The 47952-nt window shown below is 51.1% G+C and carries 45 protein-coding genes and 1 pseudogene (1 of these 46 cut by a window edge); 28 read left to right on the top strand and 18 right to left on the bottom strand.

The annotated features are described in order from the left end of the window. Positions 1 to 590: 590 nt before the first annotated feature. Both WH45_RS03485 and WH45_RS03480 read right to left on the bottom strand, forming a co-directional pair. Entirely contained in the window at positions 591 to 1388 is a 798-nt protein-coding gene (locus WH45_RS03485; RefSeq protein ID WP_046213030.1) for a Cof-type HAD-IIB family hydrolase, read from the bottom strand. Between the two features lie 70 nt (positions 1389 to 1458). Continuing rightward, the gene (locus WH45_RS03480) at positions 1459 to 2460 is read right to left on the bottom strand and encodes a lipoate--protein ligase (RefSeq protein ID WP_046213029.1); all 1002 of its coding nucleotides are present in this window, start codon (positions 2458 to 2460) and stop codon (positions 1459 to 1461) included. A gap of 307 nt (positions 2461 to 2767) precedes the next feature. On the opposite strand from WH45_RS03480, the gene WH45_RS03475 reads away from it, so the two are divergent. The 11 genes from WH45_RS03475 (at position 2768) to WH45_RS03425 (ending at position 13262) form a co-directional block, all read left to right on the top strand. Next, on the top strand, positions 2768 to 2950 hold the full coding sequence (locus WH45_RS03475) for a hypothetical protein (protein WP_046213028.1): 183 nt from the start codon (positions 2768 to 2770) through the stop codon (positions 2948 to 2950). Between the two features lie 257 nt (positions 2951 to 3207). Further along, on the top strand, positions 3208 to 4320 hold the full coding sequence (locus WH45_RS03470; RefSeq protein WP_046213027.1) for a pyridoxal phosphate-dependent aminotransferase: 1113 nt from the start codon (positions 3208 to 3210) through the stop codon (positions 4318 to 4320). Beyond that, entirely contained in the window at positions 4317 to 5324 is a 1008-nt protein-coding gene (gene cbiB, locus WH45_RS03465) for an adenosylcobinamide-phosphate synthase CbiB (protein ID WP_046213026.1), read from the top strand. Before WH45_RS03470 ends, cbiB begins: the two co-directional genes overlap by 4 nt. After that, positions 5321 to 6016 carry a histidine phosphatase family protein gene (locus WH45_RS03460; RefSeq protein ID WP_046213025.1) on the top strand — a complete coding sequence of 232 codons (696 nt, stop codon included), beginning with the start codon at positions 5321 to 5323 and terminating at the stop codon, positions 6014 to 6016. The genes cbiB and WH45_RS03460 overlap by 4 nt, the downstream gene beginning before the upstream one ends. Before the next feature lie 59 nt (positions 6017 to 6075). Continuing rightward, positions 6076 to 7080 (top strand): ABC transporter substrate-binding protein, encoded by a 1005-nt coding sequence (locus WH45_RS03455; protein ID WP_046213024.1) that lies wholly within the window; start codon positions 6076 to 6078, stop codon positions 7078 to 7080. Further along, a complete protein-coding gene (locus WH45_RS03450) occupies positions 7077 to 8114 on the top strand; it encodes a FecCD family ABC transporter permease (RefSeq protein WP_046213023.1) in 1038 nt (345 codons plus the stop codon). The genes WH45_RS03455 and WH45_RS03450 overlap by 4 nt, the downstream gene beginning before the upstream one ends. Before the next feature lie 67 nt (positions 8115 to 8181). Beyond that, positions 8182 to 9009, top strand: a complete 828-nt coding sequence (locus WH45_RS03445; RefSeq protein WP_046213022.1) for an ABC transporter ATP-binding protein — start codon at positions 8182 to 8184, stop codon at positions 9007 to 9009. Between the two features lie 141 nt (positions 9010 to 9150). After that, positions 9151 to 10221, top strand: coding sequence for a nicotinate-nucleotide--dimethylbenzimidazole phosphoribosyltransferase (cobT, locus tag WH45_RS03440; protein ID WP_046213021.1), 1071 nt, complete (start codon positions 9151 to 9153; stop codon positions 10219 to 10221). After that, positions 10218 to 10796 (top strand): bifunctional adenosylcobinamide kinase/adenosylcobinamide-phosphate guanylyltransferase, encoded by a 579-nt coding sequence (gene cobU / locus WH45_RS03435; protein WP_046213020.1) that lies wholly within the window; start codon positions 10218 to 10220, stop codon positions 10794 to 10796. The genes cobT and cobU overlap by 4 nt, the downstream gene beginning before the upstream one ends. Continuing rightward, positions 10793 to 11680, top strand: coding sequence for an adenosylcobinamide-GDP ribazoletransferase (locus WH45_RS03430; RefSeq protein WP_046213019.1), 888 nt, complete (start codon positions 10793 to 10795; stop codon positions 11678 to 11680). Before cobU ends, WH45_RS03430 begins: the two co-directional genes overlap by 4 nt. Before the next feature lie 22 nt (positions 11681 to 11702). Beyond that, entirely contained in the window at positions 11703 to 13262 is a 1560-nt protein-coding gene (locus tag WH45_RS03425) for a cobyric acid synthase (protein ID WP_046213018.1), read from the top strand. A 277-nt stretch (positions 13263 to 13539) separates the two neighbouring features. On the opposite strand, the gene WH45_RS03420 is transcribed toward WH45_RS03425, so the two are convergent. Then, on the bottom strand, positions 13540 to 15234 hold the full coding sequence (locus tag WH45_RS03420; RefSeq protein WP_046213017.1) for a methyl-accepting chemotaxis protein: 1695 nt from the start codon (positions 15232 to 15234) through the stop codon (positions 13540 to 13542). Positions 15235 to 15743: 509 nt separating this feature from the next. On the opposite strand from WH45_RS03420, the gene WH45_RS03415 reads away from it, so the two are divergent. Beyond that, positions 15744 to 17141: an L-cystine transporter gene (locus tag WH45_RS03415; RefSeq protein WP_046213016.1), complete on the top strand. Its 1398-nt coding sequence runs from the start codon at positions 15744 to 15746 to the stop codon at positions 17139 to 17141. Positions 17142 to 17424: 283 nt separating this feature from the next. Further along, a complete protein-coding gene (locus tag WH45_RS03410) occupies positions 17425 to 18183 on the top strand; it encodes a queuosine precursor transporter (RefSeq protein ID WP_046213015.1) in 759 nt (252 codons plus the stop codon). A 186-nt stretch (positions 18184 to 18369) separates the two neighbouring features. On the opposite strand, the gene WH45_RS03405 is transcribed toward WH45_RS03410, so the two are convergent. Beyond that, entirely contained in the window at positions 18370 to 19458 is a 1089-nt protein-coding gene (locus tag WH45_RS03405; protein ID WP_046213014.1) for a M24 family metallopeptidase, read from the bottom strand. A gap of 290 nt (positions 19459 to 19748) precedes the next feature. Here WH45_RS03405 and WH45_RS03400 point away from each other — a divergent pair, with 290 nt between their 5' ends. Then, entirely contained in the window at positions 19749 to 20204 is a 456-nt protein-coding gene (locus WH45_RS03400; protein WP_046213013.1) for a hypothetical protein, read from the top strand. A 247-nt stretch (positions 20205 to 20451) separates the two neighbouring features. On the opposite strand, the gene WH45_RS03395 is transcribed toward WH45_RS03400, so the two are convergent. Next, positions 20452 to 20970 (bottom strand): DinB family protein, encoded by a 519-nt coding sequence (locus tag WH45_RS03395; RefSeq protein WP_046213012.1) that lies wholly within the window; start codon positions 20968 to 20970, stop codon positions 20452 to 20454. A gap of 315 nt (positions 20971 to 21285) precedes the next feature. Between WH45_RS03395 and WH45_RS03390 the strand changes: the two genes are divergently transcribed. The 3 genes from WH45_RS03390 to WH45_RS03380 are packed head-to-tail and all read left to right on the top strand — an operon-like array spanning position 21286 to position 23156. Then, on the top strand, positions 21286 to 22260 hold the full coding sequence (locus tag WH45_RS03390) for a DUF4261 domain-containing protein (protein ID WP_046213011.1): 975 nt from the start codon (positions 21286 to 21288) through the stop codon (positions 22258 to 22260). Positions 22261 to 22268: 8 nt separating this feature from the next. After that, positions 22269 to 22766: a hypothetical protein gene (locus tag WH45_RS03385; RefSeq protein WP_046213010.1), complete on the top strand. Its 498-nt coding sequence runs from the start codon at positions 22269 to 22271 to the stop codon at positions 22764 to 22766. A gap of 18 nt (positions 22767 to 22784) precedes the next feature. Next, positions 22785 to 23156, top strand: a complete 372-nt coding sequence (locus WH45_RS03380; protein ID WP_046213009.1) for a hypothetical protein — start codon at positions 22785 to 22787, stop codon at positions 23154 to 23156. A gap of 146 nt (positions 23157 to 23302) precedes the next feature. Here the strand turns inward: WH45_RS03380 and WH45_RS03375 are convergent, their stop codons facing one another. Together WH45_RS03375 and WH45_RS03370 are read right to left on the bottom strand one after the other, a co-directional pair. Further along, complete coding sequence (locus tag WH45_RS03375; RefSeq protein WP_046213292.1) at positions 23303 to 23725, bottom strand: threonine/serine exporter family protein; 423 nt, start codon at positions 23723 to 23725, stop codon at positions 23303 to 23305. Positions 23726 to 23767: 42 nt separating this feature from the next. Continuing rightward, positions 23768 to 24490: a threonine/serine exporter family protein gene (locus tag WH45_RS03370; protein ID WP_046213291.1), complete on the bottom strand. Its 723-nt coding sequence runs from the start codon at positions 24488 to 24490 to the stop codon at positions 23768 to 23770. Between the two features lie 517 nt (positions 24491 to 25007). Here WH45_RS03370 and WH45_RS03365 point away from each other — a divergent pair. Beyond that, positions 25008 to 25724 carry a DUF4241 domain-containing protein gene (locus WH45_RS03365; RefSeq protein ID WP_052723605.1) on the top strand — a complete coding sequence of 239 codons (717 nt, stop codon included), beginning with the start codon at positions 25008 to 25010 and terminating at the stop codon, positions 25722 to 25724. Between the two features lie 234 nt (positions 25725 to 25958). Further along, positions 25959 to 26396, top strand: a complete 438-nt coding sequence (locus WH45_RS03360) for an HD domain-containing protein (RefSeq protein WP_046213008.1) — start codon at positions 25959 to 25961, stop codon at positions 26394 to 26396. A 223-nt stretch (positions 26397 to 26619) separates the two neighbouring features. Here the strand turns inward: WH45_RS03360 and WH45_RS03355 are convergent, their stop codons facing one another. After that, entirely contained in the window at positions 26620 to 27606 is a 987-nt protein-coding gene (locus WH45_RS03355; RefSeq protein ID WP_046213007.1) for a Gfo/Idh/MocA family protein, read from the bottom strand. A gap of 343 nt (positions 27607 to 27949) precedes the next feature. On the opposite strand from WH45_RS03355, the gene WH45_RS03350 reads away from it, so the two are divergent. The 3 genes from WH45_RS03350 (at position 27950) to WH45_RS23075 (ending at position 32614) form a co-directional block, all read left to right on the top strand. Next, complete coding sequence (locus WH45_RS03350; RefSeq protein ID WP_235338284.1) at positions 27950 to 30691, top strand: PAS domain-containing hybrid sensor histidine kinase/response regulator; 2742 nt, start codon at positions 27950 to 27952, stop codon at positions 30689 to 30691. A 113-nt stretch (positions 30692 to 30804) separates the two neighbouring features. Further along, complete coding sequence (locus WH45_RS03345) at positions 30805 to 31449, top strand: cyclodeaminase/cyclohydrolase family protein (RefSeq protein WP_046213005.1); 645 nt, start codon at positions 30805 to 30807, stop codon at positions 31447 to 31449. 127 nt (positions 31450 to 31576) lie between these two features. Continuing rightward, the gene (locus WH45_RS23075; protein WP_162198436.1) at positions 31577 to 32614 is read left to right on the top strand and encodes a G5 and 3D domain-containing protein; all 1038 of its coding nucleotides are present in this window, start codon (positions 31577 to 31579) and stop codon (positions 32612 to 32614) included. On the opposite strand, the gene WH45_RS03335 is transcribed toward WH45_RS23075, so the two are convergent. From WH45_RS03335 to WH45_RS03300, 8 genes are all read right to left on the bottom strand, one after another. Continuing rightward, entirely contained in the window at positions 32586 to 32975 is a 390-nt protein-coding gene (locus WH45_RS03335; RefSeq protein WP_324292915.1) for an MBL fold metallo-hydrolase, read from the bottom strand. The genes WH45_RS23075 and WH45_RS03335 overlap by 29 nt on opposite strands. A gap of 193 nt (positions 32976 to 33168) precedes the next feature. Next, the gene (locus WH45_RS22730; protein ID WP_052723603.1) at positions 33169 to 33687 is read right to left on the bottom strand and encodes a DUF6985 domain-containing protein; all 519 of its coding nucleotides are present in this window, start codon (positions 33685 to 33687) and stop codon (positions 33169 to 33171) included. Positions 33688 to 33689: 2 nt separating this feature from the next. Beyond that, on the bottom strand, positions 33690 to 34508 hold the full coding sequence (gene speD, locus WH45_RS03325; RefSeq protein ID WP_046213004.1) for an adenosylmethionine decarboxylase: 819 nt from the start codon (positions 34506 to 34508) through the stop codon (positions 33690 to 33692). 544 nt (positions 34509 to 35052) lie between these two features. Next, the gene (locus tag WH45_RS03320; protein WP_046213003.1) at positions 35053 to 35331 is read right to left on the bottom strand and encodes a SunI/YnzG family protein; all 279 of its coding nucleotides are present in this window, start codon (positions 35329 to 35331) and stop codon (positions 35053 to 35055) included. 136 nt (positions 35332 to 35467) lie between these two features. Beyond that, positions 35468 to 36847 carry a sensor histidine kinase gene (locus tag WH45_RS03315; protein WP_046213002.1) on the bottom strand — a complete coding sequence of 460 codons (1380 nt, stop codon included), beginning with the start codon at positions 36845 to 36847 and terminating at the stop codon, positions 35468 to 35470. Further along, positions 36844 to 37617, bottom strand: a complete 774-nt coding sequence (locus WH45_RS03310) for a response regulator transcription factor (protein ID WP_046213001.1) — start codon at positions 37615 to 37617, stop codon at positions 36844 to 36846. Before WH45_RS03310 ends, WH45_RS03315 begins: the two co-directional genes overlap by 4 nt. 331 nt (positions 37618 to 37948) lie before the next feature. Continuing rightward, entirely contained in the window at positions 37949 to 38467 is a 519-nt protein-coding gene (locus WH45_RS22725) for a hypothetical protein (protein WP_052723602.1), read from the bottom strand. A 207-nt stretch (positions 38468 to 38674) separates the two neighbouring features. Next, positions 38675 to 39913, bottom strand: a complete 1239-nt coding sequence (locus tag WH45_RS03300; protein WP_046213286.1) for an amino acid permease — start codon at positions 39911 to 39913, stop codon at positions 38675 to 38677. 220 nt (positions 39914 to 40133) lie between these two features. Between WH45_RS03300 and WH45_RS03295 the strand changes: the two genes are divergently transcribed. Beyond that, on the top strand, positions 40134 to 41048 hold the full coding sequence (locus WH45_RS03295) for a LysR family transcriptional regulator (RefSeq protein ID WP_046213000.1): 915 nt from the start codon (positions 40134 to 40136) through the stop codon (positions 41046 to 41048). A 37-nt stretch (positions 41049 to 41085) separates the two neighbouring features. Here WH45_RS03295 and WH45_RS03290 read toward each other — a convergent pair. Beyond that, positions 41086 to 41376 (bottom strand): annotated as a pseudogene (locus tag WH45_RS03290) (SDR family oxidoreductase); the annotation flags it as partial. 322 nt (positions 41377 to 41698) lie between these two features. On the opposite strand from WH45_RS03290, the gene WH45_RS03285 reads away from it, so the two are divergent. From WH45_RS03285 to WH45_RS03265, 5 genes are all read left to right on the top strand, one after another. Next, a complete protein-coding gene (locus WH45_RS03285; RefSeq protein ID WP_046212999.1) occupies positions 41699 to 43153 on the top strand; it encodes a family 43 glycosylhydrolase in 1455 nt (484 codons plus the stop codon). 610 nt (positions 43154 to 43763) lie between these two features. Then, complete coding sequence (locus tag WH45_RS03280) at positions 43764 to 44159, top strand: DoxX family protein (RefSeq protein ID WP_046212998.1); 396 nt, start codon at positions 43764 to 43766, stop codon at positions 44157 to 44159. Positions 44160 to 44224: 65 nt separating this feature from the next. Then, complete coding sequence (locus tag WH45_RS03275; protein WP_046212997.1) at positions 44225 to 44851, top strand: nitroreductase family protein; 627 nt, start codon at positions 44225 to 44227, stop codon at positions 44849 to 44851. Between the two features lie 277 nt (positions 44852 to 45128). Then, positions 45129 to 46142, top strand: coding sequence for a homocysteine S-methyltransferase (gene mmuM, locus WH45_RS03270; protein ID WP_046212996.1), 1014 nt, complete (start codon positions 45129 to 45131; stop codon positions 46140 to 46142). 44 nt (positions 46143 to 46186) lie between these two features. Then, on the top strand, positions 46187 to 47590 hold the full coding sequence (locus WH45_RS03265) for an amino acid permease (RefSeq protein ID WP_046212995.1): 1404 nt from the start codon (positions 46187 to 46189) through the stop codon (positions 47588 to 47590). A 172-nt stretch (positions 47591 to 47762) separates the two neighbouring features. Here WH45_RS03265 and WH45_RS22720 read toward each other — a convergent pair whose 3' ends face one another. After that, positions 47763 to 47952: the 3' portion of a carboxypeptidase regulatory-like domain-containing protein gene (locus tag WH45_RS22720; protein ID WP_152663473.1), read on the bottom strand. 1151 nt of this gene lie beyond the right edge of the window; 190 of the gene's 1341 nt are visible here — the last part of the coding sequence; its start codon lies beyond the right edge, outside the window; its stop codon occupies positions 47763 to 47765.

Here is a 47952-nt window from a genome sequence, read left to right as displayed (position 1 = left end):
AAGCATAAGCATAAGCATAAGCATAAGCATAAGCATAAGCATAAGCATAAGCATAAGCATAAGCATAAGCATAAGCATGAGCACACAATGTATACAGCAACACTAAAATCAAAAGCACCTTGCGGTGAGTATAGCATTATCCCGGCAATATCACGGAATGATGCTATACTCTCTGGCAAGGTGCTTTTCTGGTATTACTTTTTACGTGGTACAATTTCTATTTTTTGCTGTATCCGTTTCTTTTGCTGCTCTACTATATAATGCTTATAAACAACTAACTATTATCACCAGCTGTATAACAAACTCCTGACTGCCAGCACGACCTAATTACGCAGTAGAGAAATGATACAGCGTCCAAGTTATGCTCAATCGCATAGCGGAGGAAAGGGAATTTGGTCAAAGGACGACCTTTGAGCCGGGAGATCGCCCTTTTAACCTATTCCGGATCTCCCGGCTCAACCGGAGGACGTGACCAAATCCCTTTCCGCAGCGGATGATGCACATACGCGTAACCCGCGCAGATACGCAGCGGATGTGCATATACGCAGCGGATGTGCATATACACATAACGTACACGTGCCCGCACACAATCAGCCTTTAAGAATAAACTCTTCGATAACCTGCTTCACGCCATCTTCGTTGTTGCTCGCCGTAATGTAGTCGGCAATCTCTTTGAGCGGCGGAATCGCGTTGCCCATTGCTACGCCGAGACCAGCGACTTCCAGCATTTCGTGGTCATTCCAGGAATCGCCGACAGCGATCGTATCCTTCAAATCACAGTTGAAATGTTCAGCCAGGAAAGTCAGGGCAGCGCCTTTGGTACCTTCCTTGTGCATAATTTCCAGGAACTCCGGCTTGGACTTGGTAATGTGGACACCGTCGCCCAGCAGCTCACGCAGAATCGGCTGCAGCTCGTCTAGGAAGGCCGGATCGTCGATGATCAGCATTTTTGGTGTAGGCTGCTCGATCATTTTGATAAAATCAGGCTCTACGTAATATTGTGTACGATTGAGCGTTGTGTAGTCGATCAGATGCTGGTTCAGCTCGCGCGCATACAGTTTGTCATCGATGTAGGTCTGCAGATGAAGATTGTGCTCCACGCAGTATTCGAACAGCTTGCGTGCCGCTTCGATTGGTACATAACGCTCATATAGGACTTTTTCATCCATCAGGTTTTTGATCAGGGCACCCTGGTACGTGATGATCGGTACGTTCAGTCCGGTCTGGCGGGCAATTGCCTGGGCGGATGCATAGGCGCGTCCGGTAGCGAGTGTCACCACGGTTCCTTTGGCAACAGCCTGTTCCAGTGCCTGCTGGGTGGCAGGGGTTACTTCCTTGTCATCGTTGATCAGCGTATCGTCGATATCAATAGCGATTAATTTATACATCGTATGCTCTCCTTCTATCCTCAAATGGGTCTGTATTTATGGGTGTATATGGATCATTCGGATTGGGCGCTTAATCTTCCAGCAGGGCGAGTCCGACAAAGTCTTCCAGCTCCACATTACCGAAGTAATGTTTGAGGTCCAGCCCCTGGAGAGCTTCGCGCACCGCCGCTTCTTCATAACGCTGGCCGCGCAGTCGGTCCTCGATATCCGCCACATCGCCGATTCCGAAGAAATCGCCGTAGATCTTGATTTCGTGGATACGGCCTTCTTTGATATTCATGCGGATATCAATAATGCCGGCCGGGAATTTTTTGGCGTGCTTGATATTGGATTCCGGGGATTGGCCGTAGTTCCAGTCCCAGTTGCGGTAGCGTTCTGCGGAGATTTCGTGGATTTTGGCCCAGTCTTCCTCGGTCAGTACGTACTGGGGAACATCGGCAGGCTCCACACCGAAAATATGACGCAAAATATCATCACGGAACTCTTCCATCGTCATTGGCTGCTTCAGGAATTCGGAGATGTTGGCGACCCGGCTGCGCACGGATTTGGTACTCTTGGACTTGAATTTCTCCGGGTTGACCTTGAGTGCAGATTGCACATTATCCAGCTCGGAATTGAACATCAGCGTACCATGACTGAACATGCGGCCGCGTGTGGAGAACTGGGCATTGCCGGAAATTTTCTGTTCGCCGACCTGAAGGTCATTGCGTCCGGACAGTTCGGCATTGACGCCAAGCTGCTGCAGCGCTTCGACAACCGGCTGGGTAAATTTGCGGAAATTGTGGAACGACTGTCCATCGTCCTTGGTCAGGAAGCTGAAGCTGAGATTGCCAAGATCATGGTAGACGGCGCCACCGCCGGACAGACGGCGTACGACGTGAATATGGTTGGCTTTTACATATTCGGCGTTGATCTCTTCGATTGTATTTTGATGCTTGCCGATAATGATGGATGGTTCATTAATGTAGAACAGCAGATAGCTGTCATCCATCGGCAGATGCTTAAGCACAAATTCTTCAATAGCCAGATTGATCGTTGGATCGGTAATGCCTTTGTTATCGATAAAGAGCATGGTATTTCCTCCATTTATGTTCACCTTACCGGCATGATCTCTGCGAAGCGCGTACAACCGCTGCCTGACAAAACGGATGAACGGCCGCTCTGCCGGGCAGTCCCGGAGACTGAAATGTTCGCAAATATGCCTGCTTTCTTATTGTAAACGAAAGATATACCAAAACCAATTGAATTATGCAAAATGATAGTATTGACTATTGATCCGGAAACACCGCCTGCCTGAAGCTGGATGGACAATTCCGCGTTTAGCTGCAAAAAGAGACGGGTAATAGCTGTTAACGCTTGCTATAAGGAGGCCTACAACGATGAGTGATCAAGCAAAAGATTTGCTGAAAAGTAAGCAGGAAAAAGATCAGCATAACCAGGACATGAAAAATTTCGTGGATGGTAAAGAGCAATCACCGGATCTCGAGCAAGGAGTATCCGATCAGGGTCGTGTACCTGATGAGCAGCACCATATGAAAGATCAGGAGAATCGCAGAATATAACCGTACAGCGCAGATATCGCTGTACAGAGAAAGGCCGCCAGGCTGCTTGAATCCAAGCGGACCGGCGGCCTTTTTTGGAATAACCAGCAAAGGATGAATGATGATCTCTACCGTTTTCATTGAGATTATTCGGCAAGCTATAGTAATGTAATATTACATACATATATGAAATTGCAGTCTCTGCATTGCCTGTCCAACATGCAAGCCTAATAGACGATGTGGAGACTGCAAGGAGCAGGAAGGAGAACACAGCAGGTATGATTGAAATCTATGGACATGGAGGCGACCGGGAGACGGCGGCCGAGCAGTTTGGACGGCCGGTCTCGGAGCTGCTGGATTACAGCGCGAATATGAATGCGGCCGGACCGCCTCCGGGGTTGCTGGACTATCTGGCGGACTGTCTGCCACAGATTATGCATTATCCCGATCCGGCGCATCGGCGTCTGCGCTCACTGCTCGCAGAGCGGAATCATTGCACCGAAGAACAGCTGGTGATTGGTAATGGAGCGGCAGAATGCATGGCACTGCTGCTGCTGGCACTGCGTCCGGAACGGGTAGGTTTGATCGAGCCGTGCTTCTCGGAATATGCCCAGCTGTCAGGCCAGTATGGCAGTGAAGTGATTCGGATTCATGGGCGCAAGGAACTGGATTACCGGGCGGATGCAGCAGAGATCTGCGAGCTGATTCCGCAGGTGGATCTGCTTTTTCTCGGTCAGCCGAATAATCCCAATGGTGTACAGTACGTAAGCGAAGACCTGCGGCGGATAGCAGATACGGCGAGAACACATGACGTAACGCTGGTGGTGGATGAAGCCTTTACCGACTTTATTCCGAGAGCCCGACGTGTATCACTGCAAAGTGAGCTGGAGCAATATCCGAATATGATCATCGTGCGCTCGATGACCAAATTTTATGCCATACCCGGTCTGCGTCTTGGCTATACGATCAGTTCCCCGCAACTGTCCATTCGAATGCGCAGCCAGCAGGTAACCTGGAGTGTGAACACACTCGCACTGGCTGCCGGTGCTTGGTGTCTCGAAAATAGCGAGGCGGCGGAATATGAACAGCAGACGATCCTGCATAATAGAAGTCAGCGTGACCGGCTGCATGAACATCTCACGGGGATGGGCTGTACAGTCTGTCCGGGAGAAGCCAATTATTTGCTGGCCGAGCTGCCGGAACCGTGGACAGCGGAACATTTTCAAATGGCTATGGGCCAGCATGGTATTCTGATCCGCAGCTGCGCCATGTATCCCGGGCTTGGCAGCAGGCATATACGGATCGCTGTAAAGGATGAAGACAGCAATACACAACTGTTGAAATGCTGGGAGCAGATCATGATCGATCCACAGCAGGCTGAAATGCGATGAGCCTGCTGTACTGGCAGTATAATGCTCTCTGGGCAGGAGGCGGCTGGATACCTTTGGCAGCTTATATACTCGACCGCATCATCGGTGATCCCCGCTGGCTGCCTCATCCGGTGATTGGCATGGGCAAGGCGATTCAGGCAGTGGAGCGGATGATCCGAAGCTGGCGACTGCCGGAACATCGTCTGCGTATGGCAGGGTTGCTGCTGCCGATACTCATCGTGGGTGGCGTCTGGGTCATGACGTGGATGCTGCTGCTGGCGGCGCAATGGATTCATCCGTATGCAGCAGCAGGTCTGGAGATTGTTCTGATTGCGACAACGATCGCTTCCAAAGGTCTCAAGCAGGCAGGCATGGCTGTCTACCGGGATCTGATTGGGCAGGACCGGCCTGCTGCCCGCCGCTCCCTGAGCATGGTCGTCGGAAGGGATACCGCTGATCTGGACGAACCGGAGATCATCCGGGGAACGGTGGAGACCATCGCCGAAAATATCGTGGATGCAGTCATCTCCCCGCTGATCTACGCAATGATTGGCGGAGCGCCGCTGGCAATGGCCTACCGGGCAGTAAATACACTCGACTCCATGGTCGGTTATAAAAATGACAGGTATCTCTATCTCGGCTGGGCTTCTGCCCGGCTCGATGATATAGCCAACTATATCCCGGCGCGTATAACGGCTGTTCTGCTGGTTATGCTGAGTATGCCAATGCGGTTAAATGCTGCCGGTGCATGGCAAGCGGTTATGCGTGATGCTTCCGGTCATCCGAGTCCCAATAGCGGTTACCCGGAAGCCGCGGTCGCCGGAGCGCTCGGGATCCGGCTTGGCGGACAGAACAGCTATCACGGTGTCATTTCCCATCGTGCCTATATGGGTACAGCCCGGCGCAGCATGGTGCCGGATGATATTATTCGGACGAGCCGGCTGATGTACTGGACCGGCACGGTTATGGCGTTTGGAGGAACTGCGCTGTTGCTGTGGATAGGGAGAGGCGGTGGCGGAACATGAAGATGCAGATAGTGCTGCTGCGCCATGGCACGACACAGTGGAACCGGGAAAAGAAATATCTGGGACATACCGATCTGCCGCTAATTAACGAGGTTCAGCAGGAACTGGAGCCTGTACGCCGTGCATTGGAGGACTGGCAGTGGGATGGAATGTATTGCAGCGATCTGCTGCGCTGCCGGGAGACACTGGAGCGGATTATGCCGCGTTCACTTTATTCCGAATCAATGCCCGCAGTGATCCATGATGCCCGGCTGCGTGAACTGGACTTTGGCCGCTGGGAAGGACTGACCTATAATGATCTGTGCGAACAGCCGGCATACAGGCGCTGGATCGATGATCCTTCGTCCATCTGCCCGCCGGATGGAGAATCCTGGCAGCATTTTAGCCAGCGGGTTGAGCAGTTTGCCCGGATGATTCTGCCTGATTTCGGCAGATTGGAGCATCTCGCAAACCGGTCTCCGTTCCAAGATCAGCCGACTGCTGCCAAGAATCCGACCGGTATGCCTCTGTCCCTGAACAGATCCGATTCGGTGCGACGCATTATGGTCATGACTCATGGCGGAGTGATTCGGCAGTTCATCACACGGTGCTGTCCGGGTATCCATTTCTGGGAGCTGACGATTCCTCCGGGTAGGGGTTATCTGCTGACGTGGGATGCAGCGGATTGTGAGGTCGTGCCTTTTCCCCTATAATCATGAGGTTACAATCAATAAAACTGCTATTAGAAGCTGTTATCAAAGGAGAATAAGTAATGAATATGAACAAGTATACTTCCCGGTGGGCGACGTCCATCATGATTCTGTCGCTCGCCCTGCTGCTGGCTTCCTGCGCACCTGCCCAGGAAAGTGCTCCAACTGCGCAGCAGCCGGCTGGCAATGAAGCCGCTTCAAACAGCGGTACAGCCGTCTCCCAGACGGTCTATCCGTTAACTGTACAGGATGCAACCGGCAAATCATTTACGTTCGATCAGGCACCGCAGCGTATCGTGTCCATCTCCCCGGCAGAGACCGAAGCCCTGTTTGCCCTGGGACTGGATCAGCAAATTGTGGGAGTATCGGAGTATGATGATTATCCCGAGCAGGTGAATACCAAAGCTAAAATCGGCGGAATCACCAAGCCCAATGTGGAAGCAATTATCGCCCAGAATCCGGATATCGTCTTTACCGGCATTTCTTCCAGTGAGGAGCTGGTACAGGAGCTGCGTAATGCAGGCATTAATATTTTCAAAACGACTCCAAAAACGGTGAACGATGTCATGAGCAATATCGAGCTGTATGGCAAGATCACCAACCGTCAGGCGGAGGCCCGCAAAGTAACAGATCATATGAAGGAACAGATGCAGATGGTCAAGGATGCGGTCGCTTCCTTGAAGCCGGAGCAGAAGAAAAAAGTGTATATCGAGTTCTCTCCCGGCTGGACGGTCGGCAAAGGGGAATTTATGGATGAGCTGATCACGCTCGCAGGTGGCATTAATATTGCCGGAGACACCGAAGGCTGGAACGAAATTAATGAAGAAAATATCGTCGCAGCCGACCCGGATGTAATTCTCTATTCCAAGGAAACGGTCGATACCAAAACCAAGCAGACACTGGATCAGATTATCCGTGCCCGCAGCGGCTGGAGTGAAATCAAAGCGATCAAAAATGATCAATTATTCGGTCTGAATGATGATCTGGTCAGCCGTCCGGGACCGCGCGTAACAGACGGACTGGTGGAAATTGCCCATGCGATTTACCCGGATCTGGTTAAGAAATGAGCCGCGCTGCCGCGCTGCCGGTACTGTTGTTCATTGTTGTACTGGCGATCAGCTTCGTACTGACAACCGGAATTGGCTCGGTCTATATCCCGGCCGGACAGATTACCCGCATTCTGCTGCATCACCTGCCTTTTATGCAGCAATGGGTCGTGCCGGACTGGAGTACGGCTTCAGAACAGATTATGCTCAAAATCCGCATGCCCCGTGTAGTGCTATCGATGTTGGTTGGAGCGGCACTCGGGGTGGCGGGAGCTGCCTTTCAGGGCGTACTGCGTAATCCGCTGGCCGATCCGTTCACGCTGGGTGTCTCGTCAGGGGCATCGGTGGGAGCGGCGGTGCTTATTTTCACCGGTTATCAATATTCGCTGCTCGGTGGCTGGACGCTGCCGCTGGTTGCTTTTGCGACCGGTATGATCACGTTGTACGGTGTATTGATGCTGGCGCGTGAGCAGGGACGGATTCCGACCAACAGCCTGATTTTGTCGGGGGTTGTGATGCAGTCTTTTCTCGGAGCGATCGTCTCGTTTCTGGCTTCGATGTCGGAGGGAAGTGTGAATGAGATTATATTCTGGACGATGGGCAGTCTGAGTCTGCGGGGCTGGCCGTATGTAGTCGTGATGCTGCCTTATGTGCTGGCCGGCATGCTGTTCCTGTGGAGTCAGTCCCGGGCAATGAATCTGCTGGCGCTCGGGGAAAGGGAAGCTGCTCATCTGGGTCTTCCGGTAGACCGGACCAAGATGTTGGTGCTGATCGTGGCAACATTGATTACGGCGGCAGCGGTATCGGTATCAGGGGTGATCGCCTTTGTCGGGCTGGTCGTCCCGCATATGATCCGGCTGCTGGTCGGTTCCGACTATCGTCTGCTGATTCCGTTGTCGGCGCTTGGCGGCGGCATTTTCCTGATGTGGGCGGATACCGTAGCGCGTACCGTGCTGTCACCGACCGAGATTCCACTTGGGGTGGTGACAGCCTTTGTCGGTGCGCCGTTCTTTGCCTATTTGCTGCATCGTTACAAAAAGCAGCAGAGTAAGTAGAGAAGCCGTGTGATCTGCATCCAGAACGTTCATCATCGTAAAGACTGCCGGAAAAGGAGGAGACATCATGACATCAACAACCGATCCGCAGGAATATCAGGAAAAAGCATCCGTACCTGTCGTGGCACTGCAGCAGGCCGGTAAATCCTACGCCCGCAAGCCGGTACTGCGGGATGTAAACTGGCAGGTTCAGGCAGGGGAGTGCTGGGGAATTATCGGGCCCAACGGCAGCGGCAAAACTACGCTACTGCAGCTGATCTCTGGTATTGAGCGACCAGATACCGGTAAGGTAATGCTGGCAGGCCAGGATATTGGCAGCTACAGCCGCCGCCGTATTGCCAGGTTCACAGCCGTGCTTGGACAGGAGGGGCTGGCACCGCTGCATTATCCGGTACGGGAAGTGCTGGCGATGGGCAGGTATCCGTATCAGAGCTGGCTGGGCCGCGATGAGTTGGATACAGCCGACGAGCTGATTGATCAGATTATGGACCGGCTTGATCTGCGTTCGCTGGCCGATCGTCCACTGGATCAGCTGAGCGGCGGGCAGCGTCAGCGGGTCGCATTTGGCAAAGTGATGGCCCAGCAGCCGAAGCTGCTGCTGTTGGATGAACCGACCACGTATCTGGATATTGCCTACCAGATTCATTTTATGGAATGGCTGGATGAATGGCGGCGGGAATCTGGCATTACGATTATTGCGGTGCTGCATGATCTGAATCTGGCTGCCCGGTATTGTGACCGCCTGCTGGCGCTAAATGAAGGACAGGCTGTTCAGGCTGGTACACCGCAGCAGTTAATGCAGGAAGAGACGATTCGTCGTCTATTTCAGGTGGAGCCGGCCATTGTGCATCATCCGGATATTCATGTTCCCCAGCTGCTGCTGAAGCGGCAGTGAAAAGTAAGATTTATTATCATTGCTATGGGTATCAACATACTATAAAAACAAACGTAGATGGGAATGTCTGCCGGTATGCCTACCGGGCTATGACAGCTGTGGAATAGACAGTAGGCAGACATTCACAGAAGGAGGATTATCATGGAGCAGTTCATTCGAGAAGTCTCTGAACGTATTCAACCTGTCCATCTGGAAGTGGGCCGTGCGGCACAGCTGCATCTGGATCAATTGACCAAACCGCCGGGAAGCCTGGGCATGCTGGAGAATCTGGCTGTGCAGCTGGCATGTATTACCGGAGAGGTCAAGCCGGTGATCGACCGCAAGACCGTCATCGTGATGGCTGCGGATCATGGAGTATGTGAAGAGGGAGTCAGTGCCTTTCCACAGGAGGTTACCCAGCAGATGCTGCTGAATATGCTGTCCGGGGGAGCGGCGATTAATGTACTATCCCGGCAGGCAGGTGCGGATGTGCTGTGCGTGGATATCGGGGTCAAGGGCAATATCGAGCATCCCGAGCTGATTAACCACAAAATCCGCCAGGGAACCGGCAATATGGCACGCGAGCAGGCAATGACCCGCGAACAGGCGATTCAGGCGATTGTGACCGGTATGAATATTGCGATTGAAGCAGCCGACCGCGGCAGCCAGCTGTTTGTCACTGGAGAAATGGGAATTGGAAACACGACGGCCAGCAGTGCGATGCTGTGTGCGTTGTCCGAATTATCACCGGAAGAAGTCACCGGACGAGGTACCGGTCTGACCGACAGTGAACTGCGGCACAAGGCCAGAGTGATCCGGGAAACACTTGCTTTTCATCAGCCGGACAGCAAGGATACGATTGATGTGCTGACCAAAGTAGGCGGTCTGGAGATTGCCGGTCTGGTCGGCGTGATCCTCGGGGCAGCTTCCCAATCCTGTCCGGTAGTGCTGGACGGATTCATCTCTACTGTAGCTGCAGTAGCAGCTTATACAATGGCTCCGCAGGTCAAAGGTTATCTGATCGGTTCCCATCTGTCGGCAGAAAAAGGCCACCGGCTTGCACTCAAACAGCTTGGAATCCGTCCGCTGCTGCAGCTCGATATGCGCCTCGGTGAAGGTACCGGCGGTGTGATGGCATTGCATATGATTGATGCAGTCAGTCATCTGATGAACGAGATGGCTACTTTTGCCAGTGCAGGGGTATCTGACAGTTCCGGGACTGTATCGGGATGAGTGGATACCTTTCCGGTAAAACGCTGGTGACTGGTGGAGCGCGAAGCGGGAAAAGCACTTTTGCTGAGCGTCTCTGCGCCGCCGAGCACGAAGAAGCCTGGTATGTGGCAACCGCACAGGCTGCTGATGATGAGATGGAAGAACGAATTAAGCGCCATCAGCAGCAGCGGCAGGAGAGCGGTTATGACTGGCAGGTATGCGAGGAGCCGCTCAATCTGGCCGGGCTGCTGCGTCAACGGACCGAAAAGGATGGTACAGCACCTGCCCTGCTGATCGATTGTCTGACACTGTGGCTCTCCAATGTATTGTTCAAATACGAGCATGAGGCAGATGTGGAGGCCAGAGTGCTGCAGGCCGTCGAAGAGCTGGCTGCTGCCATTGAAGATTATCCGGGAGCTGTGATTGTAGTGACCAATGAAGTGGGTGATGGGATCGTGCCGGCTTACCCGCTTGGCCGGCTGTACCGCGATCTGGCGGGGATTGCCAACCGCCGAATGGCCAGTCTGTGCTCGCGTGTATTTCTGGTGACGGCAGGCATACCGATTGAATTGAAAAGCAGGGAATACCATTTATGAACAAGGAAATGGAAGCGGTAGCGGCGGCTTTTCAGTTTCTCTCGCGTATCCCGGTGCGGCTACGGCTGGATTTTGGCAATGAGCTGCTGCGCCGCAGTGTAAAGTATTATCCGCTGGTCGGACTTGTAATCGGAATGTGCACCGCTGCCGGAGCGGTGCTTTTTCAGTGGCTGCTGCCAGCAGGTCCTGCATCGGTGCTCGCCCTCTGCCTGTGGATTGGGCTAACCGGCGCTCTGCATCTCGATGGCTGGATGGACAGCGCAGATGGTCTGCTCAGCCACCGTTCCAGGGAACAGATGCTGGATATTATGAAAGACAGCCGGGTAGGCGCGATGGGAGTTATCGCCTGTGTGCTGCTGCTGGGGCTGAAAGGATCGCTTCTCTATACGCTGCTATCAGCAACGCCTCATTCTACATATGCAATCTGTGCCGTTATGGTACTGCCGATGATCTGGAGCCGCTGGTATATCGTCAAGGCGATGACAGGCTGGCCTCCAGCCAGACAGCAGGAAGGGCTGGCCGCCCTGTTCTCGGGTACGGGCCGGCAAGAGCTGAAAGGCGCGTCATACACAGCGCTCTGCTCTACAGGATTGATCGTGCTTGTCCTGTGGCTGCTGATCCTACATGTCGCTGGATGGGCCGAAGCCATACCGCTGGCTGGCTATGATGATCATCTGCGCCGCACAGCCCTGGCTTCATTGCTCTGCTGCCTGCTCAGTCCGTTATGTGCCTGGCTGACAGGCGGCTGGATGGCCGGGCGTGCAGCCAGACGGCTCGGTGGACTGACCGGTGATCTGTATGGTGCCCTGAATGAAGGGATTGAAATGCTGATTCTGCTGATGATTACCGTCATCTGGCAGCAGTTCGGGCTGCTGGGACAATAAGAAATCAAAAGGAGACATCTTCATGAGAAGGTCGATCATTATGCTGCAGGGAACAGCATCAGATGTGGGGAAAAGTGTAATCACTACAGCCCTCTGCCGCATCTTTACCCAGGATGGATGGGATACGGCGCCTTTCAAATCCCAGAATATGGCCAACAACTCCTATGTAACTGTAGACGGAAGGGAAATCGGTCGGGCCCAGGGCGTGCAGGCCGAAGCTTGCGGCAAACTCGCTACGACCGACATGAACCCAATTTTGATCAAGCCTGTTCGGGATATGCATTCACAGATTGTGGTACATGGTCAGCCCTATGCACAGATGAGCGCATGGGATTATCGTCAGAATTTTCTGCCGCAGGCCCGTACGCTGGTGATGGAGGCGCTGAACCGGCTGCGCGATCAGCATGAGATGGTGGTGATGGAGGGGGCTGGCAGTCCGGCAGAGATCAATCTCAAGGACCGGGATATCGTCAATATGAATCTGGCCGGCTGGGCGGATGCGCCGGTGCTGCTGGTCGCGGATATTGACCGGGGCGGTGTATTCGCTGCGATCGTCGGCACGCTGGAGCTGCTGGAACTCCATGAACGCAGCCGGGTCAAAGGCTTTATTATCAACAAATTCCGCGGTGATCTCGCCCTGCTGCAGCCCGGACTCGACTGGTTGGAGCGGCGTACCGGCATTCCGGTTATCGGCGTGCTGCCATACGAGGAGAATCTGCATCTGGAAGCGGAAGATTCTGTTGCCCTGCAGCGCAAATCCAGCCGTCCGCTGCCCGGCCGTGAACTGGATATTACCGTTATTCATTATCCGCGCATCTCCAACTTCACAGATATGGACCTTCTGGAAGCCGAGCCGGATGTATCGGTGCGTTATGTAGATCATGAAGACCAGCTCGGTACGCCGGATGTGATCATTTTGCCGGGAACCAAGGACACGCTCGGCGATCTGGAATTTCTGCAGGAAAGGGGATTGACCCGCAGGATCAGCGAACTGCACGCCCGGCGAGCCGTACAGCTGGTCGGTATCTGCGGCGGCTACCAGATGCTGGGACAGACGCTGCAGGACCCGGCCGGCTATGATTCGCCGACTCCAAGAACTGCCAAAGGACTCGGCCTGCTGCCGATATCGACCGTATTTGCGGCATCCAAAACGACCGTGCATGCAGAAGGTCATCTGACCGCCGCAGGTCGGCTGCTCCTGCAAAAGACAGATGAAGAGCAGCCGACCATTCCCGTAAAAGGATACGAAATCCATATGGGCACCACAACCGTAGAATCCGGAGCCGATGTGCAATCCTTGTTCCACCTGCACCACATAACCGATCACCACCCGACTGCTATTGAAGACGGCTGCATCCTGCCGGATGGGTCGGTCTGGGGAACGTACCTGCATGGCGTATTCGATAATGACCGGCTGCGCCGCAGCTGGCTCAATTCCCTGCGGCAGCTCAAAGGACTGGAACCGCTGAACGAGAGCATCCACGGATACACCCACCGCGAGGAAGCCTTTGACCGCCTGGCCGATACGGTACGCAAGCATCTGGATATGGAACGTATCTATCATATTGCAGCCGGTCGCTAAGGCCTGTATAATCGCAATTCTATATTTTATCTGTTTATTTGCTGCGTTAATCTCCAGGCTTAACCGGAGGACATGCCCTTATTCCTTTCTAGAGCGGATGAAGCGACCCGACCAAATGCAGGTACAGCCCAAAAAGCGACCTTCCATCCTACGAAGGCCGCTTTTTGATGTTACATAAATGATCCAATCATAATCGAACTCTATATACAACTAACTCTTTACAGCATGATACATGCTATCTGCACAATGAGACCGCCATGCTTATGCTCTAGAGCAATCAGCCCACTTTGAACTTGCTGACCGCTTCCTGCAGGGAAACCGCCTGTTCGTTCAATTCCTGCATCACTGCGGCATAAGCGAACATTTCCGAAGATTGACGCTCGGTATTTTTGGCAATGCCTTTGATATTGCTGAGTGCCTTCTGGGTGATTTCGGCGGTCTCATCGACCGAAGCGCTGACCTGCTCGGAGCTGGCGGACATCTCCTGGGTAGCAGCCGAGGTGGATTGTACGGTCATATTCACCTGCTGCATCAGCTCGACCAGCTGGTTAAAGGCTTCGCCGGCCTTATGCACCAGCTGGGTACCGGATTGTACTTCCTGGCTAACCCGGTTCATCGACTCGGTGGATTTCAGCGATTCCTCGCGAATCGATTGCAGCGCAGACTCGATCTGGTGGGCAGCACCACGGGACTGATCAGCGAGATTGCGTACTTCGGCAGCGACGACGGCGAATCCGCGTCCATGTTCACCGGCACGTGCTGCTTCGATAGAAGCATTGAGTGACAGCATCTGAATCTGTTTGGTGATCTCACCAATTGAGAGCAGAATCTGGCTGATTGCTTCGGAACTGTCGATCAGCGTCTGTACGGACTGGCGTGTATCGGTCACAACCTGCTCGACAGAGCTCATCTGCTGAATCGCGTTCTGGGCCATATCATTACCGGCGACTGCACTGTCTGAAGCCTGGCCGATCTGATCCGAAATGTCGGCTGTAGACGATGCGATATGCTGGATGCCGTTCGTAATCTCTTCCATCGCACGGGCGTTTTCGGTAGAGGAGGTAGCGATCATCGTACTGCCGCCTTCAATCGTGCTGATGGACTCGACAGAGCTGTCGACCATTTTGTGCATTTTATTGATCCGTGAAGTCAATGCTTCGGTACCCATGGACACCTTTTCCGAGCTATCCAGTACGTGATTGACCATAGCGCGCAGATTCTCGGTCATCAGGCGGAAGCCTCGTGCCAGCTGGGCGATCTCGTCACTGCCGGTCATTTTGATATCCTGCTGCAGATTGCCTTCGGCGACGAGCCGGGTATGGCGTACGAGCCGTGCCAGTGGCAGAGTGATTTTACGGCTGAACTTGTAGGCAATCCAGAGGCAGACAGCTACCGACACGATCGCCATTACCAGCGTCATGAGTACCAGATTGCGGGTAATGCTGTCGACAAAGCTGGCATCCATACTGGCAGCAACCAGGATCGAGCTGCCCGGCACGCGATAATAATAAGTAACATGCGAGCCGGCATCGGTGGTATACAGATCGGTCAGCAGTTTGCCATCCTTCATCGCCTGCTGAATATTGTCACTCAGCTCGACCGCCTGTTCCTTTTTGAAATTTTTGGAGGCATTGGATAGAGCGGTCACGACCGCTTTGTCCTCGTCGACCCGCAGTACATACAGATTGTCCAGCTCATACGCTTTGAGCTGGGTATCCAGATAGGTCTCCAGCTTCATCGTTTCTCCACTGTTGCCCTGGGCAGACTGCATAACCTGCGTATTGTCGAGACCTTTGAGAATACCGTCCATCGCAATATTCAGCACCTGACGGAACTGGGGAACCACATTGTTGTTGACCACTCCCCGGGTCATAACATAAAAGAAAATACTCATGACCAGACACACTGCGATAATCAACAGGGCAAAGGTCACCATAATTTTACGGCTGATCGATTGATTAATTCGAAACATGCTGAATCCCCTCTCCATACCTAACAAGTCTGCAATTCTCTGCTGAAATTCATAATCCAATGACTTTCGCAACTGAGTTTGTCCCCCGACGTAACAATAACTGACGTGGCTTTTACGATACATACTCTTAAGAAGTATAAAGACAGGCTGTAATCCATATGTATGTACTATGAGTACCAGGTCCCTGTTTTGCTTGACTCCTTTCGACAATATATTAGGCTTATAAACTTTTTCATTTCCGAAATAATATGAAAATGAATATTTATAAGCTAAATGAACCATGATAAAAGGCATAAATAATTTCTTATTCTATATCAATTGACCGTAGTTTGAATAGGTATTTTTACGTATAAAACAATAATTTGATAAAAAAATATCAAAATAAGCAAAATAAAGGCGAAAAATCGGATTTATATATCATGCAATTAACACTACTTGTTTACTCGGAATTGTGATAGAATAAAAACCGGAATTATACAGATAACTTATAGATTCGAGGGGGAGAAGTAATGAATGTATTTCTAGTTATACTGAATGTACTGATACTGGCTGTACTGATCGGCGTACTGGTCTGGATGCAGAAGAAGCATATTTCCTTTACGAAACGTGTCTTCACCGGTCTGCTGCTCGGTATTCTGTTCGGTGCGGCACTTCAGTTGATTTATACACCGGATTCCGAGGTGGTCTCGGATTCGATGGAATGGTTCAGCCTGGTCGGTAACGGCTATGTAGGGTTGCTGCAGATGGTCGTGATTCCGCTGATTATGGTCTCGATCATTATGGCCATTCTCAAATTGAGCGGCCGTCAGAACCTGGGTAAAATCAGCGGTTCCATTCTGGCTGTACTGCTGCTGACAACAGCGATCGCTTCCGCAGTAGGGATCGCTTCCGCACTCAGCTTCAATCTGACTGCCGAAGGCATGCCGATCGGACAGGTCGAGCAGGAACGTGGAGCGGCGCTGCAGGAACGTCTTGGTGAGGTGGAAGACAAATCGCTGCCGGCCCAGCTGCTGGAATTTATTCCGACCAATCCGTTTGAAGATATGACCGGAGCGCGTCAATCGTCCACACTGGCTGTTGTTATTTTCTCGGCCTTTGTCGGTGTAGCGGCTCTTGGCTTTATGCGTAAAAACCCTGCCCAGGGTGAAGTATTCCGCAATCTGATGGAATCGATCTATGGAGTCGTTATGCGCATGGTCACATTGATTCTGCGTCTGACGCCATACGGCATTCTGGCGCTGATCACCAAAATGGTCGCCACCACGAGCGGACAGGATATTCTGAATCTGTTCAAATTCGTAGTCGCTTCCTATGTGGCGCTGATCGCGATGTTCGTCATTCATATGATCATTCTGGCTATCGGCGGACTGAACCCGGTACAGTATGTGAAGAAAATTATTCCTACTTTGACGTTTGCCTTTACTTCCCGTTCCAGTGCGGCGACGATTCCACTTAACGTAGAGACACAGACCCGCAAACTGGGCGTTTCCGAAGGGATTGCCAATCTATCCGCCAGCTTTGGCGCGACGATTGGACAAAATGGCTGCGCAGGGATCTACCCATCCATGCTGGCGATCATGATTGCACCGACCGTGGGCATCAATCCGCTGGATTGGCAGTTCATTCTGACGCTGATCGCTGTTGTAACGATCAGCTCCCTTGGTGTTGCAGGTGTGGGCGGTGGAGCTACATTTGCCGCGCTGATCGTTCTGTCGACCATGAATATGCCGGTAGCCCTGGCAGGTCTGCTCATTTCCGTTGAACCGCTGATCGATATGGGTCGCACTGCGCTTAATGTGAGCGGATCGATGACAGCCGGCCTGGTCAGCAGCCGTGTACTCAAGGAACATGACAAAGATATCTACAATAACGAAGACCGGGATCTGGATACAGCCGAAGCGTCCTGATTACAAAGCTGATCCTGCGGTCATGTATCAAAGAAATCCAACAGGAAACAGGCATGCCATACGCATCCGATGATGCAGCGGGCATGCCTGTTTTTTTATGGATATCTGGTCTTGTTTTCCCGGAAAGAACTGGAAAAAGAGTGGATATACTGTACGTATAAACTGGGACTGTTTTCCACAATATGTTGGCAATGCAGTATTCCTGTGATAAAGTAGAACAGGTTTTCAATAATATTCCGCGGTTCGTAACCATCCCGCGTCATCAAAACTAGGGGGAAGAGTAGTGTTTAATATAGAATGGGGTATTTTTTTCGTGATCGTGAATTATGCGTTATTTACGATCTGCTACAGAATTTTTGGCATCAAGGGGATGTATGGCTGGATCGCAATCGCTGCTATTCTGGCGAATATTCAGGTGATCAAGACCATTGAGCTGTTTGGTATTACGACAACGCTTGGTAATACGATGTATGTGAGTATGTATCTGGCGAGTGATCTGCTGAATGAACGCTTTGGTTCGCGTGTTGCCCGCAGGGCGGTATGGTTCGGATTTTTCACTTTGGTCGTAACGACGATTGTGATGCAGATGGCTATTCATTTCCAGGTGGCACCAGGCGGAGGCATTGCCGAGGATGCCCAGAATGCGCTGAAAACGATCTTCGGTCCGCTGTCGATTCTGCTGATCGCCAGCCTGTCCGCCTATCTGGTCAGTCAGTTCCTTGATGTTCGATTGTATAAATGGCTGCGCGGCCTTTTTCCGGCTCCGCATCAGCTGTGGATTCGCAACAATGGCAGTACAATGATCAGTTCGTTTGTGGATACGCTTGTTTTTTGCAGCATCGCCTTTCTGGGCATGTACGAATGGTCGGTCTGGCTGGAGATTTTCCTGACAACCTATATTCTCAAATTTGTACTTACCGCTGCAGGCACGCCTTTCCTGTATCTGGCACGCAGTTTCAAAGTGCATGAGGAAGACCGTTCGCTGCTGATCCAGCCGCAGGCAGCGGTTGGGGAAGAGCCGTCAGCCAAGCCACGGTCCTGACCATAGCGATTGATAACTGATGTAACAATCATAAGGTACAGACACCGTCGGGTAGGATAATGAATCTATAAAACCTGACTCTCCTGCTTGATCCAATGAGTCTGCAACAGCAAAAAGACACGCCTCCTGCGTATATTCCATGCGCAGGAAGCGTGTCTTTATTTGGTTCTGGCCGATAGAGCGATATTAGCCGATAACCGTCAGTTCTTTTGGGAAAGAAGACAGTACATCCACACCATCCGCCGTTACGATTACATCATCCTCGATCCGTACGCCACAGTGGCCCGGTACATAGATACCCGGTTCAACGGTGAACAGTACGCCTTCTTCCAGTACGTTCTCATTGCCGCCATGTACGGAAGGATATTCATGTGTATCCATGCCCAGACCATGTCCGAGACGGTGGATGAAGCGAGGACCGTAGCCGGCTTCGGTAATTACATCGCGCGCAGCCTTGTCGATCGAGGCAAAAGTAACGCCCGGGCGAGTCGCCCGGATCGCCGCTTCATTGGCTGCCAGCACCGTGTTGTAGATGCGCTTCGCCTCCTCATCGACCTCACCGATAGCAAACGTACGTGTGATATCCGACGCATAACCATTGTAAAACAGTCCAAGATCGAACATGACCAGCTCACCGGACGCCAGCTTGCGTGATCCCGGTACACCGTGAGGCAAGGCCGTATTTGGACCGGACAATACCATCGTGTCAAAAGCAGGTTTCTCGGCACCAAGCTTTTTCATCTGGTATTCCAGTTCGGCGACCAGTTCGATTTCGGTAATGCCGATCTTCACGCTGGACAGCCCACGGCGCAGCACCTCTTCGATTTTGAGGATGGATTCACGCATCCGCTCCACTTCTTCCGGCGATTTGCGTGAACGCATGCTGTTCAGTATACTGCCTACATCGATATAGGAAGCTGCGTTCAGCTCCGCAGACAGCTGTTCAAAGCGGGCAACCGACAGGTGTTCCTTTTCCAGACCCAGATTGCCGACATTGCCGCTGATGCAGTGCTTGAGCCGGATGTACGGGTTGTCTGTATCCGTATGGGTCTCGATTCGTTCCACACTGGATACGCTGCGCGCCTTGTCTTCGTCCAGCGCAGGCACCAGCATAAAAGCTTCTTCTCCATCGGGAATAAACAATCCCAGAAAACGTTCATGCGGATCGCTCGCAAATCCGGTCAGATAGTAGACATGCTTTGGATCGGTGATCAGCAGGCTGTTCATACCAGCCTCTCTCATTAATCCACGCAGGGTGGCAATTCTGTCATCCATAGGTGCAGCTCCTTGTCATTGTAAGATGAATAATGCGGATTCTGTAATACCATTACCCTTGGCGGGCAATATCACTCTTTCTATTGTAGCGGTTAATCCCGTTCAGGAAAAGCCGCAGGCATGATCGAACGGTTAGGTCAGCAGGGCGGGAGGTGATATAATCGCTCATAATGATAACGCTTTTGGCATCGGTAAAGGAAATGAACAATCCGCGAGGCCAGCGGCAAAAGGTATCCAAGTAAACGGACTGCAGCCGGCAGCCCGGCACAGACCAGGAATGGAGAAAATTTATGATCAGTCTAATTCCCGAACAAGTCGATTTTCGCATAACGGCTACCGATCTTGAAGTGACCTATACGGAGTCCGGCGGGGTCAGCGTCCGGATCGATATCCAGCAAAGGGAGGATGTAGAGAAGAATCATTACCGCGAGATGCTCTTGCAATTCCGTACGGTAGCAGAGCTGCGATGTGTAACAATGAACTTTTTTGAAATGAATCACGGCCATATCGAAATGCCGTCAGCTCCTGATAATGTACTGTCCTTCTGGAGCAGACACGGCTATCATCCGGAGCCCGGATTGTACCGGATCGACAATTCCGCCATCCTCCGCGATAAAGAAAACCTTTTCGATCCCCATCATCGGCTTGGTCTGCAGCATTATCTGATTATGGGCTATGACAGCCATATCGAGGTTATTTCTTCCGGTTATGAATATCGGATGATCGAATCAACGCTGCACATCTAAATGGCTGATTGCTGCCGGTATCCGAAGGCAGGATGCATATATAGTGAGTGCTACAAGTCATAGCGGCATTTATGAGAATACAGCCATCTGAAATCCCAAATAGCCCGCTCACCCGTCCACCTCACAAGATACAGGAGGCGAACAGGTAACCGGGCAGCAGTCTGTTTGAATATTGAGCGCTGCTGCAGTCCGCTTGGAATGCATTTTCGTACCACAGCATCTGCAAGCGACCAAAGTCGGTTCGGAGTTATCCGGTACTGCCAAGCGCAGCCTGGATCTCTTTCATCTGCTCCAGATGGCGCTGCTCATGAAGACCGACAAATTCATGCCATTCTTCCAGGGTCAGTGGACCAAATATCGGATGGTTCATCGTTTTGCCGCGCAGATCTTCGCTGCTGGCTGCGGCAATCGTCTCTTCCAGACGACTGCGGGAACGATCCAATCGGGTGCGCAGTTCAGTCAGCGTCAGATGTTTATCCGCCGGAACGAGTTCGGGAGGGGCAGGCGTATGACGGGAACGGTCCAGTGTCAGATGAAAAGATGGAGTGGATGTAGCCCCGGAAATGGGAGCCGGTGTAGGACCATTCTGCTGCAGGGTCTGTATCAGCCGATCGGTGATTGCTGTCTCCATCAGGTACAGATGCTCCATAACCTGGGCAATCGTCCACTGGTCGGGACGGGCGTGTTCATTCAGTATCGGTTCATCCAGCGAGTCGGCAAAGCTCCAGATTTGTTCGCGGACTTTGATCGTGTTGGGATGCAGCATAAGTATAACCTCCTTCAATAAGTAAACGCGTTAGTATCAATTGCTGTGGCTGTATCGCACAGCAGAAATGGAGTGGAAAAAAATGTAACTCTTTGCGATGAAGAGGATTATATAACATTTGAAGCGAAAATAACAATTGTTCCTGACCTTACATACTTGTACATGCTGATTTTCCCTGAAACAGGGCAGCTCTACAATGACATAAATCGCGATCATGCCATTTTTGGGTACAATAATTCAGAACAGCTATCATGCGGGTAATAATAGGCTAGCCATCATAGACAGGCAGATGACAAGAGTGAAAGGGGTAAAATAATGAAACCGATCAATTCAAATCAACCAGACCCACAGGAGGAACAGCAGCGGCTTGAACAAGACTATGGATATGCGGCCATCTATACCGCCAAGCTGCTATACAGGCAAAAGCCGGTCATCGACCGTGAAGCCCTGTATGCCAAAGTGCAGGAATACACCGGCCCGCTGAATACGGCAGATGATCTGGACGAACAACAAGAGTCGCTGGCCGTCTGGGAAGCCAATACTTCTGCAAATGGTAACGAGGAACCGCTGGAGGATCATTACCATTTCTTCCATCTGAATCATACACTGGAATATCAGGAAGGACCCATGCCTGTTCAGACAGTGCTGATGCCATCCAAAAACGCGGTACAGCCTGAAGAATACGAGACGGCGATCCAGCAATCCTGGCACTGGCCGGAGGTTGCAGATGCGGTTGCAGGCTGCACTTATGAGATGATGCTCACCGACATGATGGCCCGGGGAATGCCGCATCAGCGCAGGCTGCCGCTGTTTAACCATGTGCTGCGTGCGATTCTGGAGATCGCTCCCTGCGATGCGGTTTATTACAAGGAGAGCGACAAACTGGTCGATCCGCAGGCACTGCTGCAGGCATTCAGCCAGGGGAATGAACTATATGGGGCATTGAATATCCGGCTGTATAATATCCAGTCGGACAATGAACGCCGGGAGATGGTCATGGACAGCCGCGGGCTGGCTGCGCTTGGCGTACCGGATGTGCAGTGTCATTTCTACGATATCGAACCTGCGGAAGTGGCTCAGTTCCTTATGAATACGGCGGAGTATCTGTATCATCAGGGCGATATTATTGCGGACGGAGAGACGATCGGCATGCATGAGGATCAGCGCTGGAGAGTGGAACATCAGTATGCGCTGGTTGGACCGCGCCGGGTCGTACTCGACGTAGATCCGGGAGAAGCGTATTATGCGGGGATGCAGGAATCCAATCGCTCTTCCCGCAGTCAGGGATAGGCAGCGGCATGGAATATTACAGATTGCGCTTTGAGGAAAGTGACGAGAATTATTATTTTGAAATTGACGACGACCGCACGGTGATGCGTCAGGTCATTGAGGATGAAGAGCGCTGGGTCGTATCCAGCCGACCGGATGAAGAGCTTCATTTCTGTCTGTATGATCAGGAGTTTGACCAGAGCATGGACGGTGCGGAAGGCGAAGATATTTCGCAGGAACAATTTGAACGGGTATGGGAGCAGGCGATGCGGCCTTACCGGAAAGGCTGGGACAAGGTCAAAGCCCATTACAAAATCGGTGATAAAGTTACCGGAGTAATCGAGGTGATGTACCCGCAGGGCATTATTTTGAGCCTGCCCAATGATGCCTTTGGCATCGTGGCGGACGATGAATGCGCCCAGTTCGTTCCGATGGAGCATCGTTATCCCGGACATATGCTCAAGACTGTGGTGATCGGTTTTGACGATGTGAACGAGTGGGTGAAGCTGTCCTGCCGCCCTGCCTGAGCATAGAGGGGGATACTCATGGAGGCAACCATCATACAGCAATTACAATTCAAATTGGGCAATGGTTCGCTGCTGTCTCCGGATATGCGGGAGCAGCTCGATATCGAGCGGTATCTGGACTACAGGGATAGTGCGGATTTTGATACAGCATGGAATCACGCCTATCAGCAGCTGCGCCGTGAAGGATTGACGCCGGCAGAGGAAGAACAGGTACAGGAGTGGTGCCGCCAGGCATTTGACCAGATAATCCGGGCATTCGACAGCAGTGAGCTGGCTGCCTATGTGAGCGACGATATGGATCTGGTCTTCTGCGCTCATCTGCTCGGCGTGGACCACGAATTCATCCAAGAGCTTGCCGGACACTATGTGCAGGGAGAGCTGCCGGTCTGATGATCCACCAATGGAGCGGATCAAGCATTCTGTCATCTGCAGAACAATACAGTCCCCTGTATCAATCATTTTAAGTCCAAACGATACACATACGCACATACGCGAGTCCCATAAACCAATGCAGGCCAAATACGCCGTGCAGCCCCTTAGCGGGCGGCACGGCGTATCATTTGGTTGAATACTTCGGATAACACGAGTCCCAGCGCAATGGAACCGGACAGCATAGCCGCCTGCGCAGCCAGCTGGGTCGCTGCTGCATAGTTATTTTCCACAAAGGAACGCATCGCATTATAAGCGAGTCCGCCGGGAACGAGCGGGATCACGCCTGCTACACTAAAGATAATGACCGGTGTCTTGTAAATGCGCGCAAATACCTGGCTGATACCGCCTACAATAAATGTGGCGATGAGGGTGGCACCCACAGGATCAATGTGCGTGTACAGCAGCATATAGACCATCCAGCCGAGCATACCCGCAACGCCGCACTGCAGCAGTGAGCGTCGTGGTGCATTGAAAATAATGCCAAAGCCGGCGGTAGCGATAAAGCTGGTAATTAACTGGGCCAGCATGGTAGGCATAACTTCCTTTCCTGATCTATCGGTTCATCGAGGTCAGACGAACGTCAGAATGATGGCGACTCCCGCACCGATTGCAAAGGCGGTGAGCAGGGCATCCGCTCCTTTGGAGATACCGGATACGAGATGACCTGCCATCAGATCGCGTATCGCATTGGTAATCAGCAGCCCGGGAACGAGCGGCATGACCGATCCGATAATAATTTTGTCGAGTTCATTCCCCCAGCCATAGCCGATAAACAGTGAGGCCAGCAGACCGATAATAAAGGCAGCGCACAACTCTGCGAAAAATTTGACCTGAACCCATTTATGCAAATAGAGCATCGTCGTATAGCCGGCAAAGCCTGCAATCATGGACGGGATAAAATCGCCCCAGCTCCCCTGGAACATAATCGTAAAGCAGCCGCTGGAAATGGCTGCGGCAATCATTTTCATCCAGGGCGAATACTCGGCAGGGCCGGCTTCGATCACCTTGAGCAGCAGAAAGGCTTCGGTCGGTGCCAGCTGGTCGCTGCTAATCTGCCGCGAGATGGCATTGACCTGGGCAATTTTATGCAGATCGGTCGTACGCTCCTGAATACGCGCGAGCCGGGCACTCTCCGCACCGGTAATCGAAAACATGATCGCGGTGGGAGTCACATAGCTGTGCGCGCCCGGCAGTCCGTAGGAGTTGGCAATACGGGTCATTGTATCTTCCACACGGTACGTTTCCGCACCGCTCTGCAGCATGATCTGACCGGCCAGCATGCACGTATCCATAATTTCATTGATCGCCCTGCTGAAGGTTGTCGATTCTTCCAAACTCCTTCTCCATCCTCTCTCTTGATGACTCATCTATCACATTATGCGCGATACCGGAAAATCATTCAATAACTGTTATATCCACATCATCTAAAATCATATTCCATCTTCGTTTTGTCGGAAAAAGAAGAATGAACGCGGAAACAAAACATAGCGATTCATCCACTGCCGATTTCCAAATTTGAACCATATATTTTTGTGAATATGTCATAAAAAAATGTTCCTTCTGCGGTTGAGAAGGGTATAATGATACTTAATCTACTATAAAGCGACTGGCGTCATCCTCAATCATCCATAAGTGTCCGACGTTATCATACGCGATAGTTGGAGCGGCATACTGCCTCACGTGGTAGCACGGAGACTGCGAGCAATCTGTGTCCGGTCGATGAATTGCTGTTCTGCTGTGCAGATCTGCCTAGGTTACATGACATGTTGGCGTGGCATATTATCTTAACTGCTGAGGGAGGAAAGAAAGATGGACAAGGTCATACATGAGAGTAAGGTACTGGAAGAAGTGTTCGGGGAAGGTGTTCACCTGGAACAGGTCAAGTTCTGGAGAGGCCAGAGACGCAATCTTGCTTTTTATACCAAGTCTATCGGGGAGCTGCGCGTGACCACAGGTAAAATTGTGGCCGATGATCCGTACAGCCTCATTGAGTCAACCCCATTTGTGCAAGTGTTCCCTAAAGGATCTTTCCCTGTCGAGTTGTCAATTGCCCGCATTACCGATCCGGCCGTGTACAAGGAAGGCCGTGAAGATCTGGTGGATGAGCGTATTGCTTTTGTACGCGTCGTATTCGGCGATGCTCCGGTAGCCCGCTGGGCAGGAGCGGAGCGTGAATTCAGCCCGGATGCCGATCCGAACAATCTGTATGAACAGGCCCGCTGGGGATATGCGGTCGATTCCGGAACCGGAAGCCTGCTGGATGCCCAGGCGTATCAGTGGCTGTCCGAACAGCAGGAGATGGACAATCCCGAGATGGCCCAGGAACTGATGGATGCATGGGAATCCGCAGCGATCGAATCTTTCCGTCCATCCCGCAGCTGGCTGGTCACGGAACTGGAGACCGGAGACAATATTGCTCTTTTTTCCAGCGGATTCGGCAACGGTGTATATCACAGCTATATCGGATATGCCGAGGATGGAAGCCCGGTGCAGCTTGTAACGGACTTTAACGTATACCCGGACTGAATGTTCAAAAGGAATAAGAGGAAAACGAAAAGCTTCATGGCAGTCATGCGATGAAGCTTTTCGTTTTCCGCAGAAGAAACCGGCAGTACCTATTGTCCTGGCTTGAACAGGATATGATCCAGTTCAATGCATATACAGGTTTAGCCGGATGAGCTGATTCATCCGGCTAAACCTGTGTAATAACTAAAAGGCAGAGTTTTTTCGTATATTTTATATCAAAGGATGTGAGTACTGATGAGCAATCTGGAAAGAGCCATTATTCTTGCGACCCGTGCACATTCCGGGCAGAACGACCGTTCAGGTCAGCCGTATATTTTGCACCCGCTGCGCGTCATGCTCAAAATGAGTTCGGAAGAAGCGCGTATTGTCGCTGTCCTACATGATGTGCTGGAGGATACGGATGTGACCGCTCATGACCTGTTAGCCGAAGGATTCTCCGAAGAAATCGTTGAAGCGGTTCAGGCGATGAGCCGCCGGGAAGATGAATCTTATGAGAACTTCGTTCTTCGGGCCAAGCAGAACTCCCTGGCTCGTACGGTCAAAATGGCGGACATTGAAGATAACATGGACCCTTCCCGCAATGTGGAGCCTTCCGAAAAAGACATGGAGCGGCTTAGCAAGTATGGCAAAGCGCTGGATGAGCTGATGACCGAGACGGAAACTGCACGTTAAATGAAAGAGAATTGCTTGCAAGAGAGCAATTCTCTTTTTCTTTTTTTGCGAAAATCATTCACATATATTGGCATACTATTCATTTATTAACTTTATATCCGATATTAATAAGGAGGCTTACCAAATTATGTATCAGATTGAAATCAAAAAAGGAAGGCTACCCTTTGAGGTGTAGTCTTCCTTTTGCATGCTGCGGAGAGAATAAAGTATTTCAATCGGTTATTCATTTGCGGTCAGCTGGATAGATCAGTCCCAGCTGCTTGCGGGCTTCTTCCATAATCTCGGCTGTGATCAGGGAATTTTCCCAGGAATTGGTAGTGGATTCTTGACGGCCTTCGGCGATCAGATCGAGGAACTCGCGAATCTCGTAATACATCGGTGGTTCATACTGGGTGACATGCAGCTCTTCCGTATAACCGCCGCGATAGGTCATTACAATCTGGTTCGGCTCACTGATCTTGTCGATCCGGATGCTGCCCAATTCGCCCTGGATCTCGGAAGGAAGGGAAGAGTCGGTGATTTTGGAGTACATTACAACCGCATCCATATCATCATAGGAGACGACAATGCTGCCTTCACCGTCCACACCGGATTCCAGCATAACACCGGTGGCTTTTACCGTGTTGGGACGACCAAACAGGGCCACCAGCGGATAAATGCAGTAGACACCCAGATCCATTAATGCACCGTTGGAGAACTCGGGCTTGAAGGCGTTCTGGATATTGCCTTCCTTATAGGCATCATAGCGGGACGAGTACTGACAGTAATTGGCGAAATAGCGGCGTACCTGTCCGAGCTTGGGCAGACTGCTGCGCAGCGCGGCAAAGTTCGGCATCATCGTCGACTTCATCGCTTCCATCAGCACCACATTGTTCCGTCTGGCCGCATCAATCATGGACTGTGTCTCTGCCACATTGGAAGCGAGCGGCTTCTCGCAGAGTACATGCTTGCCATGATCCATACAGAGAACAGCCTGCTCTGCGTGCAGGGAGTTGGGACTGGCGATATAGATGGCATCCACCTGCCCGCTGCTCAGCATCTCCTCCAGATCAGTGAACAGATGATTGATTTCATGCTTGCGTCCGAACTGCTTGGCACGTTCCGGCGTGCGTGAATACAGTGCAGTCAGTTCAAAATCGTCATTACGTTTGGCGGCTTCAATGAATCGTTCCGTAATAAAATTAGTACCAATAATACCAAAGCGGACCATACCATCGTCCTTTCTATAGGTGTGATAAAGACTTAGGACTTTCAAATAAGTTCCATCCATCATCGCGTACCGTCTAATTATACCCGACTTGCAGGGAGCCTGACAAAGTGTTCTTGAAGATTATGTCTGTTTTGCAGATTCATTCATTCCGATTGGCTGCCAAAAGGAATGTGTCCCCTTTGAGAATATAGTGTAATTAAGGAATAAGTCTGGTTTTTTGCCAATATTCCCATTATTATTGGATGTAATCCAGGTGTTAACAACTAAATGATTTTGGAAAAATAGATTGAGTCAAACTACAGGGAGAGAGGTATTTTTGAAACAGAATCATACAGAACTACTTATGCAACTGATTTCAGAAAGTGCTTTACAGGATTCATTATTTACCCAGTCGCCGGATGGTATGCTGATTCTTGATTATTCAGGAATACTAGTCTGTGCGAACCCTGCCATTCAGCATATGACAGGATATGATTTTGAAGAGTTATATCTTCTAATGGAGAGGCCTGCGCAGACCTGTAGTACTATAGAGCCTCTGCAATCTTCGATTAGCCAGGCATTGGAGGGCAAGGCTTCAACCATGGAACTGGAAGCCTTGCACAAGAACCGTTCCAAAATCTGGCTGCAGATTACATTTACCCCCATCTATCACACCGGAGAGATTATAGGAATTTATGGCATCTGCCGAGATATCACCTCACAAAAAGTGATGGCCAATCAGGTTCGGCAAAGCGAAAAGGAATTTAGGCTTATCTCTGAGCACTCTCTTGATTTTATTTCCAGACATATGGCGGATGAAAAGGCTGTTTATTTGTATGCGTCACCTGCCTGCAAAACCATACTCGGATATAACCCCGAAGAATTGATAGGGAAAAGTGCATATGATTTTTTTCATCCGGATGATGTTGAAGCGGTAACCCGTTATTTGGAAAGAATTCTAAGTATAGAAGGTTCGTACACGGTCTCCTACCGCATTCGGGCCAAAGACGGACATTACGTCTGGATTGAGAGTACAGGCCGGTACAGCTATAACGAAGTCACCGGGGATATAGAAGAAATTATTGCGGTATCCCGCGACATTACCGATCGCAAGCAGGCGGAACGTCAGCTGCAGGAGAGCGAACAGCGCTACAAGTCGCTGTTCGAGTATAATCCGGCCAGCGTATATTCCTTTGATATGGAAGGCAATTATACATCAAGCAATGGCAATCTGGCCATGCTGCTCGGCTATCCGCTGGAACAGATCATGCAAATGTCGTTTCGTGATATTATTGTGCCGGAGAAAATGGAAGCTACCAATCGTCATTTTGAAGCAGCGCGCAGTGGCATTCCGCAAAATTACGAGACAACCATTGTTCACAGCAGTGGTAAAGTGATTGACATCAATGTGATCAATGTGCCGATTATCGTGGACTCCGAGATTGTAGGGGTCTACGGGATTGCCACTGATGTGACCGAGCGCAAGCAATATATCCGGCAGTTGGAGAAACTGGGTTATGAACATGCCCTGATTTTGAGCTCCGTATCGGAAGGTATTTTCGGACTGAACAAGGAAGGCAAAGTCATGTTCACCAATCCGGCTGCTCTGCATATGCTGGGCTTTCCCCAGGAGGAATTCAACGGACATTACAGTCATCATGTCATCAATCCATCTGCACCGGGAGGCGTCCCGTATTCGACCGAGGAATGTCCAATCTGTGCAACAATAAGCGATGGCATTGCACGTTCCATCAAGGAGGGAATCTTCTGGAAAAAGAACGGTTCCAGCTGCTTGGTAGAGTACAATGTGAATCCGATTATTGACAAGGACCAGATTCAGGGAGCAGTCATCGTATTCCGTGATATTACCAATGAACGTGAAGTGCTGCGGCAAAAAGAACTGGCGGAGCAGGCAGCTTCGGCCAAATCCGACTTTCTCGCGATGATGAGTCATGAGATTCGTACGCCAATGAATGGTGTACTCGGCATGACCAATCTGCTGCTTGAAACTGATCTGACGGAGATGCAGCGGGATTATGCGGAGATTATTCGCAGCAGCGGCACCTCGCTGATGCGTATCCTGAATGATGTTCTGGATTTCAGCAAGATCGAAGCCGGCAAATTCTCGTTAGAGCCTGAAGAATTTGAACTGGAGACGCTGGTAGCGAATGTGGCAGAGCTGTTCATGCCTGCCGCCATGGAGAAAAAGCTGGATCTGTCCTGGTATGTAGCACCGGATCTGCCGCACAAGATCGTAAGCGATCCGGACCGGCTGCGGCAGATTCTGAGCAACCTGGTCGGCAATGCCATCAAATTCACGGATCAGGGAACGGTAGGCATTATTGTGAACAAGCTGTATGAAGACAGTGAGAAAAAGCAGCTTATGCTGGAATTCCTGGTCGAGGATACCGGCATCGGCATTGCGGAGGACAAGAAGAATCTGCTGTTCCATTCCTTTTCCCAGCTTCATCCTGCGCTGAACCGCAAATATGGGGGGACCGGACTGGGTCTGTCCATCTGCAAAAAGCTGATCGAGCTGATGGGCGGATCGATCCAGGTGGAGAGCCGTGAACACGTGGGCTCCATTTTCCGCTTTATCCTGCCCTGCGCATGGACGGGTACACAACAGACCGAAGATGCAGAGCCGGAACAGGCTGCAGGGGTTGATCTGGAATGGATCAGTCGTGACCAGATCGATGTATCGGACCTGTCCGTGCTGGTGGCAGAAGATCATCCGGTCAATCAGCAGCTGATGGAGGATATTATCCAGAAATTCGGCTGTAAGGTTGATACGGTAAGCAATGGAGTTGAAGCTTATGCGGCGATCGTGCGCCATCATTATGATCTCGTATTTATGGATGTGCATATGCCGATGATGGATGGCATTGCAGTCTCCAATCTGATCCAGCAGCTGCTGCCAACAGAAGCAAGACCAGCGATTGTGGCGGTTACAGCCAATGTGGGCAGTGATATCCGGGAAGAGTGCCTGCAGAGCGGTATGCTGGATGTGATCGCCAAGCCGATTCATCCGGCCGAGATTCATAGAATGCTGATTGAACAGAAAAACAGACCCAAAGCCGAACTGAGCGACCATTTGCATCCATAGAGTTCCGAACAGGTGTCATGGTCCGCCGGTTTTTGACAGGGAGATGTTCTATTCGGGTAAAACGGGTAAGTAACATACAGAAAGACCAGGCTTTGATTATGGGAGGGATCGGAATGAACACAGTATCATGGGATGAGCCTCTACGCAGAATTATGGAACAGCTTGCCAGATCGGAGCCTACGCCCGGCGGTGGAAGTGTATCCTCGATTGTCGCAGCACTGGCTGCAGCGATGACGTCGATGACAGCCAACTTTTCCCAGGGAGAAGGATACGAGCAGATTGAACAGCATGTGGCTCAGGCGCTGCAGGACATGGAGTATATTTCTTCAGCCTGCGAATGGCTGATGGCCAAGGATATCGAAGCTTTCGGACAGTATATCGAAGCGCTGCGGATGCCGCATCGCACTCCTGAACAGCAGGAAGAGCGTCAGGAGACCGTATATGACATGAAAATTCAGGCGATTGATACACCGCTGAAGCTGATGGAATGCTGTCTGTACGGGTTGTACAGCGCAGCTCCGTTGATCGATGTATGCAACCATACCGTATTGTCCGATATCGGTATCGGTATCATCCTGTTCGAGGCGGCGGCACGTTCCTCGATGCTGACGGTACAGATCAACCTCGTCACCCTGCAAAATGCGGAGCAGCGGGCAGTCTATGAACGACAGTGCATGGAATTGATGGACAAGGTCAATGAACGGCGCAGCGTGCTGCTGGAGCAGGTGCAGGCACGTATTATGGCACGTGTGGTTTAATCTATTGGCAAATGGACATTTTGCAGCTATACTGTAGAAAATAAAATCAATGATTCGGAACTGGAAGCACCAGACTCCTCAATATGGGGGTCTGGTGCTTTTTTGTTGTGAAAGGAGATCGTCTGCCATGTATTACCGCTATCCTGTACTGGCACCTGTGCTGCTATTTGTAGGTGCCGCCTTTCTGATCGGCATTATCCTGCTGTATATGTATTCCACTTCACTGCAGCCTGAAGAGCATCCTCCAGCTGCGTCGGTAGTATCCGTTCTGGCTGATGGACGTCAGTATAGTGTCCAAACGTATGGGAGTACGGTCAGCGATGTACTTCGCCAGCAGCATATCGAGCTGGCACCTGATGATCTGCTGCAGCCGCAGGCCGATACACCGCTGCATAACCGGATGACTATCCGCATTACCCGGGTAACCCGGCAGCAGACGGTAACGGTGGAATCTATTCCGTATGAGACGGTCTATTACAATGATCCACAGCTGGCACAGGGGCAGCAGCAGATTATCCAGAGCGGTCAGACCGGGTTGGTAAGACTGACCCGTCTGGCTGGAATAAATGATGGAATGGCCGTATCCGACCAGATCATTTCCAGAGAAACAGTGCAGCCTTACCATCCACAGGTGGTTGCCGTGGGTACACGAGAACCTGCACCGAGCACTCCAGCTCTGTCTGTCTCCACACCAGCAGCTGTGTCTGTTCCCACATCCGCTGATGTGGAGATAAATCATGATTATCCCGGCAGCAGTCCTGATCTATCCGTTTCCACTCGCCAGCCAGCCGATTCACAGATCGCAGCTGGTGCGGCATCATCGCCTGTAAAGTCTTACCGCTATACACTGCAAGCCGAGCTGACTGCCTATACGGCCGGGCTGGAGAGTACGGGCAAGCAGCCGGGAGATGCCGGTTATGGAGTGACCGCCTCCGGAGCTATCGTAGCCGAGGGGCAGACCGTCTCTGTAGATCCCCGGGTGATCCCCATGGGCTGGTGGATGTATATCGAAGGCGTGGGCTACCGCAAAGCGGAAGATACCGGCAGTGCGATCAAAGGCAATAAAATAGACGTATACATGAAAGATCTGGATGCAGCCCGGTCATTTGGACGGAAATCAGGCGTTAGGGTGTACGTCATCGGACCCGACCAACCGGATACATAACGCAATTGCGGGAGATGAGGTCCTTGTAAGACACCGTCCACGCTATAAAGCTTTCCTGTAATATAGGGTTTCTCGATTTCATGAGCGTAAACTCAATGTGCGAATGAGCTGCCTGCAGAATCTCGGGAAGGCTGCCAATATGGTCAATATCCTGATGCGTCAAAATAATAACATTTAATTTTTCAAAAGGAACTCCGGCATCGTTTATCGCTATCCGAATCAATTCCCCTTGTCCGGGAGTGCCCGTGTCAATCAGCACCGTATGATCCTCGTCCCAGACAAGCGTGGGATTCAGCTCCTGAGGACCGGCGAAAGATTCAATCTGAAGTTCAAGCATGGTTACTCCATTGGCAATTTTCATGGTTCGTTCTCCTTTTCGGATATGATAGTTTGGCCTGCAATCAAGAAAACGAATAAGCATGCACAATAGATACGAACCTATTCAAAGTTATAGGATATATGCAAAGCTACGGGACATATTCACGCTGTAAAAGCATAACAAAAAGGACACCGATTGAAGTCGGTGCCCGTCCGAGGGAAGTATTTCGGATCTTCTAGAGATCGTCGTATGTATTCCCAAATACATAATTAAGTGCATAGTCCGCATAATAGGATTCAGGCTGCCATTCCTGCAGCATTTCGCAGCTGCCGACATACAGAATCTGCCCATCCCGGATTAGCCATTCCAGCCCGTGCTCCGGTTCCCAGTCACAGTCCAGCTCCAGATGAATCACCGGCGCTGTCTGTACAGCCTCTTCGGCAGAGATTGACGGAATTGATAGAGCGAGCGGCTGGATCAGCGGCAAAATGTCTTCTGGCTGATTGATCTCCGGCGGCGTCTCACCGACATATTCACAGAAATCAAGGCAGTAGTCCCGGCTGTAACGATACAGCTGCCGTAGCTGTGCAGAGTTCAGTGCATTGAATGCAGCCGCACAAACAGCTGCATACTCCAGCGGAGTCTCTGTGTCCATCAGGTGCACAGAGACATTTCGCTGAAATAGGGGAGAGAAGAATTGTGCTTCACGATAATCTTCATGATGCTGTACATCAGTCAGTAGTTCGTGACTCATTCCTACTCGTCCTTATCGTCCATATTTTTGGCGTAATAGATTTCATCCATTTCGCGGGTCAGTCTTTTGGTGATCTGTGCCTGTTCTTCTTCGGAGAGGGACTCCTTGGTATAGCCGAACAGATAGTTATCCAGATCGAATTTTTTCAGTTTGCATTTGGTGTGGAAAATATTTTCCTGATATACGTTCACATCGATCATATGGTACATATCCTGAACCTCGTCCGGGATAAAGTTCTGAATGGAACTGATATCATGATCGATAAACAGCTTGTGGCCTTCGATATCACGTGTAAAGCCGCGAACCCGGTAATCCATCGTCATAATATCCGTATCAAAGGAATGGATCATAAAGTTCAGCGCCTTGAGCGGGGAGATCTCGCCGCAGGTGGACACGTCAATATCCGCGCGGAACGTACTGATTCCTTCGTCAGGGTGATATTCCGGATACGTATGCACCGTGATATGGCTTTTGTCCAGATGCATCAGTACATGCTCGGGCAGCGGACCTGGTGATTCTTCGAATGAAGCATTCGGCGCCGTCTCTACCGGTCCTTCGGAGATCAGCATCGTTACACTGGCACCCTGTGGCACATAATCCTGCTTGGCCACGTTCAGTACGTGAGCCCCGATAATATCCGATACATTGGTCAGAATTTTGCTCAGACGGTCGGCATTGTATTGCTCATCAATATATTCCAGATATGCTTCCCGTTCTTCTTTGGTACGGGTGTAGCAGATATCATACATATTGAAGCTGAGTGATTTGGTCAGGTTGTTAAAATTGTGCAGCTGGATACGTTCTTGCTTGGTTAACCCCATATTGGTTACCCCCTGTTATCAATGAGTGTGGGTGTATGGATGTTGTTGATGTCATAGATGAGATACAAGGATTGGATGGACAGCCATCAACTTAGCCAGTCAGCATAATCGCATATGCGCCCCGGTTGAAACACTGTTAATTTACCCAATCTACTCATTCAAAAACAGAAGCCGATCTTGCCGGATCTGATCCGGGATGCTGCTGAATCTGCTCGGGAATCTGTTGATCACATACGCACCCATGATAACAGATGATGTACAGGATATCCAGAGCAGCTTGCTTATCTTGTATGTACAAGGTGGCATGATGGCAGATGAGCGGACCAGCCGGGAAATCAGTCTTGTCCCCGGATGATAGTTTATCCGAGACGAATCATTGAACGACTTCTACGGTAGGCCATCCTTTTCCAGTCCGGAAGCAGGCAGAAGACGGAGCTCAGCCTGCAGCTGGTCACCCAACCATCTGCCTGCAGGGACCGGAAGGATGTCATGAAATGACGAGTCACAAATAGCAGGGGAAAGAGAACAGGGATTTAGACACTGCTCAGACTGGTGTTTTCAGACTATGGCTGCCGAATTGGGATTTGTTCATGACAGAGATATACTTGTCGTTCAGTACGAGATACGTATTCGGCGACGTCTGAATGACGATTCGCTTCCGGGTGCCATACGGGCATTTGAGCAGAGCCGGATGGTCATCGGAATTGAATACATCTTGATCAACAGCGACATGGACGGCCTCACCGAGAGGGATTTCAATCTTGGATCGCTGCCAGTCAATGACCAGCTGCTCTTCATCGCGGGCAACTCTGATACCAGACATCGTAATTCCTCCTTTTCCACGTGATCGGGATGTTGTATCTGCATATAGAGGCTGTCTAATCAATGGATAGCACGCAGCGTCTCAGCAATGATTATACAGCCTCTATACCATTAGATTACCCAATCAGACCCTGGTGTCAAGCACCTTTATGAGGATGTGGCATGATTGAATCAGGTGAAGATGGGGCAGGATCAGTCCGATAGTGAATCAGGGTAAAGCGGGCGCCTCCAATCGGTGACGTGCCGCAGGTTAGTTCGGCGTGCAGCCGGGAAGCGATCTGACTGCTGATTGCCAGTCCCAATCCGGTCACTCCATTGGTCCCGGCATAATAGCGCTGGAAAATATGCTCTTGCTCTTCGGGGGCAATGCCCGGTCCATCGTCATCCACATGGATAATCCAGTCAATCTGAGAGTGCTCCGGCTGTTCCAGGGAGAGAATCACCTGCTCTTTCGTATGACGCACCGCATTTTGCAGCAGATTCAGCAGTACCTGAAACAGCTGCTCCGCCGCTACCTCGACAGACTGTGATTCACCCTGTGCATGCAGCTGAATTCCCTGCTGCTGGGCATTGGGCAGCAGTAGGTACACCGCTTCTTCAAGCATACTGCGCAGATCGATCCGGGTGACCGGCCATTCCTCATCCACGCTCTCCAGGCGGGACAGCTGAAGCAGCTTGCCCACCATATCGATCAGACGCTGTGACTGGGTCGAGATAATATGCAGTCCCTGTGCCGTTGGCAGCACCTGATCCTGTATCGCATATACATATCCCTGAATGGACATCAAGGGTGTCTTGAGTTCATGGGAGACATTTTGCAGAAATTCCAGCTGATGCCGATGATGAAGCTGCAGCCGGTTGGCCATCAGCTGAAAGGTGCTGATCAGCTCGCCGATCTCGGTATGATCCGCCTGCAAAAACGGCTCTTTGGACATACGATGAGGTTCATAGGCGCTCACCGCTTCCTTTAACCGGTTAAGCGGCTGCACCATGCGCCATACAGCAAACAGACCAATCAGCAAAATCACGATAAAGCTGGCTGCAATCGACAGCAGGGTCGTCCGCAGCAGCGGGATATAAAGCGCACGCAGCGAGGAGAGCGGCGAATACAATATGACCCGGAACGGCTGATGCGTCAGCCTGGCTTCACTGTACAGTACCTTGGTATCATGCAGCTGCATAATGCCTTCCCGATTGGCCGGGAAGCCGTTCATCTGTGTGCCGACTTCAGCGGAGTTGCTGGAGGCGACGACTTTATTTTGCATATCCAGCACAAAATAATCTGCATAAAACAGTGTATCTTTGATAAAAAAGCGGAAGCTGTCGCTGTCCAGACTGTCCATATCATCGTTATTTAGAATATGCACCGCCTTGATCGTCTGTTCATTAAGCTGATGCTTGACCTGATTCAGCAGCAGATCATCGATCAGCCGGATAAACAGCAGTACGGTAATGGCGACCGTCACCAGCATGCCTGCGCATAGCGCCAGCAGCATTTTGCTGCGGATCGTTTTCATGATTCATGAACAGCCGCTTTGTAGCCGAAGCCCCAGACGGTATCAATCGTTAATGTAGAGTGGTATTGCACGAGCTTTTTGCGGATTCGTTTGACCAGATCATCCACGACACGCACTTCACCGAAAAAGTCGTAATTCCACACCTGCTGGATCAACTGTTCCCGGCTGAACGGCCGCTGCAGATGATTGGCGAGGAACAGCAGCAGTTCAAATTCACGGGCAGTGAGGGATAGTTCATGTCCCTGTACAATGACCTGTCGGAATTCTTCGGAGATCTGCAGATTACCAGCACTGATATAGCCAGCGTTCAGTGGACATGGCGTTTCATCCGTCAGATGCCCGGCTGCATTCACTGCGTCCGCAGATTCCGATGCCGAGAGAACGGCGGCTTCAGCGGCCAGTTTGCTGCTGTGGATTAACCGGAGCATACTTTTGACCCTGGCGACCAGCTCGCGCGGATTAAACGGCTTGCTCAGAAAATCGTTGCAGCCCAGCTCCAGCCCATTCAGCCGATCGACTTCTTCTCCGCGCGCAGAGATCATAATGATAGGAATCTCGGTAAAGGTCCGCAGCTCGGTCAGCAGCGTCAGCCCATCGATGCCCGGCATCATAATATCGAGAATCAGACAGTCCGGCTGCAGGGCACGGACATGCTCCAGCAGCTCTCGTCCGTGTGCGAACGAAGACACTTCATATTGTTCCTTGATCAAATAGCTGCTGATCAGTTGGAGGATGTAAGGATCGTCATCCACGACAAATATACGGGTCATGCCAAGTCCACCTTTACAGGGAAATAAATAGCTCATGTACGATAGCAGATGTTTATGTAAATGTTAATGTAACAGATGAACAGAGAACTTTTCAAAGTTGGAAAAGTCTTCCGGTAAGCTTGGTGATTGCGATCATCACCAAAGCTGGATGATGCCAAAAAGACGGAAACTCTTCAGAAGAGCATTCCGCCTTTTTGCAGCAAGTTTTAGTAACCGTTCAACCCTTTCAATCGGGAACCATACCTGAATGATAAAGAGTTAGCGTGTGAGCATGACGCAGTGTATTTACAATATTCCTCTTGTGTAAGGCAGTGTGTTTACAGTATCACTTTTATTTGTGTGCAGCTGTTTTGTGAGCAGTACGTGCTTGGTGAACCGCTTTTTTTGTATGGTGGGCAGTCACTTTGTGAGCAGTACGCGCTTTATGAGCCGCTTGTTTGGTATGATGAGCAGCCGCTTTGTGTGTAGTGCGTGCTTTATGCGCAGTATGTTTGGCTTTGTGAGCGGCTTTTTTGTGCACTCTTACTTTGTGAGTGGCGGATTTGCCTGCTTTGGTTTTGTGTGTTTTGGTTTTATGAGTCGCTTTTTTGGCTGTGGAATGAGCGGCTTTTTTGGTGGCTGGTGCTTTCTTGGTCACCGGCGCTTTTTTGTTCATCGTGCTGGACGTTTTGGAAGTGACAGGTGCTTTGGCGATCAGCGGCTTGGAAGCGGCTGCCGGTTTGGCGGACTCTACTTTTTTGGCTGGTTGTGCCGGATTGATAGTAGGAGTAGCGGCGAATACGCTGCTTGCTCCTCCGAGTACAGTTACGGCTGTTAACAATGCTGCTGCGTTTTTAGACCATTTTTTCATCAGGGTCACCTCATTGGTAGGATATAAGCAATCAGTCAGCCGGAGTGAGGGCAGAGATACTGTCCGGGGGACGATCTGTATCTGTCCTGTATCCGTCGGTGTCAGGCGCTCGCTCCGGAATGACTGACTGCTGATTTAAATTCATCTTACCAGTCGATTATGTGAGAACCGTGGGAGAGATGTGTGAAAAGTATATGAAAAAGGTCTTCAAAAAATATGCGCTGTTCCACGTTTAGCGTGCAGCCACAGAATCAGCAGGAAAACAGCCGCTATCCCAACCGGATACATAATAGCCCAGCCGGAAAAAGGGAAAATTACTGCTGTTGAAGCAAAGGAAATCCAGCTGATCACCACGCCTGCCCGGTATCCGCGCAGCAGTCGTATACCTGCTGCACAGCCTGCCAGATAGGTCAGGATAAAAGCGGCATTTGGCAGCTGAATCAACACGGACAGCGAGAGAACATGACTGCCGTACAGCAGCATTACAACGGCAAAGCATCCGGTCAGAAAAGCCAGACCACCTGCCGGTGTCCTATACCGCTGTGACAGTTTGCTCATCCAGCGCGGTGCATAACCCTGCCGGGACAGTGCATAGGCGACCCGAGAGGCAGCACCGACATAGGCAATAATGGTAGCTGTACAGATGAACAGGCCGGTGAGTCCGGCGAGTATGGCGCCCCATGGACCGAGCGTGAGGCTGATCATCCATACGAGCGATGTATCCGGGCCGCCATGAAGATAGCTCTGTGTGCCAACTGCCGCCAGGGCAGTCAGAAAATACAGAATGCCCACTATCACGGCAGCAATCATAATTCCCCGCACTGCTGCCTGCTGCGGATTACGGAATTCTTCAGACATATGGGACACCGCTTCCCAGCCGATAAAGCACCAGAACAGCATCGCGGCAGACTGTCCGACCGGCAGCCATCCATGCGGCAGAAACGGGGTAAAGTGAACCATCTGCATATGCGGCATGGCCGCTACAATGGCAAAGGTCAGTACGGCAATAATGGAGAGCACAACAGCGATCTGAATGCGCCCTGCCAGCTGCATCCCGATCCAGTTGGCGACCAGCCCGGCAGCGAGAATCAGCGCAGCCAGCAGAATACGAATGGAGTCGCTCCACCCCATCGCAGCTGTCATATAACCGGCCCCGGTCAATGCAGCGACAGGAGCGCCGATCGGTACGGACATAAGGAAAAACCAGCCTGTCAGCGCCCCGGCACGCGGACCAAAGGCAAGCGTCACAAAATGCGATACACCGCCCGCATTCGGAAAGCGGGCAGAGAGCAGACCCATGGACAGCGCCATCGGCAGAATCAGCAGCGTCATAAAGCCCCAGGCAATCAGTGAAGAAGGGCCGGCCATTTGTGCAGCCAGACCGGGAGCGATCAGTATGCCGGAGCCGAGTACAGCACCGATATACAGCGCGACCGCCTGCGACATGCCGATCGAATGCCGTAGTCCCGGCTGCTGCGCGGCTGTATGACCAGTGTAGGGAGGAGTGTGATCAGGTAGAGATGACATATGCGTTCCTGCTTTCCTTGTAATTTTCTACAGGTTAGCAGATAATAGTCCCATCGGAAAAACGGAAGTTATGAATGACATCCATCGCTTATACCGATGGATCAGTATAAAACGGATCAGATGAAGGAGTGGAATGGGAATGGAATCCAGACATTTGTTTACTTTTCTGACGGTAGTGGAGACCGGCAGCTTCACCCGGGCAGCGCACAAGCTCGATTATGCACAGTCTAGTATCACCGCGCAGATTCAGGCACTGGAGCAGGAGCTGAATACGCCGCTATTTGACCGGATTAACAAGAAAATACTGCTGACCGATGCCGGACGCCGCTTGCTGCCGTATGCCCAGGAGATTGCCCGGATGCATGATATGGCGCGGGATGTGGTGCGTTCGTCGGATGAGCCGGGAGGAACGCTGAATATCGGTGCGCCAGAATCGCTCGCCGCCTCGCGTCTGCCGGACATTATTCGGGAATTCCGCAATCGTTATCCGAATGTACGCATGATTCTCAGACCGGGCAATTGCACGGAGCTCAAGGAGCAGGTGCGCCGAGGCGAGTTGGATATTGTGTTCACCCTGCTGCCGGAAGAGGACGATCGGGATCTGCATATGGAGACACTGGTCGAGGAGCGCATGACGCTGATCGCACCGATGGATCATCCGCTCGTGCTCCAGCCACAGGTGCTGCCGGAACATCTGCGGCTGGAGACCATTTTGCATACGGAGACAGGCTGTCTGTACCGCAACTTGTTCGAGCAGCATTTGAACCGGCATGGTATCTTTACAGATCCCAGTCTGGAGTTCTGGAGTATCGAAGCGATCAAGCAGTGTGTGATGGCGGGTCTGGGTCTGAGCTTCCTGCCGACGATGACGGTCCGCAGAGAGCTTGAAGAAGGCAAGCTGGCTGCGCTGGCGTGGAATGACGACAATCAGCGCGTCTGCACCCAGATGGTCTACCATCTCAAAAAATGGCAGTCGCCGTCATTCACTGCCTTTGTGGAGCTGGCTCGCACGCATGCCGTTCGCTGGCGAGATGAAATTGGAGTCGGTATATAGAGAAGTGAAGATGCCAAACGGCGAAGCTTGTGTGGGATCAGCGGATAAATCTACCTTCCGAATGAATAATCTGACCGGTGATCCACTGCGCCTCTTCACTGGCAAGAAAAGCGATCATTCAAGCAGCATCCTCGGGTGTACCGATACGTCTCATTGGAAATTAGGGCAAAAGATATTCGCGCATCTCATCATTCATCCACGTTGAATCGGTCGGTCCGGGATTGACCGCATTTACCGTAATCCCCAGCGGAGCCAGTTCACGGGAGAGGGACTTGGTAAATGCGGAAATCGCACCCTTGGTCGCCGCATACGCCAGCTCTCCCGGCATCCGCATTCCAGTAGGTGAAAGATATCCACACCCTCTGAAGCCAGCTTGCGGCAGATCGCAGTCCCCATATCCTGCGGACTGTTTGCCCCTGTAACCAGTGCGATACGTCTATCGGTATGACTCATGCTCATCGTCTAACCCTCCCGGATCATGGGCAGCAGATGGAAGACCAACTAATATTCAGCGATCCAGCATAGGCAGTTCTTCCTTTATATTGGGCATCATTTCCCTATTCTATTATTGTAAGCGTTTACAAAAGTTCATAGAATAAGCATGTATTCCACCAAAGCTGTCTATACTATCCAAGCAGGAGGATGAATGTATGGAAAAGATCACCCGTTTATTCCCGTGCAAGCTGCTGCTCACCGGTCTGGGTCTGCTGCTCATACTGACCGGCTGGGGAGCCGGAGACCGGCATGCCGAAGCAGCCAATGCGACGATCACCAACGGAACCGACTGGAAAGATACCGCAGGCAATCCTATTCAGGCGAACAGCGGCAATATTCTCAAAGTCGGTTCTACATATTACTGGTATGGAGAGCACGCTGTCAGTGGCAAATTCGACAAGGTCAACGTGTACACCTCCACCGATCTGAGAAACTGGACATTCGGACGCAGCATCTTGACCAAAAATTCCGCCGCCGAGCTCGCCTCCAGCAAAATTGAACGCCCCAAAGTCATTTATAACAAAGCCACCGGCAAATATGTAATGTGGGCGCACTACGAGAATGGCAGTGACTATTCACTCGCCCGCGTCGCTGTCGCTACCAGTGATACACCGGATGGAGACTTTACCTATCTGGGAAGCTTCCGCCCGCTCGATTATGAATCCCGGGATATGACAGTATTCGTGGATACGGACAATCAGGCGTATCTGATCACTGCTTCCCGCCAGAATAACGGTGGTGCCAACAATTCCATGGCGATTTTCAAGCTGAACAGTGAGTATACGAATGTGTCTTCCTTTGTCGGCTGGGTATTCGAGGGCGCCTACCGGGAAGCGCCGGCAGTAGTGAAGAAAGGAAGTACCTACTATCTGTTCACTTCCCAGGCATCCGGCTGGTATCCCAATCAGGGCAGTTACGCAACGTCTTCGTCGATGACAGGCAGCTGGTCTGCGTTGTCACCATTCGGAGATCCATCCGCCTATGCGACACAGATTCATTCGATTGCGACCATATCGGGCAGCTCGGGCACCAGCTATATTTATATGGGCGACCGCTGGAATCCACTCAATCTGAGCGATCACAAATTTATCTGGCTGCCCCTGACGCTCAATGACAGCGCCCGCACCGCTTCCCTGAATTGGTACAGCAGCTGGAATATCGATGCCGCTTCCGGACAAGTTACACTGCCGGTACTGACCAATTATGCACAGGGCAAACCAGCCACAGCGATCTCGGCAGCCGGTTCGTCTCCTGCTTCCAATGCAAATGATGGCAATGCTCAGTCTGCCTGGGCGGCAAGCTCTGCTGCATGGCCCGCCTGGTGGCAGATCGATCTCGGTACATCCAAAAAGATCAGCGAGGTCAATATTTCCTGGTTCCTGTACAAGGGGTCGGAAGCTTATTACAAATACAAAATCGAATACAGCAATGATGGTGTCAATTACACGACGATTGACCGCACGAACAATACAGCCTATGGATTCACTTCGGATGCCGTATCGTTCACTGCCCGTTATGTGCGGATCAATATGGTTAATGCCGTGCTGCACAATAATCCGAACAACTGGTACACACCGACCCTGCATGAAGTGCGGTTGATGGGGAACTGACAGGAGGGATGCAGATCTGCAAAAGGTAAGTCTTTTATAACAATGGATAAGTAAGAATAAAGGAATAAGTAAAAATAAAGCAGCCAGCAAGTCAGGCAATCGGTCGGCGGATTAAACGCGCCGAGTGATTTGTCCGGCTTGACGGCTGCTTTTTATATGGAACCCAATCGGTAATGATTAAAAATGGAAACACAAGAGCATAAACATAGAAGCACAAAAACACGTAAAATAAACAATAAAAAAGCTTGCAATTGATCAAAAGAGGCGTTATATTATAAATATCTTAATATTAAGATTTATCAAATGGAGATTATGGAGGAAATACAGATGATTATACTTCAAAAATTTCTGTAGAACAGGATGAACGATGATCTACGGAATCATCAATAAAGAAATCGATATCAACGCACATCAAAGTGCACATTTTTTTTGGGATAATATCTTAATTTAAAGATACTATCGAAATAGCGATGGAGCAAGGAAAAAATGAACATCGCTCTTTTATGCAAAACAGACAAACAACAATCTGCTTATCAGTCATCAGCCTGCAATCAAAGGCATCCGCAGATTGTTATTGAAAAATAAACTTAAAATACGGGAGGAAAAGAAAATGTTGAGTATGGGATTATTGTTAATACGTGTCGTGATTGGTGTTATTTTTGCAGCGCATGGAGCGCAGAAGCTGTTTGGATGGTTTGGTGGATTCGGTCCCAAAGGAACCGGAGGCTGGATGGAATCACTTGGAATCAAGCCTGGTGTAGCAGCAGCGGTAGCGGCCGGACTGGTGGAACTGCTGGGCGGTCTGGCATTTGCTGCAGGACTGTTCACTCCAATCGTCGCTGTGCTGCTCTCGCTGACCATGGTGATGGCGATCGTCAAAGTGCATGCTCCCAATGGATTCTGGAATACAGCAGGCGGTTACGAGTTCAACCTGATCCTGATCGTCGTACTGATCGGTGTCGCCCTGACCGGTGCAGGTGCTTACTCGCTGGATGCCCTGATCTAATTTGAACAATTCAGATCAGATTTAATCGATCTACCCGACCCGATAAATGAGAGGAACGATATCGCATGAGTGAACTGGTATCCATTATCAAACAGAGAAGATCCGCCAATAAATTTCTACCCCAGGTTGATATTTCATCCCATGAGCTGGAGGAGATCTTTGAACTGGTCAAGTATGCACCATCTGCCTTTAATCTGCAGCATGCACACTATGTGATCGTTCAGGATGAAGAGCGCAAGCAGCAGATATATGAAGCTTCCGGCAAGCAGTACAAAGTCCAGACCGCTTCGGCAGTTGTGATCGTACTCGGTCATATGGATGCCCATCACAATGCCCCGCAGATCAATGAAGGACTGCTTCATCTTGGTATTCTGAATCAGCAGGAATATGATATTCAGGTAGCATCAGTGCAGCAGTTTTATGACGAACGGGGCGAAGTATTCAAAAGGGACGAGGCGATTCGTAATGCGAGCCTGTCCGCGATGACATTCATGCTGGCTGCCAAGGACAAAGGCTGGGATACCTGTCCAATGATCGGTTTTGATCCTGCTGCCGTGCAGCAGATACTGGATATTCCGGAGCGGTATGTACCTGCGATGATGATTACCATCGGCAGGGAAGATACCGGCAGCCAGCGCATTAGAGGCTACCGCAAGCCTGTAGGCGAATTTGTCAGTTATGATCATTTTTGAGCGACTGCCTGATGCCATTACAGGATGAAGGCTCAATGTATTTGAAATAAAACAGTATATCGAATAGAACGGACAGCCAGCGATCATGCAGGCTGTCTTTTGTACATATGGTTTACAAATGAACAGGAATCATCTAAAATACGTTCACAATAAGCTGACATGTCTGGCAGGATGGACAGACTGCACTTTTTCCGCTGATGGCGGGTCCGGGTGCAGTTATTTTCTGTCAGGAGGAACTTTTAACAGCATTAACTTTATTGCATGAAAGGGGTAAAGCATGAATCCGATTCAGTCTATATTGGAACAATACCCGGTTATGATCCTGGACGGCGCAATGGCTACCGAACTGGAGCGCAGTGGTGCGGATCTCAATGACAGTCTCTGGTCGGCACGGCTGCTGCTGGATAACCCGGAGGCGATCCGGCAGGTGCATCACCGGTATTTTGAAGCAGGAGCGGACTGCGCGATTACGGCGAGTTATCAGGCTACAATTCCGGGCTTTGTGCAGCGCGGATGGAGTGAGCAGGAGGCGAGAGAACTGATCCGCAGATCGGTACAGATTGCGGTGGAAGCGCGGGATGCATTCTGGTCCAGCTATCCAGGCTCGGGCAATCTGAACAATAGATCTACAGTGGAGCAGTCCGTCATGAATCAACCGGATATCGAACCCGCTGCAGCCCCACATCGTCCACGTCCGCTTGTCGCTGCCTCTGTCGGTCCGTATGGTGCCTATCTGGCGGATGGCTCCGAATATCGCGGAGACTATGGATTGAATGAACAGCAGCTCGTTCAATTTCACGAGCCGCGTATCCGGGAACTCGTCGCTGCCGGTGCGGATGTACTGGCCTGCGAGACCATTCCCTGCCTGATCGAAGCAAAAGCGATCATCACTGTGCTGCAGCAGTTCCCCGGTGTGTATGCCTGGTTCAGCTTCAGTGCAAGAGACGGAGCACATATCAGCAGCGGAGAACGTGCCGCAGATTGCGCAGCCTGGCTGGATACGCAGGAGCAGGCGGCAGCCGTAGGCATTAACTGTACCGCTCTCGACTATATTCCATCGCTGATCCGTACCATGCGGTCACAGACGAGCAAGCCGATTCTGGTCTATCCGAATTCCGGTGAACAGTATGACCCCGTGACCAAGACGTGGCATGGATCTGCATGCACACAGGATTATGGACAGCAGGCACGCGATTGGTATGAGCAGGGAGCCCGGCTGATCGGCGGCTGCTGTCGTACGACACCCGCAGATATCAGCAGCGTGCGTGCAGCGCTCAGAGGTGAAGCATAGCGCAGCAAATTGAATAAGCTTCAATAAGGAAAGGTAGGAATGTCATGTCAGCAGAACAGGAACCGGCGGCTAAGGAAGCCGAAGCCGGACAATTTCAACGCAAAATGAAAAGCCGTCATCTGGTCATGCTCTCTCTCGGGGGTGTGATCGGAACCGGCCTCTTTCTCAGTTCGGGATATACGATTAATCAGGCAGGTCCGCTCGGTACGATTCTGGCCTATCTGGTCGGCGCGGTTATCGTCTATCTGGTAATGCTTTGTCTGGGCGAACTGTCTGTACATATGCCGGTAACGGGAGCCTTTCACGCGTATGCCGCGAAGTTTATCGGCCCGGGCACCGGGTACATGATTGCCTGGATGTACTGGCTTACCTGGGCAGTCGCGCTCGGATCGGAATTTACGGCAGCCGGTCTATTAATGCAGCGCTGGTTCCCGGATACATCGGTCTGGATGTGGAGCGGCATATTCGCCATACTGGTCTTTTTGTTAAATGCGTTCTCGGTGCGTTCTTTTGCCGAAGCCGAGTTCTGGTTTTCCGGTATCAAGGTGGCGGTTATTTTGCTGTTTATCGTATTGGGCGGGGCGGCGGTGTTTGGACTGCTGCCGATGAACGATACGAATGCTGCACCGCTGCTCAGTAATTTTACGAGTGACAGCGGGCTGTTCCCAAATGGCATCTTTCCGATCTTTATGGCGATGCTGTCCGTGAACTTTGCTTTCTCGGGTACCGAGCTGATCGGTATTGCCGCCGGGGAGAGTGTGGAACCGGAGAAGACGATTCCGCGCGCGATCAAGGCGACTGTGGGCCGCCTCATTATTTTCTTTGTCGGTACGATTTTCGTGCTGTCGGCCCTGATCCCCTGGCGGCAGGCGGGTGTGATCGAGAGTCCGTTTGTCGTTGTATTTGATCGGATCGGTATTCCGTATGCGGCGGATCTGATGAACTTTGTTATCATTACCGCGCTGCTGTCGGCGGCGAACTCCGGTCTCTACGCGTGTTCGCGGATGCTGTGGTCGCTTTCTTCCGAGCGTCTGCTGCCGCCGCTGTTTGCCAGACTGACCCGTGCGGGCATTCCGCTGAATGCGATGATCGTCAGTATGCTCGGCGGGGGACTGGCGCTGCTGTCGAGTGTGCTGGCACCGGATACGGTATATATTTTCCTGGTGTCGGTGTCGGGCTTTGCCGTTGTCGTGGTCTGGATGGGCATTACGGCATCCCAGTTCATGTTCCGCAGACAGTATATTCGTGAAGGCCATGATGTACGCGATCTGAAATATCGCACGCCGCTGTATCCGTTTGTACCGATTGCCGCTTTTGTGCTCTGTCTGGCGTCGTGTATCGGTATAGCCTTTGATCCGAATCAGAGTCTGGCTTTTTACTGCGGGATTGCTTTTATGGTGCTGTGTTATGTAGTGTATTATATTCAGCAAATTCTGCGTAAAACCTAATATGCTCGACCCATGCTATGGCATCCAGCCATAGAAAGACTGCACAAATACAAAAAAAGCGGCATCCTTCCGAGGAAAGATTGCCGCTTTTCTTGTATTTGAGTCCTCTAAGAAAAGGTCCAATAACAAAGGATAATTTATATTGTAATAAAATTCAAGAATTCTATTTTTATCAGCTGCTGTATGCAAAATGATACAGTGTATTAATATCGGCTTGCACGGTATTTGTTCCACTTGCAAAGGCAATATCAATAATATCAAAATAATGAGTAGACACCGGTGCAGAATAAGAGTACTGACCTATAGCCGGGCCGATGTTCAGTGGAACAGAAAAGTATCCCATACTGTCTGTAGTGCCAACT

It is taken from the genome of Paenibacillus wulumuqiensis, from assembly GCF_000971965.1.
Classification (GTDB): domain Bacteria; phylum Bacillota; class Bacilli; order Paenibacillales; family Paenibacillaceae; genus Saccharibacillus; species Saccharibacillus wulumuqiensis.
Note: the sequence above shows the minus strand (reverse complement) of the source record. Positions and strands in the feature narration are given on the sequence as shown.

What these genes read in the sequence shown, in the direction of transcription:
- WH45_RS03430 (WP_046213019.1), top strand. Translation starts at nt 10,793, where the DNA reads ATGAACAAGGAAATGGAAGCGGTAGCGGCGGCTTTTCAGTTTCTCTCG.
- cbiB (WP_046213026.1), top strand. Translation starts at nt 4,317, where the DNA reads ATGAGCCTGCTGTACTGGCAGTATAATGCTCTCTGGGCAGGAGGCGGC.
- WH45_RS03350 (WP_235338284.1), top strand. Translation starts at nt 27,950, where the DNA reads ATGCAACTGATTTCAGAAAGTGCTTTACAGGATTCATTATTTACCCAG.
- WH45_RS03335 (WP_324292915.1), bottom strand. Translation starts at nt 32,975, where the DNA reads ATGAAAATTGCCAATGGAGTAACCATGCTTGAACTTCAGATTGAATCT.
- WH45_RS03460 (WP_046213025.1), top strand. Translation starts at nt 5,321, where the DNA reads ATGAAGATGCAGATAGTGCTGCTGCGCCATGGCACGACACAGTGGAAC.
- WH45_RS03475 (WP_046213028.1), top strand. Translation starts at nt 2,768, where the DNA reads ATGAGTGATCAAGCAAAAGATTTGCTGAAAAGTAAGCAGGAAAAAGAT.
- WH45_RS03455 (WP_046213024.1), top strand. Translation starts at nt 6,076, where the DNA reads ATGAATATGAACAAGTATACTTCCCGGTGGGCGACGTCCATCATGATT.
- WH45_RS03285 (WP_046212999.1), top strand. Translation starts at nt 41,699, where the DNA reads ATGGAAAAGATCACCCGTTTATTCCCGTGCAAGCTGCTGCTCACCGGT.
- WH45_RS03315 (WP_046213002.1), bottom strand. Translation starts at nt 36,847, where the DNA reads ATGAAAACGATCCGCAGCAAAATGCTGCTGGCGCTATGCGCAGGCATG.
- WH45_RS03365 (WP_052723605.1), top strand. Translation starts at nt 25,008, where the DNA reads ATGGACAAGGTCATACATGAGAGTAAGGTACTGGAAGAAGTGTTCGGG.
- WH45_RS03280 (WP_046212998.1), top strand. Translation starts at nt 43,764, where the DNA reads ATGTTGAGTATGGGATTATTGTTAATACGTGTCGTGATTGGTGTTATT.
- WH45_RS22730 (WP_052723603.1), bottom strand. Translation starts at nt 33,687, where the DNA reads ATGAGTCACGAACTACTGACTGATGTACAGCATCATGAAGATTATCGT.
- WH45_RS03425 (WP_046213018.1), top strand. Translation starts at nt 11,703, where the DNA reads ATGAGAAGGTCGATCATTATGCTGCAGGGAACAGCATCAGATGTGGGG.
- WH45_RS03405 (WP_046213014.1), bottom strand. Translation starts at nt 19,458, where the DNA reads ATGGATGACAGAATTGCCACCCTGCGTGGATTAATGAGAGAGGCTGGT.
- cobT (WP_046213021.1), top strand. Translation starts at nt 9,151, where the DNA reads ATGGAGCAGTTCATTCGAGAAGTCTCTGAACGTATTCAACCTGTCCAT.
- WH45_RS03275 (WP_046212997.1), top strand. Translation starts at nt 44,225, where the DNA reads ATGAGTGAACTGGTATCCATTATCAAACAGAGAAGATCCGCCAATAAA.
- WH45_RS03445 (WP_046213022.1), top strand. Translation starts at nt 8,182, where the DNA reads ATGACATCAACAACCGATCCGCAGGAATATCAGGAAAAAGCATCCGTA.
- WH45_RS03485 (WP_046213030.1), bottom strand. Translation starts at nt 1,388, where the DNA reads ATGTATAAATTAATCGCTATTGATATCGACGATACGCTGATCAACGAT.
- WH45_RS22725 (WP_052723602.1), bottom strand. Translation starts at nt 38,467, where the DNA reads ATGAAAAAATGGTCTAAAAACGCAGCAGCATTGTTAACAGCCGTAACT.
- WH45_RS03470 (WP_046213027.1), top strand. Translation starts at nt 3,208, where the DNA reads ATGATTGAAATCTATGGACATGGAGGCGACCGGGAGACGGCGGCCGAG.
- WH45_RS03300 (WP_046213286.1), bottom strand. Translation starts at nt 39,913, where the DNA reads ATGTCGCAGGCGGTCGCGCTGTATATCGGTGCTGTACTCGGCTCCGGC.
- WH45_RS03390 (WP_046213011.1), top strand. Translation starts at nt 21,286, where the DNA reads ATGAAACCGATCAATTCAAATCAACCAGACCCACAGGAGGAACAGCAG.
- WH45_RS03380 (WP_046213009.1), top strand. Translation starts at nt 22,785, where the DNA reads ATGGAGGCAACCATCATACAGCAATTACAATTCAAATTGGGCAATGGT.
- WH45_RS03320 (WP_046213003.1), bottom strand. Translation starts at nt 35,331, where the DNA reads ATGTCTGGTATCAGAGTTGCCCGCGATGAAGAGCAGCTGGTCATTGAC.
- WH45_RS03310 (WP_046213001.1), bottom strand. Translation starts at nt 37,617, where the DNA reads ATGACCCGTATATTTGTCGTGGATGACGATCCTTACATCCTCCAACTG.
- WH45_RS03420 (WP_046213017.1), bottom strand. Translation starts at nt 15,234, where the DNA reads ATGTTTCGAATTAATCAATCGATCAGCCGTAAAATTATGGTGACCTTT.
- WH45_RS03480 (WP_046213029.1), bottom strand. Translation starts at nt 2,460, where the DNA reads ATGCTCTTTATCGATAACAAAGGCATTACCGATCCAACGATCAATCTG.
- WH45_RS03450 (WP_046213023.1), top strand. Translation starts at nt 7,077, where the DNA reads ATGAGCCGCGCTGCCGCGCTGCCGGTACTGTTGTTCATTGTTGTACTG.
- WH45_RS03370 (WP_046213291.1), bottom strand. Translation starts at nt 24,490, where the DNA reads ATGGATACGTGCATGCTGGCCGGTCAGATCATGCTGCAGAGCGGTGCG.
- cobU (WP_046213020.1), top strand. Translation starts at nt 10,218, where the DNA reads ATGAGTGGATACCTTTCCGGTAAAACGCTGGTGACTGGTGGAGCGCGA.
- WH45_RS03360 (WP_046213008.1), top strand. Translation starts at nt 25,959, where the DNA reads ATGAGCAATCTGGAAAGAGCCATTATTCTTGCGACCCGTGCACATTCC.
- WH45_RS03345 (WP_046213005.1), top strand. Translation starts at nt 30,805, where the DNA reads ATGAACACAGTATCATGGGATGAGCCTCTACGCAGAATTATGGAACAG.
- WH45_RS03415 (WP_046213016.1), top strand. Translation starts at nt 15,744, where the DNA reads ATGAATGTATTTCTAGTTATACTGAATGTACTGATACTGGCTGTACTG.
- WH45_RS03385 (WP_046213010.1), top strand. Translation starts at nt 22,269, where the DNA reads ATGGAATATTACAGATTGCGCTTTGAGGAAAGTGACGAGAATTATTAT.
- WH45_RS03375 (WP_046213292.1), bottom strand. Translation starts at nt 23,725, where the DNA reads ATGCTGGCCCAGTTAATTACCAGCTTTATCGCTACCGCCGGCTTTGGC.
- WH45_RS23075 (WP_162198436.1), top strand. Translation starts at nt 31,577, where the DNA reads ATGTATTACCGCTATCCTGTACTGGCACCTGTGCTGCTATTTGTAGGT.
- WH45_RS03295 (WP_046213000.1), top strand. Translation starts at nt 40,134, where the DNA reads ATGGAATCCAGACATTTGTTTACTTTTCTGACGGTAGTGGAGACCGGC.
- speD (WP_046213004.1), bottom strand. Translation starts at nt 34,508, where the DNA reads ATGGGGTTAACCAAGCAAGAACGTATCCAGCTGCACAATTTTAACAAC.
- WH45_RS03400 (WP_046213013.1), top strand. Translation starts at nt 19,749, where the DNA reads ATGATCAGTCTAATTCCCGAACAAGTCGATTTTCGCATAACGGCTACC.
- WH45_RS03395 (WP_046213012.1), bottom strand. Translation starts at nt 20,970, where the DNA reads ATGCTGCATCCCAACACGATCAAAGTCCGCGAACAAATCTGGAGCTTT.
- mmuM (WP_046212996.1), top strand. Translation starts at nt 45,129, where the DNA reads ATGAATCCGATTCAGTCTATATTGGAACAATACCCGGTTATGATCCTG.
- WH45_RS03355 (WP_046213007.1), bottom strand. Translation starts at nt 27,606, where the DNA reads ATGGTCCGCTTTGGTATTATTGGTACTAATTTTATTACGGAACGATTC.
- WH45_RS03265 (WP_046212995.1), top strand. Translation starts at nt 46,187, where the DNA reads ATGTCAGCAGAACAGGAACCGGCGGCTAAGGAAGCCGAAGCCGGACAA.